Below are 56,201 nucleotides of genomic sequence, written 5' to 3' on the forward strand. Positions count from 1 at the left end.
AAGGTGATGGTACCCAATAGCACCGCCGAGCCGGTGAGGTGGTAGGCCAGCCAGGCCAACGCAACCTGCTGCACCCACTTGCCGAGGGTCGAGACCCCCTGGCCGGCGAAATAGATCTGGAAGTTACGATGGGCCAAGGCCCGCACGGGGGCGGGCCAGGCAGGGTGGCGCATGGGCGGTGGTACGGCCAATGGTAGTTCCCCACTTCAGGCTGCGCACCACGCCAGAGCTTACTCCGGTAGCTGGCAGCCCTTGCTTTTCAAGGATTCCAACACCCAGGCGCGGCTGTTTTCGCCCCGGGCAATCTGTTCCAGTTGCTTTTGCTCCGCGCCGTGCTTGGCGGCGGCCCGATCATACACCGCGGCCACCTCATCGTACGGCACGCAGAGCAGGCCGTCGTCGTCGCCGATCACCAGGTCACCCGGCTCGATGACCATGCCGTCGATGGCGATCGCCACGTTGATCTCGCCCGGGCCATCCTTGTAGGGGCCGCGGTGGGTCACCCCGGCGGCGAACAGCGGGAAGTCACCGGCGCCAATGCTGGCGGCGTCACGGATCGCCCCGTTGATCACGATCCCGGCCACCCCGCGCTTGATCGCGTAGGCGACCATCATCTCGCCGATCAGGGCGTTGCTCAGGTCGCCGCCAGCGTCGACCACGATCACATCGCCGGGCTGGGCGATGTCCAGCGCGTAATGCAGCATCAGGTTGTCGCCCGGGCGCGCCTTGACCGTCAGCGCCGGGCCGGCCAGCACGCCGGCGCGGTGCATCGGCCGCAGGCGCGCGCCGCCGGCGGTCATCCGGTTCATCGAGTCGCTGACGTTGGCCACGGGCACTTCCCGATAGCGTTGTACCCACTCCGGGCTGACCTTGCGCGCTGCGTTCAACACTCTGAAACCGAGGGTCATAGGGGCATTCCTCTTCCTGGGTTGTTATTGGCCGGCAACTGAGCACCGATCTTGTTTTTTCAGAATAGCGTTTCGAAATAACAGATTCAATAGCCTATAAACGAACACAGATGGCGCTCTATCGGTTTTTATTGCAACGCCGTTTCATTATGCTATGTTTCCTTCACCGGCCGCCCTGCCCCGCAGCGCGGCGCACCCATTACAAAAAACCAAGGTGTGCTTCATGACCCGTACCCTCCTGCTCACCGGCCCCGAGCTGGCCGCCGACGCCATGGCCCTGGCCGCCGCCCACGGCATCCGCGTGCTGCCAACCACGCCCTATGCCCCCGCTGCCGAACTGCTGGCGACCATCCACACTGAACAACCCGACGCGATCATCGTGCGCCAGGGCCAACTCAGCGCCGAGATGATCAACGCCTCCCAGCGCCTGGCGCTGGTGGCGAAGCACGGCGTGGGCTACGACACCATCGACATTCAGGCCGCCGCCGCCCGCGGCGTGCCGGTGACCATCGCCGCCGGCGCCAATGCCCAATCGGTGGCCGAGCATGCCTTCGCGCTGATGTTCAGCGTGGCCCGGCAAACCGCCTGGCTCGATGCCCGCCTGCGCGCCGGCCACTGGGACAAAGCCAGCGCCAACGGCGTGGAGCTGTTCGGCAAAACCCTGGGGTTGGTCGGCCTGGGCGCGATCGGCAGTATCCTTGCTGGGCTGGTGGCACCACTGCGGATGGCGGTCAAGGTGTACGACCCCTACCTCAAGGCCTTGCCCCAGATCCCCGGCCTAGAGCGCGAAACCGATTTCGAGCGGCTGCTCGAGCAGTGCGATATCATCAGCCTGCATTGCCCGCTCACCGCCGATAACCGCCACCTGTTCGGCCAGGCGCAGTTCGCGCGGATGCGCCCGGGCAGTATCCTGATCAACACCGCGCGCGGTGAGTTGATCGACCCGCACGCGCTGGCCAGCGCCCTGGCCGACGGCCAGATCGGCGGCGCCGGGCTCGACACCTTCAGCCCCGAGCCGCCCGAGGCGAGTAGCCCGCTGTGGGGCCTGCCAAACCTGGTGGGCACCCCCCATGTGGGCGCCAACACCCAGGAGGCGCGCGACCGTGTCGGCCTGCTGGCGGTGCAACAGGCCCTCGATGTGTGGGCCGGCAAAGCGCTGGACCCACGCGTGGTGGTCAACCGCCACCTGTTCAGCGCCTGAGGTTTACCCCGCCTGCGCTCACCGGCGCGGGCGGTTTGCGTTTCTCCGAAAAAAACAACAGGGAGAGATCCATGCCTGCACCCACCAACCCCGTCAGCGAGCTGGAGCGCAGCACCATGCGCCGCGTGGCCTGGCGCATCTTGCCGTTTCTGATCGTCTGTTACCTGATCGCCATCATCGACCGCGGCAACATCGGCATGGCCTCGCTGCAGATGAACCAGGACCTCGGCCTGACCCCGGCGATCTTCGGCTTTGCCAGCAGTTTGTTCTTTATTTCCTATTTTCTCGTCGAGGTGCCGAGCAACCTAGCCCTGCAGCGCTTCGGCGCGCGGATCTGGATCGCCCGGATCATGATCACCTGGGGCCTGGTGTCGGCGGGCACCGCCTTCGTGCAGGGCGCCAACTCGCTGTACGTGATGCGCTTTATCCTCGGCGCCGCCGAGGCCGGGTTCTTCCCTGGGGTACTGCTGTACCTCACCTACTGGCTACCCTCGAACTACCGCGGGCGGATGGTGGCGATCTTCATGGTGGCGATCCCTGGGGCGAATTTTCTCGGCTCGCCGATTTCCGGGTTGATCCTCAGCCTGGATGGCTGGTTCGGCATGCGCGGCTGGCATTGGCTGTTCATCCTTGAAGGCATCCCGGCGGTGCTGCTGGGCATCGCTTGCCTGTTCGTGCTCACCGACCGCCCGGAGCAGGCGCGCTGGCTCAGCGATGAGCAACGCGGCTGGCTGACCGGGCGGCTGGCGGAGGAAAAACGCAACAAAACCGCGATTGGCCATCTTTCGCTGTGGAAGCTGCTGCGCCACAAAGACATCTGGATCCTCGCGCTGATCTACTCCGGCCCTTCGGCGGCGGGCAGCACCATGAGCGTGTGGGCCCCGCAATTGCTGAAAACCTTCGGCCTGAGCAACCTTGAAATCGGCCTGACCAACGCCATCCCCTATGGCCTGGCCTCGGTGGCGATGATCCTCTGGGGGCGTAGCTCCGACCGCAGCGGCGAACGCCGCTGGCACACCGCGCTGACCCTGCTGCTGATCGCCGCCGGGCTGTTACTGTCGCTGGTCACCTCGTCGCTGCTGGCCACCGTGGTGTTACTGAGCATGGTGCTGATCGGCGCCTACTCGATGAAGGGGCCGTTCTGGGCGCTGGTGTCAAACTGGCTGTCGTCCTCCACCGCCGCGGCTGGGCTGGCGGCTGTCGGTGCGCTGGCCAACCTGATCGGCGGCGGCGCGATGGTCAACGTGTACGGCAGCATCCATGGCGCCACCGGCAGCTACGCGCTGGCTTTCATGCCGCTGGCGGCGCTGTGCGCGGCGGGCGGCATCCTGGTGCTGGTGATGGGCCGGCAACAGCGCCGGCTGCGGGTGGGGGAGCAGGAGCCGGCGTAAGGCTTCGGACCCTATCGCCCGGCACAGCCGGCCTCCCACCAGATTTGTGTAAGCCATTGATTTACGCAGCAATACACAACCTGTGGGAGGCCGGCTGTGCCGGGCGATGGGCCAGTCAGGTCATGCGCTCAGTAAAACCACCTGAAGTCATTAGGGCTTTTCACCCTCGGTTTGGCGCTCTGATTGCTTAAGTGAACAGCACTCCGGCTGTGCCGGGCGAAGGGCCCTCACCCCCTACGCCCCCTTACACCCCAAACTCCGATTCAACTCCGCCACCACCTCGCAGAACAGTGCATCCAGAGTACGCGCACGCTCTTCGGTGAGCCGCCCGGACGGCCCGGAAATCACCAGCGCGCCAATCAACTCCTGCTGCGCGCCAAACACCGGCAAGGCCATCGACGCCGCATGGGGGTCGGTCGCGCCCTGGGAATAGAACGCATGCTCCATCACCAGCGCCCGCGCATACGGCGTGCGTAACGCCTCGGCGCTGGCGGCACCGTCCATCGGCCGCATGTCGCCGGGTTGCAGGTGCAGGCGCAGCCGGTGCGGTGAGTTGACCCGGTACTGGCACAGCCGGTAGGCGCCATGGCGCACATAGAACGAGGCGGTTTCGCCGGTTTCCTCGGTCAGCCGGTGCAGCAGCGGCATCACGTGGCGCTCGAGGTCGAGCGCGTCCTGGTACACGGCGTTCAGGCGCATCACTTCGCTGGCCAGTTGGTAGCGGCCGTCGGCCATGCGGTTGACCAGGCCGAAGGTTTCCAGCGACACCACCAAGCGCATGATGGTGCTTTTGATCAGGCCAGTGCGTTCGGCCAGTTCGACCAGGCTCAGCGCCGTGTCGCCGATGCGAAAGGCCGTGAGCACGGTGAGCACTCGATCAGCCGAAGCCACACCGCTGACGGCGGGACGTGGGCGGGTTTTTACCAAGGGGGGACCTCTCTTGTGTGTGCGGGGCCTGATGCTGCCGGCGATTATCGGCGACCCGGCCCGGCAACGCCACGGCAAATTCGCCCCGGCGCCCCTTCAGAAAAACCGGTTGCCCGGCCGCGACAAGCCCAGGTGCTCGCGCAAGGTAGTGCCTTCATATTCAGTACGGAACAGCCCACGCCGCTGCAGCTCCGGCACCACCTGCGCGGTAAACGCCTGCAGCCCGCCCGGCAACCACGGGAACATCACGTTGAAGCCGTCACAGCCGCGTGCCTCGAGCCACTGTTGCATCTCATCGGCGATGCTCTGCGCGGTGCCGACGAACGCCAGCCCGGCGTAGCCGCCCAGGCGCTGGGCCAGTTGGCGCACGGTCAGCCCTTCGCGCTCGGCCAGGGCCAGCACCCGCGCCTGGGACGATTTGCTCTGGTTGGTCTCGGCGATCTCCGGCAGGTAGCCGTCGGGGTCGAAGCGGCTGGCGTCTACCCCCAGGGCGATGCTCAGCGAGCCGATCGCGCTGTCGTAGTGCACCAGGCTGTCGAGCTCGGCACGGATGGCCCTGGCCTGCGCTAGGGTATCGCCCACCACCACGAACGCCCCGGGGAGGATCTTCAACTGTTCAGGGTCGCGCCCCACGGCCGGCATGCGGCCTTTTACATCGGCGTAAAAGCGCTGGCCCTCCTCCAGGCTGGCGGCGGCGGCGAACACCACTTCGGCGGTTTCCGCCGCCAGTTGGCGGCCCGGCTCGGAGGCCCCGGCCTGGACGATCACTGGCCAGCCCTGAGGTGGCCGGGCAATGTGCAGCGGGCCGCGCACCGACAAGTACTCGCCTTGGTGCGCCAGGGTGTGCAGGCGCTCGGGGTCGAAAAACACGCCGCTGCCGGCATCACGAACAAACGCGTCGTCCGCCCAACTGTCCCATAGCCCGGTGACCACCTCGTAGAACTCCCGGGCACGGGCGTAGCGTTGGCTGTGGTCGAGGTGCTGGTCGAGGCCGAAATTCAACGCGGCATCCGGGTTGGCAGTGGTGACGATGTTCCAACCGGCGCGGCCCTCGCTGAGGTGGTCGAGCGAGGCGAAGCGCCGGGCAACATGGAACGGCTCGTCGAAGCTGGTCGAGGCGGTGGCCACCAGGCCGATCCGCGAAGTGGCCTGGCTGAGCGCCGACAGCAGTGTGAACGGCTCGAACGAGGTGGCCGTGTGGCTGCGCTTGAGGGCTTCGCGCGGCATGTTCAACAGCGCCAGGTGGTCGGCCATGAAGAACGCGTCGAACTTGGCCGCCTCCAGGGTTTGCGCCAGGGCGCGGATGCGGCCGAAGTTGAAGTTGGCGTCTGGCCAGGCGCCGGGATAGCGCCAGGCACCGGTGTGAATACTGATCGGGCGCATGAACGCGCCGAGTTTGAGCTGCCGTTGGCTGGCCATTGAAGTGCCTCCCGTGCGGTTAGCCGCTGATCATCGGCCAGCCCTGCCCCCGGCGGCTAATAACTTGCGCTTATAGCTTATGCCGCCACGGCAGTAGGCCGGCAGCCGAAGGCCGACGCTGAATCCCCGTGAACAGGGTTCTGAAACCGGTTTCATAGAAACATATAAATTGTTACATTTGCCGGCAAGTGCTGGCCTGTTGCCCTGCCGGCGATGTGCACTGCCCATAACCAGATCGCCCCCGGTATCACCTAACCGCCCGCTTTGCCCCTTGAGGACCGCCCCATGTCAGACCAGGCACCCGGCCACCCGCGCCGGGATTTTCTTCGCAAAACCCTCACGTTGATCCCGGTGGTGACCGTCGCCAGCACCGGCCTGGCCCTGGGCACCTCGCCCCTGCAGGCCGCGCCGGAACGCCCGGTGCCGGCCACCCCGGCGCCCAGTGACTACCACCCGACGTTCTTCACCGCCGAAGAATGGGCCTTCGTGCAGGCCGCAGTGGCGCGGATCATCCCCGCCGACGAACTCGGCCCTGGCGCGCTGGAAGCCGGCGCCGCCGAATACATCGACCGGCAGATGAACACCCCCTACGCCAGCGGCGCCCAGTGGTACATGCAGGGCCCCTTCGTGACCGACGCCCCCGCCGAGATGGGCTACCAACTGCAGTTGAACCCGCAGCAGTTGTACCGCCTGGGCATCGCCGCGGTGGATGGCTGGTGCCAGGCCAACCTGAAAAAAAATTTCGCCGCACAAGACAGCGCTACCCGAGACCAGGTTCTCCGCAAGATCGAAGCAGGAGAGCTGCATTTCGAGCAAGTGCCGGCCAAGGCGTTTTTCAGTTTGCTGGTGCAGAACACCCGTGAAGGGTTCTTTTGCGACCCCATTCATGGCGGCAACAAGGGCCTGGTGGGCTGGACCCAGATCGGCTTCCCCGGCGCCCGCGCCGACTTCATGGACTGGGTAGAACGCAACGAACGCTACCCGTTGCCGGCTGTTTCCATTCGCGGCGAGAGGGCCTGAAGCATGGCGAACCCCTTGAACAAGGTCGACGCGGTGATCGTCGGCTTCGGCTGGGCCGGCGCGATCATGGCCAAAGAGCTGACCGAGGCTGGCTTGCAGGTGGTGGCGCTGGAGCGCGGGCCGATGCAAGACACCTACCCCGACGGCAGCTACCCGCAGGTAATCGACGAGCTCACCTACAGCGTGCGCAAAAAGCTGTTCGTGGACGTGTCGAAAGAAACCGTGACCATCCGCCATAGCGCCAATGACGTCGCCCTGCCCAACCGCCAGCTCGGCGCGTTCCTGCCCGGCAAGGGTGTCGGCGGCGCCGGCTTGCATTGGTCTGGCGTGCACTTCCGGGTAGACCCAGCCGAGCTGCGCCTGCGCAGCCACTACGAAGAACGCTACGGCAAGCGCTTCATCCCCGAAGGCATGACCATCCAGGACTTCGGCGTCAGCTACGAAGAGCTCGAGCCGCACTTCGACTTCGCCGAAAAGGTCTTCGGCACCTCCGGCCAGGCCTGGACGGTCAACGGCCAGGTAGTGGGCGCCGGCAAAGGCGGCAACCCCTACGCGCCAGACCGCTCCAACCCGTTCCCGCTGGTGTCGCAAAAAAACACCGTGTCGGCGCAACTGTTCCAGAAGGCAGCCAGCTCGCTGGGCTACAAGCCCTACAACCTGCCGTCGGCGAACACCTCCGGGCCCTACACCAACCCCTACGGCGCGCAGATGGGCCCGTGCAACTTCTGCGGCTTTTGCAGCGGCTACGTGTGCTACATGTACTCCAAGGCCTCGCCGAACGTGAACATCCTGCCGGCGCTGCGCCAAGTGCCGAACTTCGAGCTGCGCACCCAGGCCCATGTGTTGCGGGTCAACCTCGACAGCAGCAAAACCAAGGCCACCGGGGTGACCTACGTCGATGCCCAGGGCCGCGAAGTGGAGCAGCCGGCGGATTTGGTGATCCTCTCGGCGTTCCAGTTCAATAACGTGCGGTTGATGCTGCTGTCGGGCATTGGCAAACCCTACGACCCGATCAAGAACGAGGGCGTGGTGGGGCGCAACTTTGCCTACCAGAACATGGGCACGGTGAAGGCGTTCTTCGACGAGCACACCTACACCAACAACTTCATCGGCGCCGGCGGCAATGGCGTGGCCATCGATGACTTCAACGCCGACAACTTCGACCACGGCCCCCATGGCTTTGTCGGCGGCTCGCCGATGTGGGTGAACCAGGCCGGCAGCCGGCCGATCGCCGGCACCGCCAACCCGCCGGGCACCCCGGCCTGGGGCAGCGCCTGGAAGAAAACCACCGCCCAGTACTACACCCACCAAGTGTCGATGGATGCCCATGGCGCCCACCAGTCGTACCGCGCCAACTACCTCGACCTCGACCCCACCTACCGCGACGCCTGGGGCCAACCGCTGCTGCGGATGACCTTCGACTGGCAGGAAAACGACATCAAGATGAATCAGTTCATGGTCGCCAAGCTGAGCCAGGTGGCCCAGGCAATGAACCCGCAAAGCATCGCCGTGCTGGGCAAGAAAGTGCAGGAGCACTTCAATACCGCCAACTACCAGACCACCCACCTCAACGGCGGCGCGATCATGGGCACCGACCCCAACACCAGCGCGCTGAACCGCTACCTGCAGTGCTGGGACGTGCACAACGTGTTCGTGCCCGGGGCCTCGGCGTTCCCCCAGGGGCTGGGCTACAACCCCACCGGCCTGGTGGCCGCGCTGACCTACTGGGCGGCCAAGGCGATCCGCGAGCAGTACCTGAAAAACCCCGGCCCGCTGGTGCAGGCCTAAGGAGCGATGACCATGAAAACCGCGTTTATCGCCGCCCTGCTGTTCAGCGCCAGCCTACCCGCCGTGGCCGCCGGCGCCGACCCAGCGCTGATCCTCAAGGGCCAGTACGCCGCCCGCGCCGGAGACTGCGTGGCCTGCCACACCGCCAAGGGCGGCCAGCCGTTCGCCGGCGGGCTGCCGATGGAAACCCCGATCGGCACCCTTTATTCGACCAACATCACCCCAGATGCCTCCGGCATCGGCGGCTACAGCTTCGAGGACTTCGACAACGCCGTGCGCCATGGCATCCGCCGGGACGGCAGCACCCTCTACCCGGCCATGCCCTACCCTAGCTACGCGCGGGTCAGTGATGAAGACATGCACGCGCTGTATGCCTACTTCATGCAGGGCGTGGCGCCGGTGGCGCAGCCAAACAAGAGCAGTGACATTCCCTGGCCGCTGAGCCTGCGCTGGCCGCTGGCGATCTGGCGCAAGCTCTACGCACCGGATGTGGCCGCCTGGCAACCGGCGCCCGGCGCAGACCCTGTGGTCAGCCGCGGCGCCTACCTGGTCGAGGGCCTGGGCCACTGCGGCGCCTGCCACACGCCACGGGCGCTGACCCTGCAGGAAAAAGCGCTGGACCCTGCCGACGGTGAGCAATTCCTGGCCGGCAGCGCCCCGCTCGAGGGCTGGATCGCCAAGAGCCTGCGCGGCGACCACAAAGACGGCCTCGGCAGCTGGAGCGAGGCGCAACTGGTGCAGTTCATGAAGACCGGCCGCAACGAGCGCACCGCGGTGTTCGGCGGCATGAGCGATGTGGTCGAGCACAGCCTGCAGTACCTCAGCGACGCGGACCTCACGGCGATTGCCCGCTACCTGAAAACCCTGCCGCCGGTAGCCCCGCAGGCCACGCCCCAGGTGTACGACCCGCAGGTGGCCGATGCCTTGTGGAAGGGTGACGACCGCAAGCCCGGCGCCGCGCTGTACCTCGACAACTGCGCGGCTTGCCACCGCACCGACGGCCATGGCTATGCCGGCGCCTTCCCGGCGTTGGCTGGCAACCCGGTGTTGCAAGGCGCCGACGCCACCTCGCTGATCCACGTGGTCCTGGCCGGCGGCACGGTGCCCGCCACCCATACCGCGCCGTCGACCTTCAGCATGCCCGCCTTCGGCTGGCGCCTGAACGACCAGCAAGTGGCCGACGTGGTGAACTTCATCCGCAGCAGTTGGGGCAACGCGGCCGGCGCGGTGTCGGCGGCGGACGTGGCGAAACTGCGCAGCGATGACCTGAAACATACCTCGGGGGATGATGTGGGGCAGGTGACGTCGCACTAAAGGGTTGGATCAGCCGGTAGTTTTACCGAGCGCATGAGCTGACGGGCCCTTCGCCCGGCACAGCCGGAGTGCCGGACCACGGCCTCCCACCAGTTTTGTGTAAATACTTGATTTACAAGGCAACACAAAACCCGTGGGAGGCCGGCTGTGCCGGGCGAAGGGCCCTCCGGCCATACGCTCAGGCAAACCACCTGAAGCAATCAAAAACGCCCCCTGCCACTTAAAACCCACACCCTGACCGACAACACCGCCCCCATCAGCGCCAACGCAGCACTCTGCAGCCAAACATACCCCATGATTCCAAGCGTGGCGGGCGCGACACAATAGATAACCGGCACCAACAGCGTAAACAACATCAGGTTGACGATCAGTTGCGGCCTGAGAGTATCGTTCATCCCACGCAAGTGCCCCATCACCAGTGCCAAGAACCCACTGCTGGCTAAATACACCATGATCGCCGCCAGCAGGCCGGGTGAATAACTGAGTGTAACGCCACTCATCAGCGCCACCACTGGCTCACCCAACAGCACAGCGGCGGCTGCCAGCACCAGCATGAGCAGAAGAAAACAACCGATACCCTGCCCATAGGCAGTGCCGCGGCCCGCGGCGATCTTGCTCACATACACACTGTGGGCCTGGCTCAAGGCCAACGCGGGAATCAGCAACAGCCCCGCGATGTTCATAAAGGCCGCCAACTGCGCCACCAGGTCGATTGAAGCCTGCGCCAGGCGCTCATTCAAACAATAAAAGTACAGTTTTTGCCCTGCCAGGCCGAAAGAAACGGGCACGCCCAGGAAAAGAATCTGCTGTGCCCATTGCGCATCCAGCGCCGGCTTGAAGCGCAACCCACGCTGCCGGGCCAGGCGGATAAATGCCAGGAACGCCAGGCACTCAGAGAGAAAAAAATACCCCATCGCCATCAGCGCGAAATCGCGGCCTGAAAAAAACCACAGAGCAACCCACAGCAGGCCGCCACTGATGCCGGCCGCGCAGGTTCTGACGGTTGCACAACGTGAAGCGAAACCGGCCCCTTCGTGAAACAGCTGGAAGAACACGTTGGCGATGGTGAAGGGCACGCAGAGCACATAAAGCCATGCCATGTTCACCAAGTAAGGCAGATCAAAATGCCCCGCGCCGGGGAGCCGCCATAAGGTTTGCGCCAATGCCATGGCCGCCAGTGTGCCGACCAGCGCCAGTGCCGCGGCCAGCAGCAGGCCAGAACTGAAAACCTGCTGCGCGCCACGTTCCCCCTGGCCCTGCCCCGCGATAACGTTCCCGGTAGCGGATAAGCACATGGAGGTGAGTGCCGTTAGCACGGACAGCGATGCCAATGCGTACGCAAAAGTTGCAAGTTGCGCGCTTGAGGAGTGTGCAACCAGTGAGAACACCAGGGTAATGCCGAGCACGGGAACCAGCCGGCCGATAAACATTGGAAGTAGTACTTTTTTCATATGCAAAAAGTAGTGCATTGCGCCAAACCCCATACAAAACACCCTCGGCGCATTCAATGCCAGCTGATACAGCCTTTATGCTTTTCCATCAACTAACGAGGGGTCAACCCCTCCTAAAAAAATAGAACTTTCTCACCTAATTTCAGAAACCCCCTACATACACTACACGCGGGAAGTGGTAGCGGCGGCTGGCGCGCAGGGCAACAGCATCCCGGCTACGCCAAGCAAAGCCCCCTCAAACCCCGCACACATCCCGATGCATCATGTTGTATATTCCCCCCACTGATGCAGCCCCCCTTTCGGTGACACATGCCCTACCCCCTCGACACCATCAGCCACACCTACCTGGGCAGCAACGTCTACGCCCAATTGCGCAGCGCGCTGATCACCGGCGGGCTGAAGCCCGACGACCGCCTGCGGATTCGCGAACTGGCCAGCCAGTTGGGTACCAGCGTGACCCCCGTGCGCGACGCCATCCTGCAATTGGCCAAGGAAAAGGCCCTGGTGCTGAAAACCCCGAAAGACATCCGCGTGCCGGTGCTCGACAGCGCCGCCTACCTGGAAATCCGCACCCTGCGCCTGAACCTCGAAGGCCTGGGCGCCGAAACCGCCGCGCGCAGCGCCACCGCCGCCGACCTGGCGCGGATCGAGGCAAACATCGCGCAGAACCTCGAAGCCATCCAGCGCAACGACCTCACCGAGGCGCTGCGGCTGAACAGCGACTTCCACTTCCTGCTCGCCGAAACCGCGCGCATGCCGCTGCTGCGCGGCTACATCGACAGCCTGTGGATGCGCGCCGGGCCGTTGATCGCCCAGGCCTACGCGCATTTTTCGCTGACGATGGCCATCGAGCACCACGTCGAGGTGCTGCAGGCGCTGCGCAACCAGGACGCCGCCGCCGCGAAACATGCGATCCAGACCGACATCCTCGACGGCAACCAGAAAATGCTCGAATTCATTGCCGTGAGCCAGGAAGCCAGCGCCGGCTAGGCCAACGGCTATTGACAGCCGCCACCGCTAAAAACATGATGCATCAAACTTCAACCAAGTGAGGTGTGATCATGGGCGAGAAAAAAAAGCTGCTGCTGACCGGCGCCAGCCGCGGCATCGGCCACGCCACCGTCAAGCATTTCAACGCCGCCGGCTGGGAAGTGTTTACCGCCTCGCGGCATGACTGGGTCAGCGAATGCCCCTGGGCCGAGGGCCAGCTGAACCACATTCACCTTGACCTGCAAGACATCCAGAACGTCAGCGACAGCCTGGCGGCGATCAAAGACAAACTCGGTGGGCGCCTCGACGCGCTGGTGAACAACGCCGGGGTGTCGCCCAAGGGCCCGGAAGGCAGCCGCCTGGGGGTGATGGAAACCGACTACGCCACCTGGGTGCAGGTGTTCAACGTCAACCTGTTTTCCACCGCGCTGCTCGCCCAGGGGCTGTTCAGCGAACTGCAAGCCGCCAAGGGCAGCATCATCAACGTGACCTCCATCGCCGGCTCCAAGGTGCACCCCTTCGCCGGGGTCGCCTACTCCACCTCCAAGGCCGCGCTGTCGGCGCTGACCCGCGAGATGGCCTTCGACTTCGGCCGCCATGGCATCCGCGTCAACGCCATCGCCCCAGGCGAGATCGACACGGCGATCCTCTCGCCGGGCACCGCCGACATCGTCGAACGGCTGGTGCCGATGCACCGCCTGGGCAAGCCTGAGGAAGTCGCCTCGCTGGTGTACTTCCTCTGCACCCAGGGCGCCTCGTACGTGAACGGCGCGGAAATCCACGTGAACGGTGGCCAGCATGTGTAAGGCCGCCACCGCGCCCGCCGGCTGCGCCCAACTGATGACCACCGAAGCGCCGGTGGTCAGCCTCGAGCAGGCCCAGGCCGCCGCCCTCGCCACCTACGGCCTGGCTGGCAGCCTGAAGGTGCTGAACGGCGAGCGTGACGCTAACTTCTTGCTGCGCGGGCCCCAGGGCGCCTTTGTGATGAAGTTCATCAACCCGGCCGAAGCGCCGGAAGTTACCCGCTTTCAGACCGAAGCGCTGCTGCACATCGAACGCCACGGCCCGCACTTGCCAGTGCCGCGGGTGCTGCCCGCGCTGGAGGGGGCCTATGAGCCGGTGGTCCGCGTCGGCGGCCAGGCCTACACCCTGCGCACGGTGAGCTACCTCGACGGGATTTCACAGAACCTCGGCACCCCGAGCGTGGCGATGATGCAGCAACTGGGCAGCACCCTGGCCCAACTCAACCTGGCCCTGCGCGGCTTCGAACACCCCGCCGCGCAGCGCTACCTGTTGTGGGACGTGGGCCACGCCGAGCGCGTGAAACCGTACCTGGGGCACTTGGCCGCCGAGCAAAAGCCGTTGGTCAGCGCCCTGCTCGAGCGCTACGAGCATGAGGTCAAGCCGCGCCTGGCCACGCTGCGCGCGCAGGTGATCCACAACGACCTGAACCCGCACAACGTGGTGCTCGACCGCGCCACCGGCACCCATGTGGCGGCGATCATCGACTTCGGCGACGCCCTCCACGCGCCGCTGGTGAACGAGCTGGGCACCGCCCTGAGCTACCAGTTCGACGCCCACGCCGCTGACCCGCTGTGGCAGATCAAAGCCTTTGTCGGCGCCTACAACGCCCATGTACCGCTGCTGCCCGAGGAGTTGGCGGTACTCGGTGAGCTGATCGCCGTGCGCATGGCCATGGCCATCACCATTGCCCAGTGGCGCGCCAGCCTGTACCCGGACAACAGCGCCTACGTGCTGCGCAACCTCAACGCCAGCTGGAACAACCTGCGGCGCCTGGCGGCGCTGCCGGTCGGCGCCCTCACCCACAGCCTGATCGCCGCCTGCGCGCCGGAGGCCCCATGAATTCGCCGAGCACCACCGACCTCCTCGCCCGCCGCCAGCGCGCCCTCGGCGCCAGCTACCGGCTGTTCTACGACGAGCCCTTCGCCCCGGTGCGCGGCGAGGGCGTGTGGCTGTATGACCAACACGGCACGGCCTACCTCGACGCCTACAACAACGTGGCCTCGATCGGCCATTGCCACCCGGCCGTGGTGCAGGCCATCGCCGAGCAGAGCGCGCAACTGAACACCCACACCCGCTACCTGCACCCGGCGATCGTCGACTACGCCGAAGCCCTCCTCAGTGAATTCCCGCCCGAGCTGAACAACCTGGCGATGACCTGCACCGGCAGCGAAGCCAACGACCTCGCCCTGCGCATCGCCCAGTGCCACAGCGGCGGCACTGGCGTGCTGGTGACCCGCTGGGCGTACCACGGGGTCACCGGCGCGCTGGCGCAGTTGTCGCCGTCGCTGGCCACCGGCCTGCCTACCGCCGCCCACGTGCGCCTGGTGCAAGCCCCGGACAACTACCGCGGCAACCACTTCGTCGCCAGCGTCAAGGCGGCCCTCGACGACTTTCGTGCCCACGGCATCCAGCCGGCGGCGCTGCTGGCCGACAGTATTTTCTCCAGCGACGGGGTGTTCAGCCCGCTCGCCGGCGAACTGGCCGAGGCCGCGCGGCTGGTGCGCGCCGCCGGCGGGCTGTACATCGCCGACGAGGTGCAACCCGGCTTTGGCCGCACCGGCGCGCAGCGCTGGGGCTTTCAGTGCAGCGCGGTGGTGCCCGACCTGGTCACCCTCGGCAAGCCGATGGGCAACGGCCACCCGGTGGCCGGGGTGGTCGGCCGCGCGGCGCTGTTCGACGGCTTTGGCCGCCAGCAGCGTTACTTCAACACCTACGGCGGCAACCCGGTGTCGTGCAAGGCCGCCCATGCGGTGCTGCGGGTGCTGCGCGAAGAAAACCTCCAGGCCAATGCCTTGGCCGTGGGCGAGGTGCTGCGCCAGGGCCTGCTGGCCCTGGCCCGGCGCTACCCGGTGATCGCCGACGTGCGCGGCCAGGGCTTGTTCATTGGCGTGGAGCTGGTGCAGAGCCCGCAAACCCGCGCCCCGGCCACGGCCCTGGCGGCGGCGGTGGTCAACGGCCTGCGCCAGCGCCAGGTGCTGATCAGCGCCACCGGCCCGGCTGGCAACGTGCTGAAAATCCGCCCACCGCTGGTGTTCAGCGCCACCCACGCGGCGCTGCTGCTCGAGCGCCTGGAGGCCACCCTCGCCGCCCTGCACTGAAAGCGCCGCTGGCCAGCGCCGCCGGCACAGCACTGGTGCACGCCAGCGCCGCCGGCCACGGTAAACAGCAGCGAAACGGGGGTGGCACAATTCCTGCTGTAAACATGATGCATCATGTTTAATTGCGAGGTTTGAGATGACACGTAGCAGCGCCAACGCCTTTGTCAGCTTCCGCGGCGTAGAGAAAAGTTACGATGGTTTCAAAACCGTGGTGAAGCGGCTCGACCTCGACGTGGCCCAGGGCGAGTTCCTCACCCTGCTCGGCCCGTCTGGTTCCGGCAAAACCACCAGCCTGATGATGCTCGCCGGCTTCGAAAGCCCGACCCAAGGCCAGATTTTCCTCGACGGCAAGGCCATCGAAAGCGTGCCGGCGCACCAGCGCGGGATCGGCATGGTGTTCCAGAACTACGCGCTGTTCCCGCACATGACCGTAGCCCAGAACATGGCCTTCCCGCTGGAGGTGCGCGGCTTCAAGCGGGTCGACATCCAGCACAAGGTGCGCCAGGCGCTGGAGATGGTGCGCCTGGGCGAACTCGCCAAGCGCTACCCCGCGCAGTTGTCTGGCGGCCAGCAGCAACGCATTGCCCTGGCCCGTGCGCTGGTGTTCGAACCCAAGCTGGTGCTGATGGACGAACCGCTCGGCGCGCTGGACAAACACCTGCGCGAACAGATGCAGCTGGAGATCCGCCGGCTGCACCGCGAGCTGGCCCTGACCGTGGTGTTCGTCACCCACGACCAGCAGGAGGCCCTGACCCTCAGCGACCGGGTGGCGATCTTCAACGATGGCGTGATCCAGCAGATCGACACCCCGCAAGCGCTCTACGAACGCCCGGCCAATACCTTCGTCGCGACCTTCATGGGTGACACCAACGTGTTGCCCGGGGTACTCGGCAGCCTCGCCGGTGAGCGCTGCGAGGTGCGCCTGGACGCCGGCGCGCAGCTGTTCGCCCGCGGCGCGCCGGGGCTGGTCAGCGGCCAGCGCACCACGCTGTCGATCCGCTCGGAGCGGGTCAGCCTCGACGGCGGCGCCCACTACGACAGCCGCCTGCCCGGGCGCATCGAAGAATGCATCTACCTGGGCGACCACGTGCGCGTGCGCCTAGCGGTGGCCGGCAACCCTGAATTCACCGTGAAAGTCCCGATCGCGCAGAGGCAAGCGGCCTGGCGCGAAGGCCATCAGTTAGCGGTGTGCTGGCACAGCCAGGACGCCTCGGCGCTCAGCGCCCAGCCGGTTTGACCCTGAACACCCTTATCGCCCTTATCGCCCACAGGAAACACGCCATGCTCAAGCACGTTGCTGCACTGACTGTACTGGCCGCCCTCTTCGGCCAAGCCCAGGCCGCCGAACCCCTGACCGTGATCTCGTTCGGCGGCGCCGCCAAGGTGGCGCAAGACAAAGCCTACTACCAGCCCTTCAATGCCACCGGCAAAGGCACGGTGCAGGCCGGTGAATACAACGGCGAAATGTCGAAGATCCGCGCCATGGTCGAAACCGGCCAGGTGAGCTGGGACGTGGTCGAGGTCGAAAGCCCAGACCTGGTGCGCGGCTGCGCCGAGGGGCTGTTCGAGCCGCTCGACTGGAGCAAGATCGGTGACCAGAGCAAGTTCGTGAAAAGCGCGGTGACCGACTGCGGCGTGGGCATGTACGTGTGGAGCACGGTACTCACCTACGACAGCAGCAAGCTGAAAACCGCGCCCACCGGCTGGGGCTCGTTCTGGGACACCAAAACCTTCCCCGGCAAGCGCGGGCTGCGCAAAAGCGCTAAGTTCACCCTCGAGGTGGCCCTGCTCGCCGACGGCGTGAAGCCGGCAGACGTGTACACCGTGCTGGCCACCCCGGAAGGCGTCGACCGCGCGTTCAAGAAGCTCGACCAGATCAAGGGCGACATCCAGTGGTGGGAAGCCGGCGCCCAGCCGCTGCAATGGCTGGTGGCCGGTGACGTGGTGATGACCACCGCCTACAACGGCCGGGTGACCACCGCGGTCAACGAAGGCCATGCCTTCAACATCGTCTGGAACCAAAGCCTCTACGACCTCGACAGTTGGGCCATCGTCAAGGGCTCGCCGCACAAGGCCCTGGGCGAACAGTTTATTGCCTTCGCCAGCACCGCCGAGGCGCAGAAGGTGTTCGCCGAAGCGATCCCCTACAGCCCGACCAACAACGACGCGCTGCCGCTGATCGACGCCAAGACCCGTGAGCACCTGCCCTCGGCGCCGGCCAACTTCGAGCACGCGATCCCGGTGAACACGCAATTCTGGATCGACCACGGCGAAGAGCTTGAGCAGCGCTTCAACGCCTGGGCCGCGCGCTGAGCCCATGCCCCGCCGCCTCAAGGAGCACGCCATGCCTGATGCCCTGACCCTGGCGCCCACCGCGGCCGCCCCACCCCCACGCAGCCTGGCGGCCCGGCTGCGCGCCAGCCGCCGGGCCTTCACCGGCCGCTCGTTGCTGCTGGTGTTGCCATTGTTGCTGCTGTTGCTGGTGGGGTTCATCACCCCGATCGGCGCCCTGCTGGGCAAAAGCGTGGAAAACCCCGAGGTGGCCAACGCCTTGCCGAAAACCCTGGCCCTGCTGGGCCAGTGGGAGGGTACCGAGGTGCCCGGCGAGGCGGTGTTCAGCGCCTTTGCCGACGACCTGCGCGAGGCCCGCGGCAACGGCCAGCTGTTCGCCCTGAACCGCCGCCTGGGCTATGAAAGCAACAGCTTGCGCAGCATTCCCACGGCGGTGCTCAGCCGCCTGCCGGCACGCGGCGAGCCGCTGCGCGAGCACCTGCTCAGCGGCGTGCCGGCGCTGGCCGAGGTGGCCACCTGGGCGACCCTCAAGCGCCTCGGCACGCCCTACACCAGCCTGTACTGGCTGCAGGCGTTCGACTTGAAGCAAGACGCCGGCGGCATCCACTACGTGGGGCCAGGCAAGGCGCTGTACCTCGACGTGCTGGCGCGCTCGCTGGCGATCGCCGCCAGCGTCACCCTGCTTTGCGTGCTGCTCGGCTACCCACTGGCCTACTGGCTGTCGCGGCAACCGCCGCGGCGCGCCAACCTGTTGCTGATCATGGTGCTGCTGCCGTTCTGGACGTCGTTGATCGTGCGCACCGCCAGTTGGATCGTGCTGTTGCAATCAGGCGGGTTGATCAACGATTCACTGATTGCCCTGGGCATTCTCGCCAAGCCGCTGGCGCTGGTGTTCAACCGCACCGGGGTGCTGATCTCGATGACGCACATTCTGCTGCCGTTTCTGATCCTGCCGCTGTACGCGGTGATGAAGGGCATCGACCCACGCTACGAACACGCGGCGATCTCCCTGGGCGCCCACCCGCTCACGGCGTTTCGCCGGGTGTACCTGCCGCAAACCTATGCCGGCATCACCGCCGGCGCGCTGCTGGTGTTCATCATGGCCATCGGGTACTACATCACCCCAGCGCTGCTGGGCGGTCCGGGCGACCAGATGATCAGCTACTTCGTGGCCTACTACACCAACACCGTGATCAACTGGGGCATGGCCACCGCGCTGGGCAGCCAGTTGCTGGTGATCGTGCTGTTGCTGTACTGGGTGTACGCCAAAGTGGCGCGCCCGGCCACCGAGAGGACCACCCCATGAGGCACGTCGCCCCCCGAGAGATGCGCCTGCTGCGCCCGCTGCTGAGCGGCTACAGCCTGGCGATGTTGCTGTTTTTGATCGTGCCGGTGCTGGTGATCATCCCGCTGTCGTTCAACGAAGGCTCGTTTCTCAGCTACCCGCTCAGCGGCCTGTCGTTGCGCTGGTACCGCGAGTTCTTTGCCTCGGGCGACTGGATGCAAGCGCTGGGCAACAGCTTGAAGATCGCCCCGGCCGCCACCCTGCTCGCCACCGCGCTGGGCACCCTGGCGGCGGTGGGCTTGTCGCGGGGGGCGTTTCGCGGCAAGGCGCTGGTGATGGCGGTGTTGATTTCACCGATGGTCGCGCCGGTGGTGATCGTCGCCGTGGGGCTGTACTTTTTCTTCGCCAAATGGGGCTTGCTGAACACCTACGCCGGGCTGGTGCTGGCCCACGCGGTGCTGGGCGCGCCGTTCGTGGTGGTCACGGTGAATGCCACCCTGGAGGGCTACAACCGCAACCTCAGCCGCGCCGCCGCCAGCCTGGGCGCCTCGCCCTGGTACGGCTTTCGCCGGGTCACCCTGCCGTTGATCGCCCCGGGGGTGCTCAGCGGCGCGCTGCTGGCGTTCGCCACCTCGTTCGACGAAGTGGTGGTCACGCTGTTCCTCGCCAGCCCCGCGCAGCGTACGCTGCCCATGCAGATGTTCGCCGGCATCAAGGAAAACCTGAACCCCACCATCGCCGCGGCCGCGACGATGATGGTCCTGAGCGCGCTGTTGCTGCTGCTGACCATGGAAGCGCTGCGCCGGCGCGCCGAGCGCATTCGCGGCGGCTACTGAACACGAGGTGAACGATGCAACCCTTTACCCCTGAAGAGTGGGCCCTGCGCTGTGAACTGGCGGCGTTGTACCGGCTGGTCGCGCACTTTCGCATGACCGACCTGATCGACACCCACATCAGCCTGCGCGTGCCCGGCCCGGTGCCGCGCTTTTTGATCAACCGCTACGGCGTGCTGTTCGACCACATGAAGGCCAGCGACCTGGTGCTGATCGACCACCACGGCGAGGTGGTCGACCCGCGCGGCGAGGTGCACGAGGTCAACGCCGCTGGGTTCACCATCCACTCGGCGCTGCACATGGCCCGGCACGACCTCAACTGCGTGATCCACACCCACACCGCCGCCGGCATGGCGGTGGCCGCGCAGGAGCACGGGCTGTTGCCGATCAGCCAGCACGCGTTGAAGTTCTACGGCAAGCTGGCCTATCACCGCTACGAAGGGGTGGCGCTGGACCTGAGCGAGCGCGAGCGGCTGGTCGCCGACCTCGGCCCGCACCGGGCGATGATCCTCTGCAACCACGGCCTGCTGGCCGGCGGGCGCAACGTTGCCGAGGCGTTCCATGAGATTCACTTTCTCGAGCGCGCCTGCCAGGCGCAGGTGCAGGCCCTGGCGGGCGGCAGCAAACTGATCTACCCCTCGGAGGCGGTGTGCCGGCTCACCGCCAGCCAATTCACCGACGACGACAAGGGCCTGCGCGAGATGCAACTGGCGTGGAACGCGGCGCTGCGGCTGATCGAGGGGCAGCGTGGGGATTATTGTTCCTGAGCCAGGCGTGGCGGCCCTTCGCCCGGCACAGCCGGCCTCCCACGGGTTCTGTGTTACCACGTAAATCAAGTACTTACACAAATCTGGTGGGAGGCCGTGGTCCGGCACTCCGGCTGTGCCGGGCGAAGGGCCCTCGAATCAGGCCTCCAACGCCCGCACCCGCTCACGCCGGCCTTGCGCCTTCGGCTCCACCGTGGGCTGCAGCACGAAGTCAAAGTCGATCTCGGCAAAGCGCCCCGCTACGCCGTGCGCCTTGGCTTGGGCAGCGTCTTCGCTGAAGCGGATCTCGGCGATCAGCTCGTCGCGGGTGGCGTAGGCGAAGTCATCGTGCAGGTACTGGTCGCCGGCCAGGTTGATCTGCGTGGTCAGGTGGCGGTGGTCCGCCGCCGAGATGAAAAAGTGCACGTGCGCCGGGCGTTGGCCGTGGCGGCCGAGCTGGTCGAGCAACTGCTGGGTCGGCCCGTCCGGTGGGCAGCCGTAGCCCGACGGTACGATGCTCTGGAAGCGATAACGGCCTTCGGCGTCGGTGACGATGCGCCGGCGCAGGTTGAATTCCGACTGGCTGGGGTCGAAGTACGAATAGGTGCCACCGGTGTTGGCGTGCCACACATCCACCACCGCGCCGGCCAACGGCTGGCCGGCCACGTCACGCACCACCCCCTGCATGAACAACGGCGTGCCCGGGTCGCGGCCGTCGTCGAGCCGCGCCTGGCCCTCGCACAGCGGCGCGCCGGCCACGTACAGCGGGCCTTCGATGGTCCGCGGGGTGCCGCCGAGCTGGCCGTGGGCGGCGTCTTCGGCGTCCAGGCGCAGGTCGAGGTAATGCTCCAGGCCCAGGCCGGCCACCACCAGCCCGGCTTCCTGGCGCGCGCCCAGTTGGTTCAGGTAGTGCACCGCGGCCCAGAACTCCTCGGTGCTGATGTCGAGGTCTTCGATGACCTTGATGGTGTCGGTCAGCACCCGGTGCACGATGGCCTTCATGCGCGGGTTGCCGCCGGGCTGTTCGAAGCCGCTGGCGGTTTCGAAGAACTTCTGCACAGCGGCGGTGTGGGCAATGCGTACGGTCATGGCGGTGTTCCTCATCTTGTTCTTGTGTGCGGGAAAAACTTAGCGGTCGTCGGCGTGGATCGAAGACGGGTGGCGGCACAGCGCGGCCACTTCGATCTCCATGTACGGGTACAGCGGCAAGCGCATCAGGGTGTCGTGCAGGGCCTGGGCATCGGCCACGTCGAACACGCTGACGTTGGCGTACAGCCCGGCGATGCGCCAGAGGTGGCGCCAGGTGCCGTCGCGTTGCAGGCTCTGCGCCAGTTCCTTTTCATCGGCCTTGAGCCGCGCCGCCTGTTCGGCGGGCATGCTCGGCGGCAGTTTTACGGTCATGCGCACGTGGAACAGCATAAAGGTGCCCTCGGGTCGGGTTAAGGGTCAGCGCCGGGCGAAGCGCGCCAGGCGTTGTTCGTCGAGTTCGATGCCCAGCCCGGGCGCGGTCGGCACCATCAGCTGGAAGTCGCGGTACTGCGGCGGCTCAACGAGGATGTCTTCGGTCAGCAACAGCGGGCCGAACAGCTCGGTGTGCCATTCCAGGCGGTCGAGGGTGGCGAAGGCATGGGCGCTGGCCAGGGTGCCGATGCTGCCTTCGAGCATGGTCCCTCCGTACAGGCCGATGCCCGCCGCTTCGGCGATCGCCGCCGCGCGCAACACCGCCTTGGGCCCGCCGGTCTTGGCGATCTTCAGCGCGAAGATCGGCGCCGCGCCCAGTTGCGCCAGGGCAAAGGCATCGGCCACCGACTCGATGGCCTCGTCGGCCATCAGCGGGATCGGGCTGTGCGCATTCAACCGGGCCATGCCGTGGCGGTCATGCCGCGGCAGCGGTTGTTCGATCAGCTCTACCCCGGCGTCGGCCAGTTGCCGGCAGGCGCTGATCGCCACCGCTTCGCTCCAGGCCTGGTTGACGTCGACCCGCACACTGGCGCGCGCGCCCAGGGCCTGCTTGATCGCCGCCACGTGGGCGATGTCCAGCGCCGGCGCGCGGCTGCCGATCTTCAACTTGAAGTGGCGGTGGCGGCGCAGGTCGAGCATGCGCTCGGCCTCTTCGATGTCGCGGCCGGTGTCGCCGCTGGCCAGCGTCCAGGCACATTCCACGCCGTCGCGCACGCGGCCGCCGAGCAGTTCGGCCAGCGGCAGGCCGAGGCGCTTGCCCTGGGCGTCGAGCAAGGCGGTTTCCACCGCGCTGCGGGCAAAGGTATTGCCGCGCACCGAGCGGTCGATGCGCTGCATCAGCGCGTTGAGGTTGCTGGCGTCCTGGCCCAGCAGCAGCGGCGCGAACCAGGTGTCGAGGTTGGTCTTGATGCTTTCCGGGCTTTCCCCGGCGTAGCTCAGGCCACCGATGGTGGTGGCCTCGCCCAGGCCGACGATACCGTCGCTGCAGTGCAGCTTGAGGATCACCAGCGTTTGCCCGTGCATCGTGTGCATGGCGAGCTTGTGCGGGCGAATGGTCGGCAGGTCGACGATCAACGTCTCCAGCCGTTCGAGGGTGGCGCGGGCCATGGGCGGTTTCCCGTGTTGTGCTGTTGTATGAGCGAAGATTGACCGCCCGGCGCGGCGCAGTCCAATATGGATTAAGTCTGGAACCATACCCTGGAGGTATTGTGGAACTGCGGCACCTGCGTTACTTCCGGGTACTGGCGCGCACCCTGAACTTCACCCGCGCCGCGGAGCTGCTGCACATCGCCCAGCCGCCGCTGAGCCGGCAAATCCAGCAACTGGAGGCCGAGCTGGGGGTAGCGCTGCTGGAACGCGGCCGGCCGCTGAAGCTCACCGAGGCCGGGCGTTTTTTCAACGAGCACGCCTCGCAGCTGCTCGAACAGCTCGACCGGTTGTGCACCGATACCCGGCGCATGGGGCAAGGCAGCAAGCGCTGGCTAGGCATCGGCTTCGCGCCGTCGACGATGTACGGCGCCCTGCCGGATTTGATCCGCCGCCTGCGCAGCCCCGGCGATGTAGAAATCGGCCTGCTCGAGCTGATCACCCTGCAGCAGCTCGACGCCTTGAAAAGCGGGCGCATCGACATCGGCTTTGGGCGCATCCTGTTCGACGACCCGGCCATCCACCAATTCGTGCTGCGCGAAGACCCGCTGGTCGCCGCGCTGCCCAGCGGCCACCCGCTGCTGGCCGGCCCGGTCAGCCTCGCGCAACTGGCGGTTGAGCCGTTCGTGCTTTACCCCGGCACGCCCCGGCCCAGCTACGCCGACCACGTGCTCAAGCTGTTTGCCGCGCAGGGCCTGAGCATCCATGTGGCGCAACTGGCCAACGAGCTGCAAACGGCGATGGGGCTGGTGGCGGCGGGCATCGGCGTGACCCTGGTACCGGCCTCGGTGCAGCGGCTGCACCGCGATGACATCGGCTACAGCGCCCTGCTCGATGCCAGCGCTACCTCGCCGATCGTGGTCAGTTACCGCGCCGGCGATCAGAGCGGGTTGTTGCGCGAGGTGTTGGCGGGGCTGGGGCACGCTTAGCGGCCCTTCGCCCGGCGTGATCGGGAGGCGCCTGGGCCTCAGGGAAATTCCGCATCGCCCTGCGGGCCTTCGCGTTCGGCGATCAGTTTGTCCATGCCGGCACGCAAGGCGCCCTGTAGGTCTGCCAGGGTCATCTTGCGGCCGCAACCTTCACACTGGCGGCCGATGAACCCTTCAAGCGAGGGTGGGGCCGCAGGGACCGCGCCGCGAATCACCATGGGCCTGGCCTTGCAGCCAGGGCAGGCGATGTCGAGTACTGTTTTGATTTCGTCGCTCATGGGTGCAATGTCCATCTCGGGGCGGGGTATTGATACGACAATGCCCGCAGTCAATCGGCGCGGTTCACTGCCCAATGGCATAATCACCTCAACCCATTGCCTTGGAGGCCCCCATGCTGCGCTGGTTCGAACGCCGGCTAGACCCCTTCCCGCCCGACGAACTGCCCCCGCCCCCAGCCGGGCTGGGGCGTTTCCTCTGGGCCTGCACCCGCGGCGCGCGCGGGCCGATCGTGGCCTTTGCGCTGCTCAGCGCCAGCGTGTCAATCTACGAGGCCTGGCTGTTCGCCTTTCTTGGCCAGGTGGTCGACCTGCTCTCGGCGTGGAAGGCCGGCAGCGCCGGCGCCGCCGAGGAGCGCACGGTGCTGTGGGGCATCGCCCTGGTGCTGGTGGGCAGCGTGGTGCTGGTGGCGGCGCGGACGATGGTCCAGCACCAGATCCTCGCGATCAACCTGCCGCTGCGCCTGCGCTGGGACTTCCACCGGTTGATGCTGCGGCAAAGCTTGTCGTTCTTCTCCGATGAGTTCTCCGGGCGGGTGACCACCAAGGTGATGCAAACCGCCCTGGCGGTGCGCGAGGTGCTGTTCACCGCGGTGGAGATCGTGCCGGGCATCGGCGTGTACTTCGTGGCGATCATCGCCCTGGCCGGCGGCTTCGCGTTCAAGCTGATGCTGCCGTTTCTGGGCTGGATCGTGCTGTTCGGGCTGGCCATGGCCTACTTCGTGCCGCGCCTGGGCAAGGTCGGCCAGGAGCAGGCCCACGCGCGTTCGTCGATGACTGGGCGGATTTCCGATGCCTACACCAACATCACCACGGTGAAGCTGTTTTCCCACGGCAAGCGCGAGGCCCACTTCGCCCGCGCGGCGATGGAAGACTTCAAGCACACCGGCTTCAAGCAGATGCGCCTGGTCAGCCAGTTCGAGATCGTCAACCAGGCGCTGGTGGCCGGGTTGATCTTCGCCGCCGGCGGCTATTCGCTGTGGCTGTGGCACCACGACCTGGTGGGCGCGGGCGCGGTGGCGGCAATCACCGCCATGGCCCTGCGGATCAACGGCATGTCGCACTGGATCATGTGGCAGATGACCAGCCTGTTCGAGAACATCGGCACCGTGCAAGACGGCCTGGTCACCCTCACCCGCGGGCCCAAGGTACAAGACGCCCCCGGCGCCGGTGAGCTGGTGACCACCCAGGGCGCGGTGAGCTTCGACAATGTGAGCTTCAACTACAACGGCGAGCGCCAGGTGCTCGACGGCCTGACGCTGAACATCCGCGCCGGTGAAAAAATCGGCCTGGTCGGCCGCTCCGGGGCAGGCAAGTCGACCTTGATCAACCTGCTGCTGCGCTTCTATGACGTTGACAGCGGCGTTATCCGCATCGACGGCCAGAACATCGCCGAGGTCACCCAGGACAGCCTGCGCGGCGCCATCGGCATGGTCACCCAAGACACTTCCCTGCTGCACCGCTCGATCCGCGACAACATCGCCTACGGCCGCCCCGACGCCACCGACGAACAACTGCGCAGCGCCGCCGCCAACGCCCAGGCCGACGGTTTTATCGCGCAACTGAGCGACCGCCAGGGCCACAGCGGCTACGACACGCTGGTGGGCGAGCGCGGCATCAAGCTCTCCGGCGGCCAGCGCCAACGCATCGCCATCGCCCGGGTGATGCTGAAGAACGCCCCGATCCTGCTGCTCGACGAAGCCACCAGCGCACTGGATTCCGAAGCCGAACTGGCGATCCAGGAAAGCCTCGACCGGATGATGCAAGGCAAAACGGTGATCGCCATCGCCCACCGGTTGTCTACCGTGGCGGCCATGGACCGGCTGATCGTGATGGACCAGGGGCGGATCATCGAGCAAGGCAGCCACGCCGAGCTGCTGGCGCGCAACGGTACTTATGCGCGTTTGTGGCAGCACCAGAGTGGCGGGTTTCTGGGTGAGGATCAGGGGGTGATGGAGGCGGTGGATTGAGGGGCCCCTTCGCTCGGCGCGGCCGGGATGTTGTTCACTTAAGCCATTTCACGGCTTTATGGAAGGGATTAATCTGTAAGCTCTGCTGATTTTGTGCATGAGCTTCAGGGCCCTTCGCCCGGCACAGCCGGCCTCCCACGGGTTATATATTTACATGTAAATCAATTACTTAAAAAACATGGTGGGAGGCCGGCTGTGCCGGGCGAAGGGCCGGCAAACCCATGCCCCCCCTCACCACTCCACAATCGCCCACCCCGCCTGCCGGGCATGCTCGCGCAGCACCGCGTCGGGGTTGACCGCCACGGGCCGGGGCACGGCCTTGAGCAGCGGCAGGTCATTGCGTGAATCTGAATAGAAACTGGCGCCGGCCAGGGTTTCGCCTTCGGCTTCCAGCCAGTTGGCCAGGCGCAGCACCTTGCCTTCGCGGTAGGTGAGCACGCCGACGGTGCGGCCGGTGTAGCGCCCGCCCTCGACCTCCAGGTCGATCGCCAGCGCGGCCTCGATGCCCAGGCGCGCGGCGATGGGCTTGACCAGGAACGCCGCCGAGGCGGAAATCACCAGCAAGCGCTCGCCCTGCTCGCGGTGGGCCTGCACGGTGCGGCGTGCCTCGGCGTAGAACAGCGGCTCGATCACCGCGCCGATGTACAGCTCCACCTGGGCGGCCACCTCTTCCACGGTACGCCCGGCCAGCGGCGCCAGGCTGAAGGCCATGTAGTCTTCCATGGCCAGCTTGCCTTCACTGTAAAGGGCCATCAATTGCTGGTCGCGCTGTAAAAAATCACCCCCGTCCACCCAGCCGATGCGTGCCATGTAGGCACTCCAGAGGCTGGCGCAATCGCCGTGGATAAGGGTTTCGTCGAGGTCGAACAAGGCCAAGGCCATTACCAGGCTCCCATGATAGAAAAAAGGCTGCCCGAGCGCGGGCAGCCGCTACAGGCTTGCTTAGTTGAGCGCCGGCGCCGGCGCCCCTGGGGCGGCCAGGCGCTCGCGGCTGGCCATCGCGAACAGCTCGGCGACCCGGCGGTTTTCTGCCTCGCTGGGCTTGATCGCCAGCGCGCAGGCGGCAAACACCAAGGCGTTGAAGATCACCCCGACGATGCCGCTGGTGAGCGAGCCAAGTGCCGGGATGTCGTCTGGGTAAACGGTGGTCAGCACAATGGCGATGACGATGCCGGTAAGCATCCCGAGGATCGCCCCCTGCTTGTTGCCCCAGCGGGTGAACAAGCCGAAGAACAGCGGCACCGCCAACTGGATGATCCCCTGGTAGGAGATTTGCGCCAGCAACTGCAGCCGCGAGTAGTTGAAGGTGAGGTAGGCGACGATGGCCGCGGCCACGATGAACACGATCATCCCGCCCTTGGCCAGCACGGTGAGTTGGCGGTCGCTGCGCGGCCGCGTCCAGGTCGCGAGGTCATTGGCGAACTGCACACCGCAGACCTGCACGCAGCCATCGACATGGCCGATGCTGGCCGCCAGCACGATGGCGATGGCCAGCGCCAGCAGCAGCGGGCCGCCGATGTCGAACAGCGCGAGGAACCAGCCTTGCTGCGGGTGCGCCGCGACGTTCGGGTCTTGGCTGACGGCCGCGGCGAACAGCATCAGGATGCCGTAGAAACCGCCCACCAGCAGGATGGTGTACACCGTGCCCTTCTTCACCGCGCGCACGCCGCTGGCGGTGTAGATGCGCTGGAAGCTCATCGGCCAGCACATCGAGCCGATCACCCCGGTGAAGATCAGGCTGAACATGTACCAGGCGCCATAGCCGGTACCGCTGTCGCCGGGGATCACCAGCATCTTCGCCGGCAGTTCAGCCAGGTGGGCGAACGCGGCGCCCTCGCTGCCGCCCAGCAGGAAGATGCACAACGCGGCGGCCAGCACGTAGGCGATCAGGCCCTGGTACATGTCGGTCATGATCAACCCGCGCATGCCCATGCTCACCGTCCAGTACTGGCGCACCAGCACCACCAGCACGCCGGCGGTGAGGCAGGCGGTCACGCCCCAGCCGCCAAAGCTGGCGAACTGGAACAACATGGCCAGGGCCTGGATGCCCATCACCACCCACGGGAACACCGAGATGATGCCGATGATCGACGCCAGGCGCTTCACCGCCGGGCTGTTGAAGCGCATGCCGAGGAGGTCTGGCTGGGTGGTGAGGTTGAAGCGCTTGCCCCAGGTCCAGGCGCGGTTGGCCATCAGGTACATGGCGGTCACCCCGAGGGTGGAGTAGACCATGCCGTAGAAGCCCAGCGCCCCGCCGACGCTGAGCGAGAAAAACGCAGTGAAGGTCGCCCCCGGCCACCACGAGTTGGTGTAGCACATGGCGATGAACCAGGCGCCGTAGGAACGGCCGCCGACCGCGTAGTCGGAGAAGTCATGGCTTTGTTTGTTGGTGACGTACAGCACGGCGATCATCCCGGCCAGGAACAGGCCGATCACGCCAAAGCACAGCCACATGTCAAACGCGCTGCCGGACGGAATCATGGTTGGGCCTCCTCGGGAATGTCCCCGTTGGCGGTTTCAAAGAGATACAGCGCGCACACCCCGAGGCCCAACAGCACGGCGATGAGAATCCAGTAGAACATCGGCAACGGGATGCCCAGCACCAGGCGGCTACTGCCACTGACGCTGAGGTAGAACGGCGGGAAGATCGCCATCATCAACAAGCCAAAAAAATACAGGCCGAAGACGATGACCTTGAGCGACGCACGCGAGGTGGCGGTCATGGCCGCACCTCCTTGGCCAACGAGGGCACATACCCGTAGCAACGGGTGCGAGAGAGACTGTTCACGAGGGCTGGCTCCTGGGCATACAGCCGGTTGATCGAAAAAAAGCTCGAGGCAGTCATCCAAGCGGGTGCCGAAGCCGGCACCGAGGTCGGCCCTCTGTGGGGCCTTGGGTCCATCAGACCTGGCGCAGCCAGGCCTCCCAACGGGAGTCGTGAATCACACTGCGGGCGCGCATGTGTTTCAGCGCGCCGTATTTGTAGAAGTCGAAGTCGATCTGCGAGACCGCGTGCTGCACCATCGCCCAGGTCGACCATTTCAGGTCGGCCAGGGCCTTGTTCACGTACACCCGCGCCAGCACCTGGGGGGTCACCCGGCCGAAGTAATCCTCGAGCAAGGCCAGTTCCATGTCCGCGGTGAAGAACATCTCGCCGAACCACAGCGCCAGCTCATAGTGGCGGTCGTTGTTCGAGGCGTATTCGAAGTCGACCAGGCGCACATCACCGGCGGCATTGAGCATGAAGTTGCCGGCCAGGGTGTCGTTCATGCACGGCGCCAGGTCTACGCCAGAGGCTTCCAGCGCCTGCCGCGCGCGGCGGTATTGGCGGTCCAGCCAGCTATGGTCGGCGGGCCATTGCCCAGCCAGTTCACGTACCTGGCGCTGGTGCTCGTCGATCATGTCGAACACGGTTTTGGTCTGCACCAACAGCGGTTGCTGGTTGAACGCTTTCAACCCGTGCAACGCCTTGTGCCGTACGTCGCGGTCAAGAAAGTCGCGGTTGGTCGAGGCGCGCCAGCCTTCCATGAATTCGAACACCTCCACCCCCTGCGCCTGCAGGAACGCCACCACCGGCGCGCCGTAGCCAGTAGCCGCGGCCTTCAGGCTGGCATCGTGGGCGGTGTGGCGGTCGATGAACATCTCAGTGCCCTGCCCCGGCACCTTGACGAAGTACGCAGTGGCGGCGCCCTCGACCTCTACCCGCCAGTTGGTGTTGGAAATACCGCCGCTGACCGGCGCATAGCCGATGCCACGGCCGGCCCAGTCGGCATGGGCCAGGATCGCTTGTTCCAATTGCCGCTCAGCGGCGCTGTTCGCTTCACCCAGGCGTTTCATGGGTCAACCTCCTACCTGGCGCAGCCAGTTTTCGAAACGAGGGTCTTGCACGGCCAAGTGGCAGCGCAGCAACGTCCACTGCCCGACCTTGGAAAACTCCAGCGGCCGCCGGCTGGCCACCCCCGCCCAGAGCCCCCAGAGCGTCCAGTACCAGTCATCGAGCAGCGCGTACAGGCGGCAGCGGGCGTAGTCCGCCGGGTGCGGCGCGGTGCTCCAGTGGGCGATCGCGGCGCGCCATTGCGGCTCGAAGGGGTACAGTTCGTTGAGGGTCACCGCCAGGTCATACCAGGGGTCGCCGCAGCCCGCGCGGTCGAAGTCGAGCAGGCGCATGGCGCCGTCGCGGTTGACCATCACATTGGCGGCCAGGCCATCACCGTGCAGCGGCCGCGGCGCACCCTGGCTGCCGTGCAGGGCCGCCCAGGCGAGGTCGGCGCATTCATCGAGCCAGGCGGCGCCTTCGGGCCGCAACACCGCGGCGTCGCGGCACAGCCCGCGCAGGGCTTCGATGCCGGCCATGGGGTTGTGCGCGAAGGCCGGCGCCGGGCCGTTGTGCACGCTGCGCTTGAGCGCCAGCAGGCTATGCAGGCGCGCCTCAGGTTGCAGGGCATCGAGCTTGGCCCAGCGCCATTCGCTGGCGGGCAGCGCCTCGAGCAACAGCACGCCGTGGGCCGGGTCGGCCAAGGCCAGCCTAGGCGATGCGCCGGCTTCACCGGCGCAACGGGTGGCCTCGGCGCTGTGGTTGAAATCCACCAGTGGGCGCATGTCATCGAACAGCACCTTGGCGTAGAAATCGCCGCCCTCCGCGCGCACCTGGAACCCAGCCCATTCGCAGGCCAGGCGGGTGGGTGAAGCGACCCCGGCGGTACCCGGGCTGATGCTCTCGGCCTCAAGACCGGCGGCCGCCAGCGCGGCCTGCAGCCGTTGCAACTCAGTGAGCATGGTCGGCACCTGGCAGGTATTGGCCCGGCGCCGTCGCGGCGCGGAACAGCAGCGCCGTGAGCAGGTGCAGGCCGCGGTGCAGGTCGGCGCTGGCGGTGAACTCCGCCTCGTTGTGCGACAGCCCATTACGGCTGGGCACGAACAACAAGGTGGTGGGGTAACGCCGGTTGAGGCTGATCGCGTCATGGCCGGCCACCGTCACGCTGTTGCTGGCCGCCAGGCCCAGCTCGGCGCAAGTGGCCAAGGCCAGTTCGCTGAGGCCGTGGTGCAGCTCGCTGGGCTCGCGCAACTGCTCGCTTTCGATCTCGAAGGTGGTCTGGGTTGCCGTGGCAATCTCGGCCAGGGTCGCGCGCAAGCGCTCACCGGCCTCGGCCAGCAACGCGGTGGAGGGCGAGCGGTATTCCACCAGCATCCGTGCCAGCGCCGGCACCACGTTCGGCGAATTGGGTTCGACCTCCAGCCGCCCGACCGAGCTGTGCAGCTTCAGGCCATGCCGCGCGGCCTCGGCCCTGACCGCAACGATCGCATGGGCCGCGGCCAGCAAGGCATCGCGGCGCACCGCCATCGGCGCGGGGCCGGTGTGGTTCTGTTCGCCGTCAAAGCGCACCCGCCATTTCAAGGCGGCCCAGGTGCTGCGCACCACGCCAATCGCCAGCGCTTGCTGCTCCAGCGTAGCGCCCTGCTCGACGTGAAGCTCCGCATAGCCGGCCAACGGCAATGGCGCGCGCGCCTCGCCGCGGTAGCCGATGGCGGCCAAGGCTTCGCCCAGGCTGACCCCGGCGCCGTCACGGCAGGCCAGGGCCTGCTCCAGGGGCAAGCTGCCCATGAACACGCTGCTGCCGATCAGGCTGGGCTGAAAGCGCGCGCCTTCTTCGTTGGTCCAGTTCACCACCGCCAGGTTGAAGGCCGGGGTCAGGCCGCGCTCGCGCAGTTGCCGGGCCACGCTGGCGACTGCCACGGCACCGGCGAGTACGCCATAGATGCCGTCGAAACGCCCGGCGTTGGGCTGGGTGTCGAGGTGCGAGCCGCACAGCAGGTAGGGTTTGCCCGGGGCCAAGGTGACCAGCCCGAACAGGTTGCCCACGGCATCGACCTGGACCTCGAAGCCGTGTTCGCTCAGCCAGCGGCTGAACAGGTCACGCATCGCGCCGTCTTCGGCGGATGCCGCCAGCCGATGCAGGCCCCCGTTGGCGGTGGCGCCGATCGCCGAGCTGGCGGCGAACAGCGCATCGAACGCGGCCAGCTCGGCGGCGTTGGCGTGTGGGGTATCAGGGGAATACAAGCTCGACATGCGCGGTCTCCAGACAGCGGATGAACTCAGCGGACGGCGGCCGGTTGGTGACCAGCGTGTCTACCGCCGAGAACGGCAGGGTGTTGATGAAGGTGCGGTGGCCGAACTTGGCATCGTCGGCGAGGATCACGCTGCGCCGGGTGTGCGCGGTCAGCGTGCGGCGCAGGTGCGCCTCGGATTCTTCGTAGTCCATCAGGCCTAGCTCAAGGTCCACGGCGCCGATCCCCATGAAGGCGATGTCGTAGTGAAACTGCTTGGCGAACGCCAGGGTATGCGGGCCGACCAGGGCGTTGTCGTTGCGGCGGATGTCGCCCGGGGTCATCAACACCTGGTTGTCGCTGTGCTGGGTCAGCAGCAGGCCGATATCGAGGGAGTTGGTCACCACCCGCAGTTCACTGAAGCGGGTGAGCTGCTGGGCCAGGGCCAGGGTGCTGGTGCCGGTATCGAGAAACAGCGCCATGCCCTCGCGCACCAGCTCGGCGGCGCGGGCGGCCAGGCGGGTCTTGGCTTTGGTCTGCACGCGGCTGCGCACTTGCAGCGGCTGCTCTTCGTTGGGCTTGGGCAGGATCGCGCCGCCGTGAATGCGCCGCAGCTTGCCGGTTTCTTCCAGGTGCTTGAGGTCACGGCGGATGGTTTCTTCCGACACCTGCATGCCCTGGGCAAGGTCGGTGGCCTTGACCCGCTGCTGCAGGGTGAGCAAACGCATGATTTCGTCGAGGCGAGGCTGGTTGAGCATGGCGTGGGAGTTCCGCGGCAAGGAAAAACGCCCAGTGTACCGGGCCGGCGGCGCCATACCACGCGGGCACGCGGCTTGGCGCCTACCTGCCGGGGCGGGCAGCGCTGCGCGGAGCACAAGGGGGCGGGGTCGCGCCATGGATAAGGTCCCTTCACGTCGGTGTACGGTGAAGGCAGCGTGCAAAAAAAGATGAAACAGCGGGCCTGCCTCTGGCGGGCAGGCTCCACGAAACAGGCCTAGCGCAACAGCGGTGGCAGCTTATGCGCCCACGGCAGGTGATCCTCGACCGCCGCGCAGAACTGCAGCACAGCGCCATCGGCATGCCGCGGCCCGACCACCTGCAGGCCGATGGGCAGGCCGCTGTCGCTCCAGCCACACGGCAGGCTAGCGGCCGGGTTGCCGGACAGGTTGAACGGGTAGGTAAAGGGCGTCCAGCGGGCCCATGGCACCGCGCTGGCGTCGTCGCCCTGCAGCGCCTCGGGGCCGCTGAGGTGGGCCGGGAACGGCAGGATCGGCAACGTCGGCAACAGCAGCAGGTCATAGTGCTCGAACAGCCCATGCACCTGGTTGGCAAAGGCCGCGCGTTGCGCCGTGGCCGCCAGGTAGGCCTGCAGGTCGTAGCGCTGGGCTTTGCCGATCAACGCGGCAAAGCCGGGGTCGAGCTCGCTTTCACGGCCCTGCAAGGCTTTGCCATAGGCAATGCCACGGCCGGCCACCCAAAGGGTTTCGAAGGTCTCGAACGGGTCTTGCCAGGGCAGGACCACGCGCTCGACCTCCAAGGGCAATTGCCGGGCCAGCGTATCGACCGCGCTGGCCACCGCGGCGGCCACTGGCGGCGCCACCGGGGTGCCGAACAGGGTTTCGCAGTAGGCCACGCGCAACCTCGGCAGTGGCTGCTCGCAGCGGGCGAGGTACGCCTCCTCCGGCGCGGGCAAGGCTTGATGGTCCAGGGCGTCTGGCCCGCTCAGCACGTCGAACAACAACGCGCTGTCGCGCACGGTGCGGGTGATCGGGCCGGCATGGCTGAGCATTTCAGTGGCCGACCACGGCCAGGTGGGAATCCGCCCCAGCGAACCCTTGAGCGCGAAGGTGCCGCAGAACGCGCTGGGGATACGCACTGAACCACCGCCGTCAGAGCCCAGTGCCGCCGGGACCATCCGCGCCGCGGTGGCGATCGCCGAGCCGGAGCTGGAGCCGCCGCTGCTCAAGGCAGGGTTCCATGGCGTGCGGCCGTCACCGAACACCCGTGAGTGGCTGGCGCCGGTCCAGCCGAACTCGGTGGTGGCGGTTTTGCCCAGCACGATACCGCCCGCGGCCTTGAGCCGGCGGATGATCGGCGCGTCTTGCGCGGGCACGTTGTCCATGGCCGTCAGCGAGCCACGGGTGGTGCGCAGGCCGGCGGTGTAGAAAAGGTCTTTGACGCCGAACGGCACGCCGTGCAGCGGGCCGCGGAAGTGGCCGCGGGCGGCTTCGGCAGCCAGTACGTGTGCCTCGGCCAACGCGGCTTCGGCATACACATCGCCAAAAGCGTTCAATGTGGAATTATTGGCCTTTATGGAATCCACACACGCCTGCACCAGCGCCACTGGCGACAACTGCCCGTCGCGGATTCGCGCCGCGGCTTGCAGTACATCAGGCATCGTGGTGGTAGAAGGCGACTGGCTCATGGGGCGGAGCATCCGGCAAGGGCGGTGATGGCAGCCATTAAACGAAAGCCGAGGTGAAACGGTCAAGAGGTATTTGTGGGTTTTATGTGGTTTTGTGGGTTTTGCCTGTTCACCCGCTGGCGGTAGCCACCCGGGGGCAAATGGCCGATCATGGCAGGCCGTTTTTGACCTGCCGCGCCTGCCCATGCCCAAGCTCCCCTCTCCCTCCCCGCGCACCCTGCGCGCCTGGCTGCGTTCGCTGTGGCCAGCAGCGCCGGTGTTCACCCGCCGTGAACGCCTGCGCGCCTGTGCCGGCGCGGCGCTGGGTATCTTCTGTGTGATCGCCGCCGCCAGCCTTGGCCTGCACGGCGGCCTGCTGGCCGACCAGCACCAGTTGGCGCTGGCGATCGTCGCGCCGATCGGCGCCAGCGCCGTGCTGGTGTTCGCCGCGCCGTCCAGCCCGCTGGCCCAGCCGTGGGCGGTGGTGGGCGGCAATACGCTGTCGGCGTTGGTGGGTATCGCCTGCGCGCGCTGGGTGCCAGAGCCGGCCGTGGCGGCGGCGCTGGCGGTGGGCCTGGCGATCGCGTTGATGATCGCCAGCCGCTCGCTGCACCCGCCGGGCGGCGCTTCGGCGCTGCTGATGGTGATCATGGGCGCCGGCGACTTCACCTACGCGTTCAACCCGGTGTTGCTCGACTCGCTGCTGCTGGTGGGCGCCGGGCTGCTCTACAACAACCTCAGCGGCCGCCCCTGGCCGGCCCTGGCCAGCGCGCCCGCGGCCAGCGCCGGGCGCTTCAGCGGCGCCGACCTCGACGCCGCGCTGCGGCATTACAACCGCTTCGTCGACATCAGCCGGGAAGACCTGCAAGCCCTGCTCGAACAGGCCGAGGCCGCGGCCTACCAGCGCACCCTGGGTGAGCTGCGCTGCGCCGACATCATGACCGCGCAGCCGCTCACCGCGCGCCAAGACACCCCGCTGAAGCAGGCCTGGGCGTTGATGCGCAAACACAAGGTCAAGGCCCTGCCGGTGGTCGACCGCCAGCACCACCTGGTGGGCATCGTCACCGTGGCAGACTTCATGCGCCAGCTCGACCTCGACGCCCACGAGGGGGTGGCCTGGCACCTGCGCTCGTTGTTCAAGCCGCGCGGCGACGCCTTGGCTCTGGTCGGCGACATCATGAGCCGCACGGTGCGGGTCGCCGGCCACGACCGCCTGCTCACCGACCTGGTGCCGGTGTTCTCCGAGACCGGCCACCGGCACGTGCCGATCCTCGACGCGCAGCGCCGCCTGGTCGGCATCGTGACCCAGTCAGATTTGATCAAGGCGTTGTACGCCGCGGTGCGCAGCGGCGCTCAGCCCGGGGCGTAACGGCGGTCCGCCGTGCCGGCCCTGAGCACATAACCGGGCAAGTGGTGGCCAACGATGGCCTGGAGGTTTTCCGCCACCCGCAGCAGCGCCGGCAGGTCTACACCGGTGGCCACGCCCATCTGCTCGAACATGTGCACCAGGTCTTCGCTGCACACATTGCCGGTGGCGCCCGGTGCGTAGGGGCAACCGCCAAGGCCGCCGAGGGAAGCGTCGAAACGCTCGATGCCGGCGTTGAACGCCGCCAGCGCGTTGGCCAGGCCCAGCCCGCGGGTGTCGTGGGCATGCAGGGTGAAGGTGGCCTGCGGCCAACGCGTGAGCAGTTGCCGGCAGAGGGTTTCCACCTGGCGTGGGTTGGCCATGCCGGTGGTGTCGCACAGGGTGATCCGGGCGATGCCAAGGCCCAGCAAGCGCTCGACCAGGCTGAAGATACGCGCTTCACCCAGGGCCCCCTCGAACGGGCAGCCAAAGGTGGTCGACAGCGAGGCGTTGATCGCCACCTGGGTGCCCTCGGCCACCGCCAGGATCGCCGCGAACTGCGCCAGCGACTGCTCGGCGGTCATCCGCAGGTTGGCCAGGCCGTGGCTGTCGCTGGCCGACATCACCAGGTTGATTTCATCCACCTCGCAGGCCAGCGCGCGCTCGCAGCCCTTCACATTCGGCACCAGCGCGCAGTACTCCACCCCGGCCACGCGGTCGATGGCGCGCATCACCGCCTCGGCGTCGCGCAGGTTGGGGATGGCCTTGGGCGAGGTGAACGAGGTGACCTCGAGCTTGGCCAGCCCGGTGCGCGCCAGGGCATTGAGCAAGGCCACCTTGTGCTCGCTGGGGATGAACCGGGGTTCGCTTTGGAAGCCGTCGCGGGTGACCACTTCCTGGATGTAGACACGTTGGGGCATGGGTTGGGTTTCCGATAAAAATGCGGGTTTGAATGTCATGGCGATGGGCCTCAGATCACCCCACGCTCGCGCAGCCCGCGAACCTGCGCCTCGCTCAGGCCCAGGCCGGCCAGCACCGCGTCGCTGTGCTCGCCCAGGCGCGGCCCGCCGGCGCCTACCCGGCCGGGGGTGCGGCTGAGTTTCGGCAGCACCCCGGGCACCTTGAGCGGGCCGCTGAAGGTCTGCACCTGCTCGATCATCTGCCGCGCCAGGTAGTGAGGGTCGTTGACGATGTCGGCCGCGGTGTAGGGGTAGCCGGCCGGCACCCGCGCGTCTTTCAGGGCGTCGATCACCTCGGCGCGGCTGCGCTGGGCGGTCCACTCAGCGATCGCCGCATCGATCAACGCAGCCTGCTGGCTACGCCCGTCGTTGTGCGCCAGGGCCGGCGCGTTGCCCAGGTCGGGGCGGCCGATCAACTGCATCAGGCGCTTGAAGATACTGTCGCCGTTGCCGGCGATCAGCACGTAGTCGCCGCCCTGGCAGGGGTAAGAATTGGACGGGGTAATCCCCGGCAAGGCGCTGCCTGCTGGCTCACGCACATAACCAAAGGCGTCGTATTCGGGGATCAGGCTTTCCATCATGGCGAACACCGACTCGTACAGCGCGACGTCGACCACCTGGCCCTGGCCGCTGTGCTGGCGCTCCTGCAGGGCCAGCAGCACGCCGATCACGCCGTACAGCGACGACAACGAATCGCCCAGGCTGACCCCAACCCGCACCGGCGCCTGCCCCGGGTAGCCGCTCAGGTGGCGCAGCCCGCCCATGGCCTCGCCGATCACGCCGAAGCCCGGCAGGTCGCGGTAGGGGCCGCTCTGGCCGTAACCGGAAATGCGCAGCATCACCAGCCGCGGGTTCAGCGCGCTCAGGCTGGCCCAGCCCATGCCCCAGCCCTCGAGGGTGCCGGGGCGGAAGTTCTCGACCAGCACGTCGGCCTCGGCGATCAACTGGCGGGCGATGGCCTGGCCTTCCTCGGCCTTGAGGTCCAGCGCCAGCGAGCGCTTGTTGCGCGACTGCACGTGCCACCACAGCGAGGTGCCGTCTTTAAGCTTGCGCCATTTGCGCAGCGGGTCACCGACCCCGGGCGGCTCGATCTTGATCACCTCGGCGCCAAACTCGCCAAGCAGCTTGCTGGCGAACGGCCCGGCGATCAGCTGGCCCATTTCGACGACCTTGACGCCCTGCAGGGGCAAGCGGTTTTCGGCCATGGTGGCTCTCCTTGTTCTGGTGCATTGAGCATGGCCCAACGGCAGCCACCCGGACAATCCGTCAATCGCTAAGCTACGCTTCGCACATCGTGAAGGCTGGCCAGGAGCCACTGATGCGCCGTATCGACTTTGTCACCCTCAAGCTGTTCGTCAGCATCGCCGACGAACGCAGCCTGACCCGCGCCGCCGAACGCGAGCACCTGGCGCTGGCGGCCGTGAGCAAGCGCATCAGTGACCTTGAAAAACAGCTCGACATCACCCTGCTCTACCGCCAGCCCAAGGGCGTGGAACTCACCCCTGCCGGCCACGCGCTGTTGCACCACGCCCGCCACCTGATGGAAAACATCGAGCAGATGGGCGCCGACCTCAGCGAGTTCAGCCAGGGCGTAAAGGGCCATGTGCGCATCCATGCCAACACCTCGGCGGTGATCGAGTTCCTGCCCGAAGACCTCAGCCGCTTCAGCCGCGCCTACCCGGAGGTGAAGATCGACCTCGAAGAGCGGGTCAGCAGCGAAACGGTGCACGCGCTGCGCGAAGGCCTGACCGACATTGGCATCTTTGCCGGGCACATCCAGGCCGACGGCCTGCGCGTGTACACCTACCGCTACGACCAGTTGGCGCTGGTCACGCCCAAAGACCACCCGCTGGCCACGCGCGAGCGCATCGGCCTGGCCGATGCCGCCCGCTACGACTTCATCGGCCTGCAGCAGGACGCCTCGCTGCACAGCCTGCTGCAACAGACGTCCCGGCAGTTGGGGGTGCCCCTGCGCACGCGGATCCAGGTGCGCAGTTTCGAGGCGATCGTACGGATGATCCAGACCGGCATGGGCGTGGGCGTGTTGCCCGAAGAGGCCGTGCGCGACCTGCTGCCGGTGCTCAAGGTGGCGGTCATCCCGCTCACCGACAGCTGGGCGCGGCGCGAGCTGAAGGTTGGCGTGCGCAGCCTGGAGGGGTTGTCGGTCACGGCCCGGCAAATGCTCGAGCACCTGATCAAGGGTGGCGGCGGCGAACGGGTTTGACGGCCCTCTGCCCGGCGCCGCCGGGTTTGCGTTGTTGCTGGGGCGGCCCCCAGCCGTGGCTTCGCGAAGCACGAAGCGGCGATTGCTCAAATGTGAATTTCTGCCCCGCCGGCGCCACGCTAGAGTTCAGCTGGCACCCCGTTCTTCGCCACATGCCAGCGACAATAACAACGACAAGGAGGCAGCACATGCCGGGTATCCAGGTATTCACCCATATCAATCGGTTGGTCCAGGGCCGCGGCGCGGTGGCCCAACTGGCCGAGGAAGTCGCGCGCTTCCAGGCGCGCAAGGTCCTGGTGGTCACCGACCCCGGGCTGGTCGCCACCGGCATTCCGGCGCGGGTGGTCGAAGCGCTGGGCGGCTACAGCACCCACGTGTACAGCGATGTCGAGCCGGACCCAAGCATCCAGACGGTTGAGCGTTGTACGGCGTTCGTGCGCCAGCAAGGCTTCGACCTGGTGATCGGCCTCGGCGGCGGCAGCGCCATCGACACCGCCAAGTGCGCCGCGGCGCTGGCGAGCAACGAAGGCGCCGTGGAGAGCTACCTGGGGATCGAGAAGATCCCCGCCGCCGGCCTGCCGAAGATCATCATCCCGACCACCGCCGGCACCGGCAGCGAAGTCACCAACGTCGCCGTGCTGAGCCTGAAAGACCAGCACACCAAAAAGGGCATCGTCAGCCGCCAGCTGTTCGCCGACGTGGCGATCCTCGACCCCGAGCTGACCCTTGGCCTGCCCGCGGCGATCACCGCGGCCACCGGCATGGATGCCCTCACCCATGCCATCGAAGCCTACGTGTCGCGGTTTCACCAACCCCTCACCGACCACTTTGCGCTGGAGGCGATCCGCCTGATCGGCGCCCACCTGCGCACCGCCGTGCATCACGGCGAGAACCTCGACGCCCGCGAAGCCATGCTCACCGCCAGCCTGTACGCCGGGCTGGCCTTCGGCAGCGCCGCCACCGGCATGGTGCATGGCCTGGCGATGCCGCTCGGGGGCCAGTTCGAGGTGCCGCATGGGGTGGCCAACGCCATGCTGCTGCCCTACGTGATGCGCTTCAACCTGGTCGCCGCGCTCGAGCGTTACCGCGACATCGCCGTAGCCCTGGGCGAGCCGGTGGCCGGCCTGAGCGTGCGCGACGGCGCCGAACGCTCGCTCAGCGCGGTGCGGCAGTTGGCCCACGACGTTGGCATCCCGACCCTGCGCGAGATGAACATCCCGCCCAGCGCCATCGATGCCCTGGCCCGCGACGGCCTGAGCAACAGCCGGCAAGTGCTGCCCAACCCACGCAAGGTCACCTACGAAGGCCTGGTGGGGATCCTCGAAGAAGCCTTCGCCGCCCCCGCCTCACGCTGACCCCGCGCCGCCGCGCGGCGGCGCCCCACAACAATAAAAACACCGGGAGAACCCCATGGCTACGGTTCCGCTCACCTCCACCGCTGCCGGCCAGAACGTGGTCGCCAGCCGGGTGTACCAGAAAATCGCCTGGCGGCTGATGCCGTTTCTGATGTTCTGTTACTTCAGCGCTTACCTCGACCGGGTCAACGTTGGCTTCGCCAAGCTGCAGATGTCGACCGACCTGGGCTTCAGCGAAACCGTCTACGGCCTGGGCGCGGGGATTTTCTTCATTGGCTATTTCTTCTTCGAGGTGCCGAGCAACCTGATCCTGCACCGGGTCGGCGCGCGGGTGTGGATCGCCCGGATCATGATCACCTGGGCGGTGATTTCCGCCGGCTTCGCCTTCGTCGAAACCGCCACGCAGTTCTACGTGCTGCGCTTCCTGCTGGGGGTTGCCGAGGCCGGCTTCTCGCCGGGCATCCTGCTGTACCTGTCTTACTGGTTCCCGGCGGCGCGGCGCGGCAAGGCCACCGCGATGTACTTTATCGCGATCCCCCTCAGCGGGGTGATCGGCGGGCCGCTGTCGGGCTGGATCATGGGCTCGATGGGCGCGCACCCGCCGTTCGCAGGCTGGCAGTGGCTGTTTTTGCTGGAAGCGATCCCGGCGCTGATGCTCAGCGTGGCCACGCTGTTTTTCCTCGACGACTCAGTGGCCAAGGCCAAGTGGCTGAGCCCCGCCGAGCGCGAGCTGGTGGCCAAGGACCTGGAAGCCGATAACCACGGCAAGCAGGAACACCACAGCATCCGCGGGTTCCTTGCAGACAAACGGGTATGGACGCTGGCCATGGCGTATTTCGCCAACGTGATGGGCATCTACGCGCTGGCGTTCTGGGTGCCGTCGATGATCAAGGCCTCGGGGGTGGCGGACACCTTCCAGATCGGCCTCTACTCGGCCATTCCGTTCGCCGTGGCGATCGCCGCGATCATCGCCAGTGGCATCAGCGCCGACCGCACCCGCTGGCGCCGGCTGCACTTCGGCGCGGCGATGCTGCTCGGCGCGCTGGGCCTGCTGCTGACCGCCACGCCGTTCAAAAGCACCGGCTTCGCGGTGTTTTTCCTGTCGCTGGCGGCGGCCGGGATCCTCAGCGGTACGTCGCTGTTCTGGTCGATCCCGGCCACCCTGCTCGGCGGGGTGACCGCCGCGGCCGGCATCGCCTTCATCAACTGCGTGGGCAACCTCGCTGGGTTCGTCTCGCCGTACCTGGTGGGCTGGCTCAATGACCAAACCCACCGCGCCGACGCCGGCATGCTGGCGATCAGCGGCTTTCTCATCGCCGGGGCGTTGCTGATCGCCTGCATCCCCGGCCGGCTGGTGAACAAATAGCCCCGTTCAAGGAGATCCCCATGACCCAACTGCAGCACTACCAGATGTTCATCGGCGGCCAGTGGCTCGAAGCCCAGGGCGAGGAGCGCTTCGATTCGTTCAACCCCTATACCGGCGAAGCCTGGGCGAGCATCCCACGGGCCCGCCAGGCCGACGCCGACAAGGCCGTGGCGGCCGCCGCCAGCGCCTTCCACAGCCCTGCCTGGGCCGGCCTCAGCGCCAGCGCCCGCGGGCGCCTGCTGTGCCGGCTGGGCGACCTGATCGGCGAGCACGCCGAGCACCTGGCGCGCATCGAGGTGCGCGACAACGGCAAGCTGTACTCGGAAATGCTCGGGCAACTGCGCAACATCCCCCAGTACTTCTATTACTTCGGCGGCCTGGCCGACAAGATCGAAGGCGCGGTGCTGCCGATCGAAAAACCCGACACCTTTACCTTCACCCGCCATGAGCCGCTGGGCGTGTGCGTAGCGATCACCGCCTGGAACTCGCCGCTGCTGCTGGCGGCGAACAAACTCGCGCCGGGCTTGGCGGCGGGCAATACCTTTGTCCTCAAGCCCTCGGAGTACACCTCGGCGTCCAGCCTGGAATTCGCCCGGCTGGTGGAGCAAGCGGGCTTTCCCGCGGGGGTGGTGAACGTGGTCACTGGCTTTGGCAACGAGGTGGGCGAGCCGCTGGTCAGCCACCGCAAGGTACGCAAGGTGGCCTTCACCGGCAGCGAAGCCGGCGGCCAACGCATCAACGAAGCCGCGGCGCGCGACTTCAAGCGGGTGACCCTCGAGCTGGGCGGCAAGTCGCCGAACATCGTCTTCGACGACGCCCACCTCGACAACGCGGTCAAAGGGGTGATCTCCGGCATCTACGCCGCCACTGGGCAAACCTGCGTGGCCGGTTCGCGGCTGCTGGTGCAGCGCAGCATCTACGCCGCCTTCCTCGAGCGCCTGGTGGCCTTCGCCAGCCGCGCCAAACTCGGTGACCCGATGCTGCCCGGCACCCAGGTAGGGCCGGTGACCACCCCGGCGCAGTACCGCAAGATCCTCGACTACATCGACATCGCCAAGGCCGAGGGCGCGCGCTGCATCCTCGGTGGCGGCCCGGCCAGCGGCGGCGACTGCGGCCAGGGGCAATTCGTGCAGCCGACGATTTTCGCCGACGTGCACAACGGCATGCGCATCGCCCAGGAAGAAGTGTTCGGCCCGGTGCTGGCGTGCATCCCTTTCGACGACGAAGAGGACGCCCTGCGCATCGCCAACGACAGCCTCTACGGGCTGGCCGCCGGGGTGTGGACGCAAAGCATGGCGCGCAGCCTGAAGATGGCCCAGCGCCTGGAGGCCGGCATGGTCTGGGTCAACACCTACCGCGCGGTCAGCTATATGGCGCCGTTCGGTGGCCACAAGCGCTCGGGCATGGGCCACGAGAACGGCGCCGAGGCGATCCGCGAATACCTGCAGGTCAAGAGCGTGTGGATCAGTACCGGTGAAGAGGTGCCTGATCCTTTTGTGATGCGCTGACCGCCCTAGCCCAGCGCCGCCACCGCGGCCCCGCAGCCGGCCGGGTGCGCCGGCAGCGGCAAGCCCAGGCGCTCGCGCAGGGTGCTGGCCTGAGACGGCTCGGCGGGCACCAGCCCTCGGCGGCGCAGCTCTGGCAAGACGAAGGTGATGAAGTCATCGAGCCCCTCGGGGTAGGTCGGCGGCAGGATATTGAAGCCGTCGGCGCCGCGCCCTTCGAACCAGGCTTGCAACTGGTCGACCACCTCGCTGGCGCTGCCCACCAGCACCCAATGCCCGCGCGCGCCGGCCAGGCGCAGGTACAACTGGCGCAGGCTCAGGCCTTCGTCGGCAAGCTTGCGTATCAGCGCCTGGCGGCTTTGCGAGGCATTGCTCAGCGGCAGCTCGCGGGGCAACGGGCCGTCTACCGGCAGGCCGCTCAGGTCAACGCCGCCAAGCAGGCCACTGAGCAGCTCAAGGCCCACCGCCTCGGGCACCAACGCCTGTAGCGCGTCGAATTTGGCGCGGGCCTCGGCCGAGGTGGCAGCGGTGTAAATGGTCACCCCCGGGAGGATCTTGATGTGCTCGGGGTTGCGCCCCAGGCGCTGGGCGCGGCCTTTCACGTCACGGTAAAAAGCCTGGGCGTCTTCAAGGCTCTGGTGGGCAGCGAAGATCGCCTCGGCGGTGCTCGCCGCCAGCTCGCGGCCGTCTTCGCTGGCGCCCGCCTGCACCAGCACCGGTTTGCCCTGGGGCGAACGCAGCACGTTGAGCGGGCCACGCACGTTGAAGTGCTCACCCTGGTGGTTGGCGTCATGGCGCTTGCTGCGGTCGATGAACAGCCCGGCTTCGCGGTCGGCGAGCACCGCGTCGGCTTCCCAACTGTTCCAGAGTTTATCCACCACCGCGTGGAATTCCCGCGCGCGGCTGTAGCGCGCCGCGTGGGCCAACTGGCCGCCACCGCCGAAGTTCGCCGCGGCGTTAGGGTCGCTGCTGGTGACCAGGTTCCAGCCGGCCCGGCCGCCGCTGATGAGGTCAAGTGAAGCAAACTGGCGCGCCAGGTTGAACGGCTCGGAGTAACTGGTGCTGGCGGTGGCCACCAGGCCGATGCGTTGGGTCACCGTGGCCAGCGCCGCCAACAGGGTCAGGGGTTCGAAGGTCAACTGCGGCGCGACCACCTGGTCGTAGGTGGGGGAATCCACGCCACGGATAGCCACGCTGTCGGCGAGGAACAACGTGTCGAAACCGGCCGCCTCGGCCTGGCGCGCCAACGCCTGGTAATGGTCGATGCGCACCCCCGCGTCGGCCTGCGCGCCCGGCGCCCGCCAGGCCACGATGTGGTGCCCGGTGGCACGCAGGAACAAGCCAAGCTTGAGGTGATCGGAACGTTGCGGCATAGCGGGGAAGCTCCTGGCGTACGAGGTGTACCCGGGAGCCTGCGCGCGCGTTGCCAGGGGCGTCCAAGTCGATCTGGCGATAGCGTTATAACGCCTCGCCCCCCTGCCGCAAGCGCCCCGCTACCGCCCGCAGCGCCAACGGGTAGCCGTCGGCGCCCAGGCCGCAGATCACCGCGCCGGCGCTGGCCGACATGATCGAGTGGCGGTGCAGTTCATCGCGGGCATGAATGTTCGACAGGTGCAGCTCGATCAGCGGCGCTTCGATCAGCTTGAGGGCATCGAGCACCGGCACCGAGTGGAACGAGAACCCCGCCGGGTTGATGATCACCGCCGCGTGCTGCTCGAAGGCCTCTTGCAGCCAGTCGACCATCACGCCTTCATGGTTGGTCTGGCGAAACACGCAGGCCAGGCCCAGTTCGTCGGCCAGCGCGTGGCAGCGCTGTTCGATTTCGGCCAGGGTGGTGTGGCCGTAGATGTGTGGCTCGCGCCGCCCCAGCAGGTTGAGGTTGGGGCCGTTGAGGATGAATACGGTACGGTTCATAAGCGCCCTGCCTGGTTACTTCGAAAGGATGCCGGCCGCGTTGGCGGCGCCGGGTTCGGCCCGCGGGGCCACGGCGTTGAGGTCACAGCCACGGGTTTCCGGGCCGATCACGATCATCGCCAGGGAGATCAGGTTGATCACCGCGCACAGCGACACCAGTGACCACGGCGAATTGCCCGACTGGCTCAACAGCCACACCGCGACCATCGGCATCGGCCCGCCCACCAGCAGGTTGGCGCCGGTGTAGGCCAGCGCCGAGCCGGAATATCGCACCTGGGTGGGGAAGGCTTCGGCAAAGGCCACCGGCTGGATGCCGCTCTGGAACTGGGTAAAGCCGAGGAACACGCCCATGATCGCCATGATTGCCGGCAGGCTCTGGGTATTGAGGATCGGGAAGTACACCGCGAGGATCAACAGCGTCATGCACGAGCCCAGCGCCAGCGCCTTCTTGCGCCCCCAGCGGTCGGCCAGGTAGCCGCCGGCCAGGGCGCCGAAGATCGCGCAAACGTTGGCCACCATCAGCGCCATGAAGCCGGTAGGCTGGCTCAGCCCCAGTTGTTTGGTCAGGTAGCTGAGGGTGAAGATCACGATCAGGTAGAACAGCGCCGCTGGCGAGCAAAAGAACAGCATCAGCCGCAGGATGGTGCCGTAATGGCCACCCAGGGCAGCCTTGAGCGGGCTTTTTTGCTGTTGCACCGGGGTGTGCTTCAAGGCCAGAAAGGCCGGGGTTTCCTCAACCTTCAGGCGGATGAAGATCGCCACCAGCACCAGCACGAAACTCATCACGAAGGGGATGCGCCAGCCAAAGCGCTCGAACTGCTCGGCGCTGAGGGCCGCGGCCAGGCCCATGAGTACCGCGTTGGCGAGGATCTGGCTGAGCGGCGAGCAGATGCCCAGCAGCCCGGAATACCGCCCGCGGCGGTTCGCCGCGGCGTGCTCCAGCGCCATCAGTTGCGCGCCGGTAGACTCACCGCCCAACGCAAAGCCCTGGATGATCCGCAGCAGCACCAGCAGCACTGGGGCCCACACGCCAATCTGCGCGTAGGTGGGCAGCAGCCCCATCAGCACCGAGGCCAGGCCCATCAGCGTGACGGTGGCGAGCATCAGGTTGCGCCGGCCGAGCTTGTCGCCCAGGTAGCCGCAGGTGATCGCCCCCAGCGGCCGCGCCGCCAGGCCCACGCCGAAGGTGGCCAGCGAGGCCAACAGCCCAGCGGTGGGCTCCATCGCCGGGAAGAACAGCTTGGGCAGGATGGTCGCCGACACCGCGCCATAGAGGGTGAAGTCAAACCATTCCAAAGCGGTGCCGAGGGTGGCGGCGGTGACCGCCCGGCGCGGCATCTGCGCGGCGTGTGGGGCATTGCGGATAGCGCTCATAGGGGTGCCCGTGATTGTTGTTATGAAGGGGGGCGGGTTGAGCTAGACGTTAGCCCATTGGCGGTGCAGGATAATTATCGAAAACTGGATAAATGCATAAGCTTGGCTTATGTATTTGAAGCAGCTGGCCCATCGCCAGGAGCACAGCCCCCATGGAACTACGCCACCTCAAGGCCTTTGTGATCGCCGCGGAGCTGGAGCACTTCAGCAAGGCTGCCGAGCACCTGGGCATCGCCCAACCCGCGTTGAGCCAACTGATGCGCAGCCTGGAGGCGGAACTGGGCCTGCCGTTGTTTCGCCGGGAACACCGCGGCGTGGCGCTGACCGCCGCCGGCGAGGCGTTCCTGCCGCACGCCCGGGCGTCGCTGCAGGCCAGCGAGCTGGCAGTGGCCGCCGCCCGCCGCGCGCGGCGTGGCGAGGTCGGCGAAATCAACATCGGCTTTCATTCGGCGCTGTTCGAGGCGCACCTGCCACGGCTGCTGCGGCATTACTTCAGCCACTTCCCCGAGGTCAAGGTGCACCTGGTAGACGCCGGTATCCACGCGCAATGCCAGGGCCTGCTGGAGCACACCCTGGATGTGGCCTTCGCCCGGGTGTTCAAGGACCACCTCCCCGAGCGCCTGCGCACCCAACCGTTCAGCGAATCGCGGCTGGTGCTGCTGATGCCCGACCACCATGAACTGGCCGCCCGCTTCGACGGCGAACTGGCAATGCTGCGCCATGAGCCGTTCGTGTTCCTGCAAGACCCCAGCGGCATGGGCCTGACCTCGCACATCGTGCAGGCCTGCCGGCAATACCAGCTGCACCCGGAGAACATCCTCTACGTGCCGTCGTTGATGAGCATCCCCGGGCTGGTGGCGGCCGGCCTTGGCCTGAGCATCGTGCCTGAGCCCATGACCCGCCTGGGCATGCCCGGCATCCGCATCGTGCCGCTGGCCCAGCCCGGCATGGTCAGCGAGCTGTCGCTGATTTCCCGGATCGACGAACGCTCGCGGGCGGTGCTGCACTTTATCGAGCAGGCCCAGCGCGGGGGGGAGCACTGAGCCGGGCCGGCAGCGCTGCCGGCCCTAGACCTTCTTGAACCAGCGCTCCAGCACCGCCTTGATCTCGAAGAACGCCGGGCTTTGTGGCCGGGCCTGGGCCCAGGCGAGGCCGACGTCCATCGACGGCACGGGGTCTGCCAGTTGCCGGCGGACGATGCGCTGGCCTTCGAGCGACCATGGCCGGTAGACCAGGTCCGATAACACCGCCACCCCCTGCCCGCTCGCCACCAGGCTGCGCACCGCCTCGATCGAGGTGGTGCGAAAATGCGGCTGCAGGCGCAAGCCGAATTCCGCCCAGTAACGCTCCACGGTGCTCACGTGTTCATCCATGTCGAGCAGGATGTACGGCTCGGCCGCCACCTGGGCGAGCGTCACCCGGTCAGCGCTCATCAGCGGGTGGTCCGGGTGGCCCCAGAGGGTGCGCGGCGAGCGCACCAGCGGTTGGCACTGCAGGCGCCCTGGCGGCAGGTTGGAGGCCAGCAGGATGGCGAGGTCCAGCGCGCCCTGCTGCAACTGCTCGCACAACGCCTGGCGGCCGAGCTCGACCACGCTCAATTCCAACTGCGGGAACTGCTGGCGCAGGGTGATCAGCAAGGGGGCCAGCACGTAGGCCGAGATGGTTTCAGTCACACCCAGTGCCAGCGGGCCATGGGCCGCCGACGGCCGCTCGGCGAGCGACGCCATGGCCTCGCGCAGGGTCGCTTCGACCTGCTGGGCCTGGCGCAGAAAGCGCACACCGGCTTCGGTCAGGCGCACGCCGCCGTGGTGGCGGCTGAACAGCGAGGCGCCGAGGGTTTGCTCGAGGTTCTTCAACGAGGCGGTCATCGACGACTGGCTCACATGGCAGCGCAGCGCCGCCTTGGACACCTGCCCGGTTTCGGCGATGGCAATGAAGTGCTGAAGCTGCCGGGTGGAGGGAAGCATCGGTTTTTCCAATATTGGTGCAGCGATTCAATGAATTATCTATGCCCGCGCGGCAGTAATACCATCTGGCCATGCTCCTGACTAGCCACGGTGCCCCAGTGACTGTGACCCTCGACAAACCCGGCTACTGCACCCTCTGCCGCTCGCGCTGCGGCACGCTCAACCGTGTCGAAGACGGCCGCTTGATCGCCGTGCAGCCCAACCCCGCGCACCCGACCGGCAAAGCCATGTGCCTGAAGGGCAAGGCGGCGCCGGAGCTGGTGTACAGCGCGGACCGGATTCTCCAGCCGCTGCGCCGCACCACCCCACGGCACCACCCAGACCCAGGCTGGGAACCGATCAGCTGGGACCAGGCCCTCGATGAAGTCGCCCGGCGCCTGGCCCAGGCCCGCGACACCCACGGCGCCGAATCCGTGGGCTTTGCGGTGACCACGCCGAGCGGCACGCCGCTGTCGGACAGCATCGACTGGATCGAGCGGTTCATTCGCCTCTACGGCAGCCCCAACACCTGCTATGCCACCGAAATCTGCAACTGGCACAAGGACCATGCCCACGCCTTTACCTTCGGCTGCGGCATGCCCACCGCGGATTACCGCAACGCCGAGGTGATCCTGCTGTGGGGCCACAACCCGAGCAACACCTGGCTGGCCCAGGCCGAGGCGATCGGCGCCGGGGTGGCCGCCGGCGCGCGGTTGATCGTGGTCGACCCACGCCACACCTCGCTGGCCGCCCAGGCCCAGAGCTGGCTGCGGGTACGCCCCGGCGCCGACCTGGCACTGGCCATGGGCCTGGCCAACCTGCTGATCGAGCAGGGCCGCTTCGACGAGCGGTTCATCCGCCACTACAGCAACGGGCCGTTGCTGGTGCGCGAAGACAACGGCCGGCTGTTGCGCGCGGCCGAGCTGGGCCTGGAGGGCGCCGCCGGGGTGATCTGCCACGCTGGGCAACTGCACGACGCGCAGCACGCCAGCCCGGCGCAGCTCGACGGCGCCGCGCTGCAGGGGGTGGTCCGCGCCACCTTGGCGGACGGCACGCAGGTGAACTGCCGGCCGGCCTTCGCCCGCTACGCCGAAGCCTGCGCCGAGTACACGCCGGCCCTGGTGGAGCAACTGAGCTGGGTAGCACCGGCGCAATTGCAGGCGGCCGCGGCGCTGCTCGGCGGCGGCCAGCGGGTGGCGTTCCATGCCTGGTCGGGGGTGGGCCAACAGGAAAACGCCTCGCAAACCGACCGCGCCATGGCCTGCCTGTATGCCCTGACCGGCAGCTTCGACCGCATCGGCGGCAACCGCCAGTACCACAAGCCGGCGGCCAACCCGATCAGCCACTTCGGCCTGCTCGCCGCCGAGCAGAAGGCCAAAGCCCTGGGCTTGGCGCAACGCCCGCTGGGCCCCCCAAGCCAGGGCTGGGTCACCGCCCGCGACCTGTACACGGCCATCGTTGAGCGCCAGCCCTACGCGATCAACACGCTGGTCGCCTTCGGCACCAACCTGCTGGTGTCGCAACCCGAGTCGCACCTGGGCCGCGAAGCCCTGGAAAAACTCGACTTCTACGTGCACTGCGACCTGTTCGAGTCGCCCAGCGCGCGCTATGCAGACATCTTCCTGCCGGTGAACACGCCCTGGGAACGCGAGGGCCTGCGCATGGGCTTCGAAATCAGCGAGCAGGCCGAGCAATGGGTGCAACTGCGCCAACAGATGGTGCCCAGCCAAGGCGAGTCGCGCTCGGACGTGGCCATCGTAATGGCACTGGCGCAGCGCCTGGGCCTGGCCGAGCAGTTCTTCGGCGGCTCGCTGGAGGCTGGCTGGGACCACCTGCTCGCCCCCAGCGGGCTGACCGTGGCGCAACTGCGGGCCAACCCCGAGGGGCTGGCGGTGCCCACCGAAAACCACGAGCAGGCCTACACCCGGCGCCCGCGCGGGCAAGCCTTCAACACCCCCAGCGGTTTGGTCGAGCTGTATTCCGAGCGGTTGCTGCAGCATGGCTACCCGCCGCTGCCGCAGCCCCTCGAGGGCCAGCACGAAGCAGCGCTGGATGAGCGCTACCCGTTGCTGCTGAGCTCGGCGAAGAATGGCTACTACTGCCACAGCCAACACCGCAGCCTGGCCTCGCTGCGCAAAAAGGCGCTGCACCCCGTGCTGGAGATCTCCGCCGAACTGGCCCAGGCCCGCGGCATCGATGAAGGTGACCGGGTGCTGGTCAACAGCCCCACCGGCCAGGCGCGGTTCACCGCGCACATCGCCGCGCACCTGCACCCGGCGGTGGTGGTAGGTGAGTACGGCTGGTGGCAAGGCTGCGAGCCGCTGGGGCAAAGCGAGCTGCCGGTGGGCGATGGCGGCAGCAACTTCAACCAGTTGTTCAGCGGCGTGCGCCAAGACCCGATCAGCGGCTCGTCGCCGCTGCGCGCGCACCGCTGCCAGGTGCAACGCGACCCCGCGCAAAGCCCGCGGCTGCGGCGCTGGCCGGGTTTGCGGCGGTTCGTGGTCAGCGCGCTGGCGGCGGAAGCCGGCGAGGTGATGAGGGTGACCTTCAGCAGCGAAGACGGCGGCCAGGTACCGGACTTCCTCCCCGGCCAGCACCTGACGCTGCAAGTACAGACCGCCGAGGGCCCGTTGCAGCGCGCCTACTCCCTGGTGGGGCCGGCCCAGGTGCCTGGGCGCACTGGCTACAGCATCGCCGTGCGCCATGCCCGCAGCCTGGATGAACACGGCCAGCCCGTGCAGGGGTTGATGTCGAGCTTTATCCACGAGGTACTCACCCTGGGCAGCCCGGTTGAGCTGCGCATGCCCGCTGGCAATTTCATCCTGCCCAGCGCGGGCGAACGCCCGCTGGTGCTGGTGGCCTCCGGGATTGGCATCACGCCGTTCCTCAACCTGCTCGAAAGCCTGCCCGCAGGCCGCGCCCAGCCGCCGGTGCTGTTGCTTTACGGCAACCGCGACGGCGCCCACCACGCCTTCAAGCAACGCCTGCGGGCGCTGGCCCAACGCCTGCCGGCGCTGACCCTGGTCAATGCCTACAGCCAGCCGGCGGCGGCCGACCGCTTCGGCGAGGATTACCAGCACGCGGGCCGTGTGGCGCCTGGGTTGATCCCCCGCGCGCTGCTGCGCCGCCGGCCGTTGGTGTACCTGTGCGGGGCGATGGAGATGATGACCGCGTTCACCCACGCGCTGGTGCAGGCCGGCGTGCCGCGGCTCGACATCCAGTACGAAGCGTTCCGCTCGCCGCAGGCCGTGAAGGTGCTGCCCGGCCAGGCGTTCCCGGTGCGCTTCGCCCGCTCAGGGGTGGAGCACACCTGGACCAGCGCCGACGGCTCGCTGCTCAGTTTTGCCGAGCGCCTGGGCATCAGCCTGCCCAGCGGTTGCCGCGTGGGCCAGTGCGAAAGCTGCGCGGTGCGGGTGGCCGAGGGCAGCGTGGCGCACCTGCACGGGGCGGCCCCGGATAGCGAAGACACCTGCCTGGCCTGCCAGGCAATCCCGACCAGTGCCTTGACCCTGGACGCCTGAAGGAGGCCCCTGACCGATGTTGATCGTCGACACCCAACAGACCCGCGCGGCGCTGCCGTTCGGCGCGTTGATCGCAGCCTTGCACGAAGCCTTCGTGAACCCGGCCGAGGTGCCGCTGCGGCATATTCACGACCTCGGCAACGCCGTCGGGCAGCCGGCCACGGTGCTGCTGATGCCGGCCTGGAACCGCCGCTACTTCGGCATCAAAACCGTCGCGGTGTACCCCGGCAATAGCGCCCGCGCCCTGCCCGGCCTGCACTCTACCTACATGCTGTACGACAGCCGCAGCGGCGCGCCGCTGGCGTTGCTCGACGGCAACGAGATCACCTCGCGGCGCACCGCCGCCGCCTCTGCCCTGGCCGCCAGCCGGCTGGCCCGGGAAGGCGCCAGCAGCCTGCTGGTGGTCGGCGCCGGGCGTGTTGCCAGCCTGCTCGCCGGTGCCTACCGCGAAGTGCGGCCGATCCACCGGGTGCAGGTGTGGAACCTCAACCCGGCCAAGGCCGAGGACCTAGCCCGGGAGCTCACCGAAGCGGGCTTCGCGGCCAGCGCGGCCAGCGACCTGCAAAGCGCCTGCGCCGAGGCCGACATCATCAGCTGCGCCACCCTCTCGACCGCGCCGCTGATCCAGCGCGCCTGGCTCAAGCCGGGCAGCCACCTTGACCTGATCGGCGGCTTTACCCCGCAGATGCGCGAAAGCGACGACGCCTGCTTTGCCGATACCGAAGTGTTCGTCGACACCGGCGAGGCCTTGATCAAGGCCGGTGACCTCTTAGCCCCCATCGCCAGCGGCGTGTTCAACGCCAGCCAGGTGCGCGCCGACCTCGCCGCGCTCTGCCAAGGCGATCACCCTGGCCGTACCGATGCAGCGCAGATCACCGTGTTCAAAGCCGTCGGCACGGCCCTGGAAGACCTCGCCGCGGCGCAACGGGTGTACGAAGCGCACCTGTAACCGGTTACCCCAAAACAACAATACCTTCGGTTTCTTTTTCTGCCTGTCCAGCCCAACACAAGAGGAAGACAGTTATGCAACAGCACACACTACACAGCACCGCCGCGCCCGCGCGCAGCGGCCCCCTCGAGCGCATCGCCATCGGTGTGTCGAACTGGTCGGAGCGCTGGTTCCCCGACGCTTACGTATTCGCCGCCCTGGCGGTGATGCTGGTGGCGGCCGCCGCGCTGGCGATGGGCGCGCCGGTAAAAACCGTGGCGGCGGCCTTTGGCGACGGTTACTGGAGCCTGATCCCGTTCACCCTGCAGATGGCCATGGTGGCGATTTCCGGCTACGTGGTGGCGGTATCGCCGCCGGCGTCGCGGCTGATCGCCCGGCTCGCCGCGTTGCCCCGCAGCGGCCGTGGCGCGGTCACCTTCGTGGCGCTGGTAAGCCTGTTCTGCTCGATGTTCAACTGGGCGATCAGCATGATCTTCGCCAGCCTGCTGGTGCGCGCCCTGGCCCGCCGCGAAACCCTGCGAATGGACTACCGCGCCGCCGGCGCGGCGGCCTACCTGGGCATGGGCGCGACCTGGGCGCTGGGCTTGAGCTCGGCGGCGGCGCAGATCCAGGCCAACCCGGCCAGCCTGCCGAAATCCCTGCTCGACATCACCGGGGTGATCCCGTTCTCGCAAACGATCTTCCTCTGGCAATCGCTGGCAATGGCCGCGGTGCTCAGCGCCGCGTCGTTGCTGGTGGCCTGGGCCAGCGCCCCGGGGCCGGAGCGGGCCCGCACCGCGCAGGACCTCGGCGTTGACCTCAGCCAGGCCAACGACAGCCTTGAACCGCGCCAGCGCCCCGGCGAGTGGCTGGAATACAGCCCCCTGCTGACGCTGGTCATCGTTGCCCTCGGCGCGGTGTGGGCGGTCAATGAGTTCACCAGCAAGGACCCGGTGTACGCGATCTCCAACCTCAATACCTACAACCTGCTGTTCCTGCTGCTGGGAATGCTGCTGAGCTGGCGGCCCAAGCGCTTTTTGCGCGCGGTGGCGCGCTCGGTGCCGTCGGTGGCCGGGGTGTTGATCCAGTTCCCGCTGTACGGCTCGATCGCCTTCATCCTGACCAAAGCCGCCGGCAGCGACGGCGCGACCGTGTCGCACCATATCGCCGAAGCGTTCGTGTCGATCGCCAACCCGGATAACTTCGCCGTGGTGATGGGCCTGTACTCGGCGGTGCTGGGCTTTCTGATTCCGTCGGGGGGCGGCAAGTGGATCATCGAGGCGCCCTACGTGATGCAGGCCGCCAATCAGCTGCAGATGCACCTGGGCTGGACGGTGCAGGTGTACAACGCCGCCGAGGCCTTGCCCAACCTGATCAACCCGTTCTGGATGCTGCCGCTGCTCGGCGTACTGGGGATCAAGGCGCGGGACATGATCGGCTTCACCTTCACCCAGTTGATCGTGCACCTGCCGCTGGTGATGCTGATGCTCTGGGGGTTCTCCAAGACCCTGGCGTACCTGCCGCCGGTCATGCCCTGAGGGCGCCTCGGCCGGCACAGCCGGAGTGCTGTTCACTTAAGCAATCAAAGCGCTAAATCTTAGGTACAAAGCCTTGATCTCTCCCTGGGGTTTTACCGAGCGCATGACCTGACTGGCCCATCGCCCGGCACAGCCGGCCTCCCACCAGATTTGTGTAAGCGCTTGATTTACGAGGCAACACAGACCCCGTGGGAGGCCGGCTGTGCCGGGCGATGGGCCCTGAAGCTCATGCACAAATTCAGCAGAGCTCACAGATTGATCCCGTCCATGAAGCCCTGCAATGGCTGAAGCGAACAGCAGCCCCCGCCTACATCAACGGCGGCGCCACCGACACCACCCGCAGCGCCAGGCCCTCGTAAGGATCCAGGTGAATGGTGAAGTCCCCGGCCTCGCTCAGGTCCCCTTCCACCCGTTCGTTGATGATGTCCACCACCGGCCCCGGCGCCACGCCGGGCAGGTGCAGGGTTTCCTCCAGCGCTTCGTTGCTGAAGTTCAGCGCGGTGATCTGCGTGCCCTTGCCCGCGGGCAACTCGTGGACCATCACCAACAGGCCCGGGTGCTGCACGTCGGGCACCAGGATCTGCTTGGCCGCGGCAATGTCGTAAGCGCGGCGCACCGCGAGGATGCGCTTGAGCTGCGAGGCGAATGAATCCGGCCGCTCCAGTTGCTCTGGCAGGCTGCCGTAGAGCGCCCGCGCGCGCGGCATGCCGCCGCGGGAAGGCGCGCCGGTCGGGTCTGAGTCGATCAGGTCGTAGGCGCCGCGGTGAATCCAACGGGTGTCGCCATCGCCCATCAGGTGCTCCACCTGCTCGAACGGCAGCGGCAAGGCGCCGACCAGGTCCCACCCGGACAACGCGAACACCCCAGGCTGCATGGCGTTGTACATCACCAGCAGCAGGTGGATGTACTGCACCTGGCGGATCTGCTCCGGGGTCATCGCATCCAGCTCACGGATGCCCAGCGCGGCGGTGATGATGCTCGCCGTGGTGCAGGCCACGCCGTTGGTGACGAACTTCAGGTTGTACGGCGCATGCTCGCCGGCCAGGCGCTCGTACATTTCTTCGCGAATGTGCTCGCGCAGGATGTTCCCGGGAAAGGTCTGGCCCTGGTACAGGTACTGGTCATGGGCGTGCAGGGTCCAGAAGTGCACCAGCTCGAGGGTCAGCTCGTCGTGGTTCTGCAGGGCGTGGATCAACGACGCCGGGTCGATGTTGAAGGCGTGCATCTCGCGCAGCATCAACCGCAGGAACTCGGTGCGGCCGGTGAGCAGCGCATGCTGGTAGGCCGGGCGGGTGATGAAATCGTAGGA

General features: G+C 67.0%; 49 protein-coding genes (2 of these 49 running past the window's edge). 25 read left to right on the top strand and 24 right to left on the bottom strand.

Translation table 11 applies throughout. The annotated features are described in order from the left end of the window. Positions 1-173, bottom strand: the 5' portion of a protein-coding gene (locus ACFZCE_RS17745) for an MFS transporter (protein ID WP_390941335.1). The gene continues 1,036 nt to the left of window position 1, outside the view; only the first 173 of its 1,209 coding nucleotides appear in the window; it begins with the start codon at positions 171-173; the stop codon falls past the left edge of the window. A gap of 57 nt (positions 174-230) precedes the next feature. Next, positions 231-908 carry an RraA family protein gene (locus tag ACFZCE_RS17750; protein WP_390941337.1) on the bottom strand — a complete coding sequence of 226 codons (678 nt, stop codon included), beginning with the start codon at positions 906-908 and terminating at the stop codon, positions 231-233. A gap of 223 nt (positions 909-1,131) precedes the next feature. Here ACFZCE_RS17750 and ACFZCE_RS17755 point away from each other — a divergent pair, with 223 nt between their 5' ends. Then, positions 1,132-2,109: an NAD(P)-dependent oxidoreductase gene (locus ACFZCE_RS17755; RefSeq protein WP_390941339.1), complete on the top strand. Its 978-nt coding sequence runs from the start codon at positions 1,132-1,134 to the stop codon at positions 2,107-2,109. A gap of 71 nt (positions 2,110-2,180) precedes the next feature. Beyond that, positions 2,181-3,500 (top strand): MFS transporter, encoded by a 1,320-nt coding sequence (locus ACFZCE_RS17760; protein ID WP_390941341.1) that lies wholly within the window; start codon positions 2,181-2,183, stop codon positions 3,498-3,500. A 234-nt stretch (positions 3,501-3,734) separates the two neighbouring features. Here the strand turns inward: ACFZCE_RS17760 and ACFZCE_RS17765 are convergent, their stop codons facing one another. After that, entirely contained in the window at positions 3,735-4,427 is a 693-nt protein-coding gene (locus ACFZCE_RS17765; protein ID WP_390941343.1) for a helix-turn-helix domain-containing protein, read from the bottom strand. A 96-nt stretch (positions 4,428-4,523) separates the two neighbouring features. Further along, positions 4,524-5,846, bottom strand: coding sequence for an NtaA/DmoA family FMN-dependent monooxygenase (locus tag ACFZCE_RS17770; protein WP_390941345.1), 1,323 nt, complete (start codon positions 5,844-5,846; stop codon positions 4,524-4,526). Between the two features lie 285 nt (positions 5,847-6,131). On the opposite strand from ACFZCE_RS17770, the gene ACFZCE_RS17775 reads away from it, so the two are divergent. Genes ACFZCE_RS17775 through ACFZCE_RS17785 form a run of 3 tightly spaced genes read left to right on the top strand, consistent with a single transcriptional unit; the run spans position 6,132 to position 9,968 of the window. Beyond that, on the top strand, positions 6,132-6,866 hold the full coding sequence (locus tag ACFZCE_RS17775) for a gluconate 2-dehydrogenase subunit 3 family protein (protein WP_390941346.1): 735 nt from the start codon (positions 6,132-6,134) through the stop codon (positions 6,864-6,866). A 3-nt stretch (positions 6,867-6,869) separates the two neighbouring features. Beyond that, positions 6,870-8,654 (top strand): GMC oxidoreductase, encoded by a 1,785-nt coding sequence (locus ACFZCE_RS17780; RefSeq protein ID WP_390941348.1) that lies wholly within the window; start codon positions 6,870-6,872, stop codon positions 8,652-8,654. 12 nt (positions 8,655-8,666) lie between these two features. Beyond that, complete coding sequence (locus tag ACFZCE_RS17785; RefSeq protein WP_390941350.1) at positions 8,667-9,968, top strand: c-type cytochrome; 1,302 nt, start codon at positions 8,667-8,669, stop codon at positions 9,966-9,968. A gap of 200 nt (positions 9,969-10,168) precedes the next feature. Here the strand turns inward: ACFZCE_RS17785 and ACFZCE_RS17790 are convergent, their stop codons facing one another. Further along, positions 10,169-11,437, bottom strand: a complete 1,269-nt coding sequence (locus ACFZCE_RS17790) for a hypothetical protein (RefSeq protein ID WP_390941351.1) — start codon at positions 11,435-11,437, stop codon at positions 10,169-10,171. A gap of 291 nt (positions 11,438-11,728) precedes the next feature. On the opposite strand from ACFZCE_RS17790, the gene ACFZCE_RS17795 reads away from it, so the two are divergent. From ACFZCE_RS17795 to ACFZCE_RS17835, 9 genes are all read left to right on the top strand, one after another. Beyond that, complete coding sequence (locus tag ACFZCE_RS17795) at positions 11,729-12,409, top strand: FCD domain-containing protein (protein WP_390941352.1); 681 nt, start codon at positions 11,729-11,731, stop codon at positions 12,407-12,409. Between the two features lie 71 nt (positions 12,410-12,480). Beyond that, complete coding sequence (locus ACFZCE_RS17800; protein WP_390941354.1) at positions 12,481-13,215, top strand: SDR family oxidoreductase; 735 nt, start codon at positions 12,481-12,483, stop codon at positions 13,213-13,215. Further along, a complete protein-coding gene (locus tag ACFZCE_RS17805) occupies positions 13,208-14,272 on the top strand; it encodes a phosphotransferase (RefSeq protein WP_390941356.1) in 1,065 nt (354 codons plus the stop codon). The genes ACFZCE_RS17800 and ACFZCE_RS17805 overlap by 8 nt, the downstream gene beginning before the upstream one ends. Beyond that, positions 14,269-15,531, top strand: a complete 1,263-nt coding sequence (locus ACFZCE_RS17810) for an aminotransferase class III-fold pyridoxal phosphate-dependent enzyme (RefSeq protein WP_390941357.1) — start codon at positions 14,269-14,271, stop codon at positions 15,529-15,531. The genes ACFZCE_RS17805 and ACFZCE_RS17810 overlap by 4 nt, the downstream gene beginning before the upstream one ends. A 136-nt stretch (positions 15,532-15,667) precedes the next feature. Further along, complete coding sequence (locus ACFZCE_RS17815; RefSeq protein ID WP_390941358.1) at positions 15,668-16,768, top strand: polyamine ABC transporter ATP-binding protein; 1,101 nt, start codon at positions 15,668-15,670, stop codon at positions 16,766-16,768. 44 nt (positions 16,769-16,812) lie between these two features. Next, the gene (locus ACFZCE_RS17820) at positions 16,813-17,844 is read left to right on the top strand and encodes an extracellular solute-binding protein (RefSeq protein ID WP_390941359.1); all 1,032 of its coding nucleotides are present in this window, start codon (positions 16,813-16,815) and stop codon (positions 17,842-17,844) included. A 31-nt stretch (positions 17,845-17,875) separates the two neighbouring features. Beyond that, positions 17,876-19,129: an ABC transporter permease subunit gene (locus ACFZCE_RS17825; RefSeq protein WP_390941360.1), complete on the top strand. Its 1,254-nt coding sequence runs from the start codon at positions 17,876-17,878 to the stop codon at positions 19,127-19,129. A 20-nt stretch (positions 19,130-19,149) separates the two neighbouring features. Further along, entirely contained in the window at positions 19,150-19,944 is a 795-nt protein-coding gene (locus ACFZCE_RS17830; RefSeq protein ID WP_390941517.1) for an ABC transporter permease subunit, read from the top strand. 14 nt (positions 19,945-19,958) lie between these two features. Next, the gene (locus ACFZCE_RS17835) at positions 19,959-20,708 is read left to right on the top strand and encodes a class II aldolase/adducin family protein (RefSeq protein WP_390941362.1); all 750 of its coding nucleotides are present in this window, start codon (positions 19,959-19,961) and stop codon (positions 20,706-20,708) included. A gap of 138 nt (positions 20,709-20,846) precedes the next feature. Here ACFZCE_RS17835 and catA read toward each other — a convergent pair whose 3' ends face one another. The 3 genes from catA to ACFZCE_RS17850 are packed head-to-tail and all read right to left on the bottom strand — an operon-like array spanning position 20,847 to position 23,255. Beyond that, positions 20,847-21,776, bottom strand: coding sequence for a catechol 1,2-dioxygenase (catA, locus tag ACFZCE_RS17840; RefSeq protein ID WP_390941364.1), 930 nt, complete (start codon positions 21,774-21,776; stop codon positions 20,847-20,849). A gap of 39 nt (positions 21,777-21,815) precedes the next feature. Continuing rightward, on the bottom strand, positions 21,816-22,106 hold the full coding sequence (gene catC, locus ACFZCE_RS17845) for a muconolactone Delta-isomerase (RefSeq protein ID WP_390941366.1): 291 nt from the start codon (positions 22,104-22,106) through the stop codon (positions 21,816-21,818). Between the two features lie 27 nt (positions 22,107-22,133). Next, positions 22,134-23,255 carry a muconate/chloromuconate family cycloisomerase gene (locus tag ACFZCE_RS17850; RefSeq protein ID WP_390941368.1) on the bottom strand — a complete coding sequence of 374 codons (1,122 nt, stop codon included), beginning with the start codon at positions 23,253-23,255 and terminating at the stop codon, positions 22,134-22,136. Positions 23,256-23,356: 101 nt separating this feature from the next. Here ACFZCE_RS17850 and ACFZCE_RS17855 point away from each other — a divergent pair, with 101 nt between their 5' ends. Further along, positions 23,357-24,223, top strand: a complete 867-nt coding sequence (locus tag ACFZCE_RS17855; RefSeq protein WP_390941369.1) for a LysR substrate-binding domain-containing protein — start codon at positions 23,357-23,359, stop codon at positions 24,221-24,223. 38 nt (positions 24,224-24,261) lie between these two features. Here ACFZCE_RS17855 and ACFZCE_RS17860 read toward each other — a convergent pair whose 3' ends face one another. Then, positions 24,262-24,501 (bottom strand): hypothetical protein, encoded by a 240-nt coding sequence (locus ACFZCE_RS17860; protein ID WP_390941371.1) that lies wholly within the window; start codon positions 24,499-24,501, stop codon positions 24,262-24,264. 113 nt (positions 24,502-24,614) lie between these two features. On the opposite strand from ACFZCE_RS17860, the gene ACFZCE_RS17865 reads away from it, so the two are divergent. Then, entirely contained in the window at positions 24,615-26,468 is a 1,854-nt protein-coding gene (locus tag ACFZCE_RS17865) for an ATP-binding cassette domain-containing protein (protein WP_390941373.1), read from the top strand. 231 nt (positions 26,469-26,699) lie between these two features. Here ACFZCE_RS17865 and ACFZCE_RS17870 read toward each other — a convergent pair whose 3' ends face one another. The 8 genes from ACFZCE_RS17870 to ACFZCE_RS17905 all read right to left on the bottom strand — a co-directional run bounded on the left by ACFZCE_RS17870 (position 26,700) and on the right by ACFZCE_RS17905 (position 34,911). Further along, positions 26,700-27,350: an HAD-IB family hydrolase gene (locus tag ACFZCE_RS17870; RefSeq protein ID WP_390941375.1), complete on the bottom strand. Its 651-nt coding sequence runs from the start codon at positions 27,348-27,350 to the stop codon at positions 26,700-26,702. A 60-nt stretch (positions 27,351-27,410) separates the two neighbouring features. Further along, complete coding sequence (locus ACFZCE_RS17875) at positions 27,411-28,949, bottom strand: sodium:solute symporter (RefSeq protein ID WP_390941377.1); 1,539 nt, start codon at positions 28,947-28,949, stop codon at positions 27,411-27,413. Beyond that, entirely contained in the window at positions 28,946-29,191 is a 246-nt protein-coding gene (locus ACFZCE_RS17880; RefSeq protein WP_390941379.1) for a hypothetical protein, read from the bottom strand. Before ACFZCE_RS17880 ends, ACFZCE_RS17875 begins: the two co-directional genes overlap by 4 nt. A gap of 178 nt (positions 29,192-29,369) precedes the next feature. Further along, a complete protein-coding gene (locus ACFZCE_RS17885; protein ID WP_390941381.1) occupies positions 29,370-30,305 on the bottom strand; it encodes a phosphotransferase in 936 nt (311 codons plus the stop codon). Between the two features lie 3 nt (positions 30,306-30,308). Beyond that, positions 30,309-31,244: a phosphotransferase gene (locus ACFZCE_RS17890; RefSeq protein WP_390941383.1), complete on the bottom strand. Its 936-nt coding sequence runs from the start codon at positions 31,242-31,244 to the stop codon at positions 30,309-30,311. Beyond that, complete coding sequence (locus ACFZCE_RS17895; RefSeq protein ID WP_390941385.1) at positions 31,234-32,535, bottom strand: allantoate amidohydrolase; 1,302 nt, start codon at positions 32,533-32,535, stop codon at positions 31,234-31,236. Before ACFZCE_RS17895 ends, ACFZCE_RS17890 begins: the two co-directional genes overlap by 11 nt. Beyond that, the gene (locus ACFZCE_RS17900; protein WP_390941387.1) at positions 32,513-33,271 is read right to left on the bottom strand and encodes a DeoR family transcriptional regulator; all 759 of its coding nucleotides are present in this window, start codon (positions 33,269-33,271) and stop codon (positions 32,513-32,515) included. The genes ACFZCE_RS17895 and ACFZCE_RS17900 overlap by 23 nt, the downstream gene beginning before the upstream one ends. Before the next feature lie 236 nt (positions 33,272-33,507). Continuing rightward, positions 33,508-34,911: an amidase family protein gene (locus tag ACFZCE_RS17905; protein WP_390941519.1), complete on the bottom strand. Its 1,404-nt coding sequence runs from the start codon at positions 34,909-34,911 to the stop codon at positions 33,508-33,510. A gap of 211 nt (positions 34,912-35,122) precedes the next feature. On the opposite strand from ACFZCE_RS17905, the gene ACFZCE_RS17910 reads away from it, so the two are divergent. Then, positions 35,123-36,286 (top strand): HPP family protein, encoded by a 1,164-nt coding sequence (locus ACFZCE_RS17910; RefSeq protein ID WP_390941389.1) that lies wholly within the window; start codon positions 35,123-35,125, stop codon positions 36,284-36,286. Here the strand turns inward: ACFZCE_RS17910 and ACFZCE_RS17915 are convergent. Both ACFZCE_RS17915 and ACFZCE_RS17920 read right to left on the bottom strand, forming a co-directional pair. Beyond that, entirely contained in the window at positions 36,271-37,182 is a 912-nt protein-coding gene (locus tag ACFZCE_RS17915) for a hydroxymethylglutaryl-CoA lyase (RefSeq protein WP_390941391.1), read from the bottom strand. The genes ACFZCE_RS17910 and ACFZCE_RS17915 overlap by 16 nt on opposite strands. A gap of 50 nt (positions 37,183-37,232) precedes the next feature. Then, entirely contained in the window at positions 37,233-38,426 is a 1,194-nt protein-coding gene (locus tag ACFZCE_RS17920) for a CoA transferase (RefSeq protein WP_390941392.1), read from the bottom strand. Positions 38,427-38,539: 113 nt separating this feature from the next. On the opposite strand from ACFZCE_RS17920, the gene ACFZCE_RS17925 reads away from it, so the two are divergent. The 4 genes from ACFZCE_RS17925 (at position 38,540) to ACFZCE_RS17940 (ending at position 43,674) form a co-directional block, all read left to right on the top strand. Then, positions 38,540-39,445 (top strand): LysR substrate-binding domain-containing protein, encoded by a 906-nt coding sequence (locus ACFZCE_RS17925; protein WP_390941394.1) that lies wholly within the window; start codon positions 38,540-38,542, stop codon positions 39,443-39,445. Positions 39,446-39,633: 188 nt separating this feature from the next. Next, complete coding sequence (locus ACFZCE_RS17930) at positions 39,634-40,800, top strand: iron-containing alcohol dehydrogenase (protein ID WP_390941396.1); 1,167 nt, start codon at positions 39,634-39,636, stop codon at positions 40,798-40,800. 55 nt (positions 40,801-40,855) lie between these two features. Further along, on the top strand, positions 40,856-42,166 hold the full coding sequence (locus tag ACFZCE_RS17935; protein ID WP_390941397.1) for an MFS transporter: 1,311 nt from the start codon (positions 40,856-40,858) through the stop codon (positions 42,164-42,166). Positions 42,167-42,186: 20 nt separating this feature from the next. After that, on the top strand, positions 42,187-43,674 hold the full coding sequence (locus ACFZCE_RS17940) for an aldehyde dehydrogenase family protein (RefSeq protein WP_390941399.1): 1,488 nt from the start codon (positions 42,187-42,189) through the stop codon (positions 43,672-43,674). A 5-nt stretch (positions 43,675-43,679) separates the two neighbouring features. Here the strand turns inward: ACFZCE_RS17940 and ACFZCE_RS17945 are convergent, their stop codons facing one another. From ACFZCE_RS17945 to ACFZCE_RS17955, 3 genes are all read right to left on the bottom strand, one after another. Further along, a complete protein-coding gene (locus ACFZCE_RS17945; protein WP_390941401.1) occupies positions 43,680-45,044 on the bottom strand; it encodes an NtaA/DmoA family FMN-dependent monooxygenase in 1,365 nt (454 codons plus the stop codon). 85 nt (positions 45,045-45,129) lie between these two features. Further along, on the bottom strand, positions 45,130-45,585 hold the full coding sequence (locus ACFZCE_RS17950; protein ID WP_390941403.1) for a type II 3-dehydroquinate dehydratase: 456 nt from the start codon (positions 45,583-45,585) through the stop codon (positions 45,130-45,132). A gap of 15 nt (positions 45,586-45,600) precedes the next feature. Continuing rightward, positions 45,601-46,959 (bottom strand): MFS transporter, encoded by a 1,359-nt coding sequence (locus ACFZCE_RS17955; RefSeq protein ID WP_390941405.1) that lies wholly within the window; start codon positions 46,957-46,959, stop codon positions 45,601-45,603. Between the two features lie 152 nt (positions 46,960-47,111). Between ACFZCE_RS17955 and ACFZCE_RS17960 the strand changes: the two genes are divergently transcribed. Next, positions 47,112-48,002, top strand: coding sequence for a LysR substrate-binding domain-containing protein (locus tag ACFZCE_RS17960; protein ID WP_390941407.1), 891 nt, complete (start codon positions 47,112-47,114; stop codon positions 48,000-48,002). Between the two features lie 24 nt (positions 48,003-48,026). Here the strand turns inward: ACFZCE_RS17960 and ACFZCE_RS17965 are convergent, their stop codons facing one another. After that, complete coding sequence (locus ACFZCE_RS17965; RefSeq protein ID WP_390941409.1) at positions 48,027-48,926, bottom strand: LysR substrate-binding domain-containing protein; 900 nt, start codon at positions 48,924-48,926, stop codon at positions 48,027-48,029. A gap of 98 nt (positions 48,927-49,024) precedes the next feature. Between ACFZCE_RS17965 and ACFZCE_RS17970 the strand changes: the two genes are divergently transcribed. The 3 genes from ACFZCE_RS17970 to ACFZCE_RS17980 all read left to right on the top strand — a co-directional run bounded on the left by ACFZCE_RS17970 (position 49,025) and on the right by ACFZCE_RS17980 (position 54,892). Beyond that, positions 49,025-52,426: a molybdopterin-dependent oxidoreductase gene (locus ACFZCE_RS17970; RefSeq protein ID WP_390941411.1), complete on the top strand. Its 3,402-nt coding sequence runs from the start codon at positions 49,025-49,027 to the stop codon at positions 52,424-52,426. 16 nt (positions 52,427-52,442) lie between these two features. Then, the gene (locus tag ACFZCE_RS17975) at positions 52,443-53,375 is read left to right on the top strand and encodes an ornithine cyclodeaminase family protein (protein ID WP_390941413.1); all 933 of its coding nucleotides are present in this window, start codon (positions 52,443-52,445) and stop codon (positions 53,373-53,375) included. A 74-nt stretch (positions 53,376-53,449) separates the two neighbouring features. Continuing rightward, complete coding sequence (locus ACFZCE_RS17980; RefSeq protein ID WP_390941415.1) at positions 53,450-54,892, top strand: TIGR00366 family protein; 1,443 nt, start codon at positions 53,450-53,452, stop codon at positions 54,890-54,892. Positions 54,893-55,199: 307 nt separating this feature from the next. Here ACFZCE_RS17980 and treS read toward each other — a convergent pair whose 3' ends face one another. Next, a protein-coding gene (treS, locus tag ACFZCE_RS17985) for a maltose alpha-D-glucosyltransferase (protein ID WP_390941417.1) crosses the window boundary here: on the bottom strand, positions 55,200-56,201 show its 3' portion. Its footprint extends 1,068 nt past the window's final position; only the last 1,002 of its 2,070 coding nucleotides appear in the window; its start codon lies beyond the right edge, outside the window — the gene reads right to left on this strand; it ends in the stop codon at positions 55,200-55,202.

It is taken from the genome of Pseudomonas sp. NPDC007930, from assembly GCF_042958985.1.
Lineage (GTDB): Bacteria > Pseudomonadota > Gammaproteobacteria > Pseudomonadales > Pseudomonadaceae > Aquipseudomonas.

Excerpts from the sequence above, each read along its gene's own strand:
- ACFZCE_RS17750 (WP_390941337.1), bottom strand. The coding sequence starts at position 908 with ATGACCCTCGGTTTCAGAGTGTTGAACGCAGCGCGCAAGGTCAGCCCG.
- ACFZCE_RS17755 (WP_390941339.1), top strand. The coding sequence starts at position 1,132 with ATGACCCGTACCCTCCTGCTCACCGGCCCCGAGCTGGCCGCCGACGCC.
- ACFZCE_RS17760 (WP_390941341.1), top strand. The coding sequence starts at position 2,181 with ATGCCTGCACCCACCAACCCCGTCAGCGAGCTGGAGCGCAGCACCATG.
- ACFZCE_RS17770 (WP_390941345.1), bottom strand. The coding sequence starts at position 5,846 with ATGGCCAGCCAACGGCAGCTCAAACTCGGCGCGTTCATGCGCCCGATC.
- ACFZCE_RS17775 (WP_390941346.1), top strand. The coding sequence starts at position 6,132 with ATGTCAGACCAGGCACCCGGCCACCCGCGCCGGGATTTTCTTCGCAAA.
- ACFZCE_RS17780 (WP_390941348.1), top strand. The coding sequence starts at position 6,870 with ATGGCGAACCCCTTGAACAAGGTCGACGCGGTGATCGTCGGCTTCGGC.
- ACFZCE_RS17785 (WP_390941350.1), top strand. The coding sequence starts at position 8,667 with ATGAAAACCGCGTTTATCGCCGCCCTGCTGTTCAGCGCCAGCCTACCC.
- ACFZCE_RS17790 (WP_390941351.1), bottom strand. The coding sequence starts at position 11,437 with ATGCACTACTTTTTGCATATGAAAAAAGTACTACTTCCAATGTTTATC.
- ACFZCE_RS17795 (WP_390941352.1), top strand. The coding sequence starts at position 11,729 with ATGCCCTACCCCCTCGACACCATCAGCCACACCTACCTGGGCAGCAAC.
- ACFZCE_RS17800 (WP_390941354.1), top strand. The coding sequence starts at position 12,481 with ATGGGCGAGAAAAAAAAGCTGCTGCTGACCGGCGCCAGCCGCGGCATC.
- ACFZCE_RS17805 (WP_390941356.1), top strand. The coding sequence starts at position 13,208 with ATGTGTAAGGCCGCCACCGCGCCCGCCGGCTGCGCCCAACTGATGACC.
- ACFZCE_RS17810 (WP_390941357.1), top strand. The coding sequence starts at position 14,269 with ATGAATTCGCCGAGCACCACCGACCTCCTCGCCCGCCGCCAGCGCGCC.
- ACFZCE_RS17815 (WP_390941358.1), top strand. The coding sequence starts at position 15,668 with ATGACACGTAGCAGCGCCAACGCCTTTGTCAGCTTCCGCGGCGTAGAG.
- ACFZCE_RS17820 (WP_390941359.1), top strand. The coding sequence starts at position 16,813 with ATGCTCAAGCACGTTGCTGCACTGACTGTACTGGCCGCCCTCTTCGGC.
- ACFZCE_RS17825 (WP_390941360.1), top strand. The coding sequence starts at position 17,876 with ATGCCTGATGCCCTGACCCTGGCGCCCACCGCGGCCGCCCCACCCCCA.
- ACFZCE_RS17830 (WP_390941517.1), top strand. The coding sequence starts at position 19,150 with ATGCGCCTGCTGCGCCCGCTGCTGAGCGGCTACAGCCTGGCGATGTTG.
- ACFZCE_RS17835 (WP_390941362.1), top strand. The coding sequence starts at position 19,959 with ATGCAACCCTTTACCCCTGAAGAGTGGGCCCTGCGCTGTGAACTGGCG.
- catA (WP_390941364.1), bottom strand. The coding sequence starts at position 21,776 with ATGACCGTACGCATTGCCCACACCGCCGCTGTGCAGAAGTTCTTCGAA.
- catC (WP_390941366.1), bottom strand. The coding sequence starts at position 22,106 with ATGCTGTTCCACGTGCGCATGACCGTAAAACTGCCGCCGAGCATGCCC.
- ACFZCE_RS17850 (WP_390941368.1), bottom strand. The coding sequence starts at position 23,255 with ATGGCCCGCGCCACCCTCGAACGGCTGGAGACGTTGATCGTCGACCTG.
- ACFZCE_RS17860 (WP_390941371.1), bottom strand. The coding sequence starts at position 24,501 with ATGAGCGACGAAATCAAAACAGTACTCGACATCGCCTGCCCTGGCTGC.
- ACFZCE_RS17865 (WP_390941373.1), top strand. The coding sequence starts at position 24,615 with ATGCTGCGCTGGTTCGAACGCCGGCTAGACCCCTTCCCGCCCGACGAA.
- ACFZCE_RS17870 (WP_390941375.1), bottom strand. The coding sequence starts at position 27,350 with ATGGCCTTGGCCTTGTTCGACCTCGACGAAACCCTTATCCACGGCGAT.
- ACFZCE_RS17875 (WP_390941377.1), bottom strand. The coding sequence starts at position 28,949 with ATGATTCCGTCCGGCAGCGCGTTTGACATGTGGCTGTGCTTTGGCGTG.
- ACFZCE_RS17880 (WP_390941379.1), bottom strand. The coding sequence starts at position 29,191 with ATGACCGCCACCTCGCGTGCGTCGCTCAAGGTCATCGTCTTCGGCCTG.
- ACFZCE_RS17885 (WP_390941381.1), bottom strand. The coding sequence starts at position 30,305 with ATGAAACGCCTGGGTGAAGCGAACAGCGCCGCTGAGCGGCAATTGGAA.
- ACFZCE_RS17890 (WP_390941383.1), bottom strand. The coding sequence starts at position 31,244 with ATGCTCACTGAGTTGCAACGGCTGCAGGCCGCGCTGGCGGCCGCCGGT.
- ACFZCE_RS17895 (WP_390941385.1), bottom strand. The coding sequence starts at position 32,535 with ATGTCGAGCTTGTATTCCCCTGATACCCCACACGCCAACGCCGCCGAG.
- ACFZCE_RS17900 (WP_390941387.1), bottom strand. The coding sequence starts at position 33,271 with ATGCTCAACCAGCCTCGCCTCGACGAAATCATGCGTTTGCTCACCCTG.
- ACFZCE_RS17905 (WP_390941519.1), bottom strand. The coding sequence starts at position 34,911 with ATGCCTGATGTACTGCAAGCCGCGGCGCGAATCCGCGACGGGCAGTTG.
- ACFZCE_RS17910 (WP_390941389.1), top strand. The coding sequence starts at position 35,123 with ATGCCCAAGCTCCCCTCTCCCTCCCCGCGCACCCTGCGCGCCTGGCTG.
- ACFZCE_RS17915 (WP_390941391.1), bottom strand. The coding sequence starts at position 37,182 with ATGCCCCAACGTGTCTACATCCAGGAAGTGGTCACCCGCGACGGCTTC.
- ACFZCE_RS17920 (WP_390941392.1), bottom strand. The coding sequence starts at position 38,426 with ATGGCCGAAAACCGCTTGCCCCTGCAGGGCGTCAAGGTCGTCGAAATG.
- ACFZCE_RS17925 (WP_390941394.1), top strand. The coding sequence starts at position 38,540 with ATGCGCCGTATCGACTTTGTCACCCTCAAGCTGTTCGTCAGCATCGCC.
- ACFZCE_RS17930 (WP_390941396.1), top strand. The coding sequence starts at position 39,634 with ATGCCGGGTATCCAGGTATTCACCCATATCAATCGGTTGGTCCAGGGC.
- ACFZCE_RS17935 (WP_390941397.1), top strand. The coding sequence starts at position 40,856 with ATGGCTACGGTTCCGCTCACCTCCACCGCTGCCGGCCAGAACGTGGTC.
- ACFZCE_RS17940 (WP_390941399.1), top strand. The coding sequence starts at position 42,187 with ATGACCCAACTGCAGCACTACCAGATGTTCATCGGCGGCCAGTGGCTC.
- ACFZCE_RS17945 (WP_390941401.1), bottom strand. The coding sequence starts at position 45,044 with ATGCCGCAACGTTCCGATCACCTCAAGCTTGGCTTGTTCCTGCGTGCC.
- ACFZCE_RS17950 (WP_390941403.1), bottom strand. The coding sequence starts at position 45,585 with ATGAACCGTACCGTATTCATCCTCAACGGCCCCAACCTCAACCTGCTG.
- ACFZCE_RS17955 (WP_390941405.1), bottom strand. The coding sequence starts at position 46,959 with ATGAGCGCTATCCGCAATGCCCCACACGCCGCGCAGATGCCGCGCCGG.
- ACFZCE_RS17960 (WP_390941407.1), top strand. The coding sequence starts at position 47,112 with ATGGAACTACGCCACCTCAAGGCCTTTGTGATCGCCGCGGAGCTGGAG.
- ACFZCE_RS17965 (WP_390941409.1), bottom strand. The coding sequence starts at position 48,926 with ATGCTTCCCTCCACCCGGCAGCTTCAGCACTTCATTGCCATCGCCGAA.
- ACFZCE_RS17975 (WP_390941413.1), top strand. The coding sequence starts at position 52,443 with ATGTTGATCGTCGACACCCAACAGACCCGCGCGGCGCTGCCGTTCGGC.
- ACFZCE_RS17980 (WP_390941415.1), top strand. The coding sequence starts at position 53,450 with ATGCAACAGCACACACTACACAGCACCGCCGCGCCCGCGCGCAGCGGC.